Source organism: Pseudomonas sp. BRG-100, from assembly GCF_000737955.1.
In the GTDB taxonomy this organism is placed as follows: domain Bacteria; phylum Pseudomonadota; class Gammaproteobacteria; order Pseudomonadales; family Pseudomonadaceae; genus Aquipseudomonas; species Aquipseudomonas synxantha_A.
Genome location: NZ_JPRX01000001.1, coordinates 3629067 through 3684114 on the forward strand (window position 1 = coordinate 3629067; position 55048 = coordinate 3684114).

General features: G+C 60.8%; 59 protein-coding genes (2 of these 59 only partly in view). 25 read left to right on the plus strand and 34 right to left on the minus strand.

The features are described from left to right. From JH25_RS11365 to JH25_RS11345, 5 genes are all read left to right on the plus strand, one after another. A protein-coding gene (locus JH25_RS11365; protein WP_032878888.1) for a putative 2-aminoethylphosphonate ABC transporter ATP-binding protein crosses the window boundary here: on the plus strand, nt 1-976 show its 3' portion. It extends 89 nt beyond the left edge of the window; 976 of the gene's 1065 nt are visible here — the last part of the coding sequence; its start codon lies beyond the left edge, outside the window; its stop codon occupies nt 974-976. Nucleotide 977: 1 nt separating this feature from the next. Next, nucleotides 978-2690 carry a putative 2-aminoethylphosphonate ABC transporter permease subunit gene (locus JH25_RS11360; protein ID WP_032878889.1) on the plus strand — a complete coding sequence of 571 codons (1713 nt, stop codon included), beginning with the start codon at nt 978-980 and terminating at the stop codon, nt 2688-2690. Nucleotides 2691-2713: 23 nt separating this feature from the next. Continuing rightward, the gene (locus JH25_RS11355; protein WP_032878890.1) at nt 2714-3736 is read left to right on the plus strand and encodes a putative 2-aminoethylphosphonate ABC transporter substrate-binding protein; all 1023 of its coding nucleotides are present in this window, start codon (nt 2714-2716) and stop codon (nt 3734-3736) included. A gap of 125 nt (nt 3737-3861) precedes the next feature. Continuing rightward, nucleotides 3862-4995, plus strand: a complete 1134-nt coding sequence (locus JH25_RS11350) for a TIGR03364 family FAD-dependent oxidoreductase (protein ID WP_032878891.1) — start codon at nt 3862-3864, stop codon at nt 4993-4995. 154 nt (nt 4996-5149) lie between these two features. Beyond that, complete coding sequence (locus JH25_RS11345; protein WP_032878892.1) at nt 5150-5665, plus strand: hypothetical protein; 516 nt, start codon at nt 5150-5152, stop codon at nt 5663-5665. Between the two features lie 14 nt (nt 5666-5679). On the opposite strand, the gene JH25_RS11340 is transcribed toward JH25_RS11345, so the two are convergent. Both JH25_RS11340 and JH25_RS11335 read right to left on the minus strand, forming a co-directional pair. Next, complete coding sequence (locus tag JH25_RS11340) at nt 5680-7047, minus strand: DUF3482 domain-containing protein (RefSeq protein ID WP_032878894.1); 1368 nt, start codon at nt 7045-7047, stop codon at nt 5680-5682. After that, nucleotides 7040-8419, minus strand: coding sequence for a DUF2868 domain-containing protein (locus JH25_RS11335; RefSeq protein WP_032878895.1), 1380 nt, complete (start codon nt 8417-8419; stop codon nt 7040-7042). The genes JH25_RS11340 and JH25_RS11335 overlap by 8 nt, the downstream gene beginning before the upstream one ends. 69 nt (nt 8420-8488) lie before the next feature. Between JH25_RS11335 and JH25_RS11330 the strand changes: the two genes are divergently transcribed. Continuing rightward, nucleotides 8489-9001, plus strand: coding sequence for a dihydrofolate reductase (locus JH25_RS11330; RefSeq protein WP_032878896.1), 513 nt, complete (start codon nt 8489-8491; stop codon nt 8999-9001). Between the two features lie 85 nt (nt 9002-9086). On the opposite strand, the gene JH25_RS11325 is transcribed toward JH25_RS11330, so the two are convergent. Further along, entirely contained in the window at nt 9087-10478 is a 1392-nt protein-coding gene (locus JH25_RS11325; protein WP_032878897.1) for an L-cystine transporter, read from the minus strand. 242 nt (nt 10479-10720) lie between these two features. On the opposite strand from JH25_RS11325, the gene JH25_RS11320 reads away from it, so the two are divergent. After that, a complete protein-coding gene (locus JH25_RS11320) occupies nt 10721-11782 on the plus strand; it encodes a hypothetical protein (protein WP_032878898.1) in 1062 nt (353 codons plus the stop codon). A gap of 189 nt (nt 11783-11971) precedes the next feature. Here JH25_RS11320 and ilvD read toward each other — a convergent pair whose 3' ends face one another. The 3 genes from ilvD to JH25_RS11305 form a co-directional block, all read right to left on the minus strand. Next, entirely contained in the window at nt 11972-13813 is a 1842-nt protein-coding gene (gene ilvD, locus JH25_RS11315) for a dihydroxy-acid dehydratase (RefSeq protein WP_003195159.1), read from the minus strand. 238 nt (nt 13814-14051) lie between these two features. Further along, complete coding sequence (locus JH25_RS11310; RefSeq protein WP_032878899.1) at nt 14052-15242, minus strand: MFS transporter; 1191 nt, start codon at nt 15240-15242, stop codon at nt 14052-14054. Nucleotides 15243-15384: 142 nt separating this feature from the next. Then, nucleotides 15385-16581, minus strand: a complete 1197-nt coding sequence (locus JH25_RS11305; protein WP_005792302.1) for a class I SAM-dependent rRNA methyltransferase — start codon at nt 16579-16581, stop codon at nt 15385-15387. A gap of 277 nt (nt 16582-16858) precedes the next feature. On the opposite strand from JH25_RS11305, the gene JH25_RS11300 reads away from it, so the two are divergent. After that, nucleotides 16859-17671, plus strand: coding sequence for an HDOD domain-containing protein (locus JH25_RS11300; protein WP_177327433.1), 813 nt, complete (start codon nt 16859-16861; stop codon nt 17669-17671). 21 nt (nt 17672-17692) lie between these two features. Then, complete coding sequence (gene mutM, locus JH25_RS11295; RefSeq protein ID WP_005792299.1) at nt 17693-18505, plus strand: bifunctional DNA-formamidopyrimidine glycosylase/DNA-(apurinic or apyrimidinic site) lyase; 813 nt, start codon at nt 17693-17695, stop codon at nt 18503-18505. 123 nt (nt 18506-18628) lie between these two features. Here mutM and JH25_RS11290 read toward each other — a convergent pair whose 3' ends face one another. The 5 genes from JH25_RS11290 to JH25_RS11270 all read right to left on the minus strand — a co-directional run bounded on the left by JH25_RS11290 (nt 18629) and on the right by JH25_RS11270 (nt 23201). Continuing rightward, the gene (locus JH25_RS11290) at nt 18629-18880 is read right to left on the minus strand and encodes a YfhL family 4Fe-4S dicluster ferredoxin (protein ID WP_003195146.1); all 252 of its coding nucleotides are present in this window, start codon (nt 18878-18880) and stop codon (nt 18629-18631) included. A 102-nt stretch (nt 18881-18982) separates the two neighbouring features. Beyond that, nucleotides 18983-19462, minus strand: coding sequence for a pantetheine-phosphate adenylyltransferase (coaD, locus tag JH25_RS11285; protein WP_003195136.1), 480 nt, complete (start codon nt 19460-19462; stop codon nt 18983-18985). Between the two features lie 103 nt (nt 19463-19565). After that, nucleotides 19566-21161: a GMC family oxidoreductase gene (locus JH25_RS11280; RefSeq protein ID WP_032878901.1), complete on the minus strand. Its 1596-nt coding sequence runs from the start codon at nt 21159-21161 to the stop codon at nt 19566-19568. 37 nt (nt 21162-21198) lie between these two features. Continuing rightward, nucleotides 21199-21744 (minus strand): hypothetical protein, encoded by a 546-nt coding sequence (locus tag JH25_RS11275; RefSeq protein ID WP_005792296.1) that lies wholly within the window; start codon nt 21742-21744, stop codon nt 21199-21201. Between the two features lie 29 nt (nt 21745-21773). Next, the gene (locus tag JH25_RS11270) at nt 21774-23201 is read right to left on the minus strand and encodes a coniferyl aldehyde dehydrogenase (protein ID WP_032878902.1); all 1428 of its coding nucleotides are present in this window, start codon (nt 23199-23201) and stop codon (nt 21774-21776) included. Nucleotides 23202-23347: 146 nt separating this feature from the next. Here JH25_RS11270 and JH25_RS11265 point away from each other — a divergent pair, with 146 nt between their 5' ends. Then, nucleotides 23348-24019, plus strand: coding sequence for a TetR/AcrR family transcriptional regulator (locus JH25_RS11265; RefSeq protein ID WP_005792294.1), 672 nt, complete (start codon nt 23348-23350; stop codon nt 24017-24019). Between the two features lie 33 nt (nt 24020-24052). Continuing rightward, the gene (locus tag JH25_RS11260) at nt 24053-24907 is read left to right on the plus strand and encodes a sulfurtransferase (protein WP_032878904.1); all 855 of its coding nucleotides are present in this window, start codon (nt 24053-24055) and stop codon (nt 24905-24907) included. 135 nt (nt 24908-25042) lie between these two features. On the opposite strand, the gene JH25_RS11255 is transcribed toward JH25_RS11260, so the two are convergent. From JH25_RS11255 to JH25_RS11240, 4 genes are read right to left on the minus strand one after another with little or no spacing between them, the layout of a single operon-like run. Further along, complete coding sequence (locus JH25_RS11255; RefSeq protein ID WP_032878905.1) at nt 25043-26038, minus strand: hydrolase; 996 nt, start codon at nt 26036-26038, stop codon at nt 25043-25045. Nucleotides 26039-26089: 51 nt separating this feature from the next. After that, complete coding sequence (gene rsmD, locus JH25_RS11250) at nt 26090-26707, minus strand: 16S rRNA (guanine(966)-N(2))-methyltransferase RsmD (protein WP_005792291.1); 618 nt, start codon at nt 26705-26707, stop codon at nt 26090-26092. After that, a complete protein-coding gene (locus tag JH25_RS11245) occupies nt 26707-28197 on the minus strand; it encodes a M16 family metallopeptidase (RefSeq protein ID WP_032878907.1) in 1491 nt (496 codons plus the stop codon). The genes rsmD and JH25_RS11245 overlap by 1 nt, the downstream gene beginning before the upstream one ends. After that, on the minus strand, nt 28190-29545 hold the full coding sequence (locus JH25_RS11240) for a M16 family metallopeptidase (RefSeq protein ID WP_032878908.1): 1356 nt from the start codon (nt 29543-29545) through the stop codon (nt 28190-28192). Before JH25_RS11240 ends, JH25_RS11245 begins: the two co-directional genes overlap by 8 nt. A 338-nt stretch (nt 29546-29883) precedes the next feature. Between JH25_RS11240 and ftsY the strand changes: the two genes are divergently transcribed. The 4 genes from ftsY to rpoH all read left to right on the plus strand — a co-directional run bounded on the left by ftsY (nt 29884) and on the right by rpoH (nt 33950). Continuing rightward, entirely contained in the window at nt 29884-31278 is a 1395-nt protein-coding gene (ftsY, locus tag JH25_RS11235; RefSeq protein ID WP_032878911.1) for a signal recognition particle-docking protein FtsY, read from the plus strand. After that, nucleotides 31275-31946: a cell division ATP-binding protein FtsE gene (ftsE, locus tag JH25_RS11230; protein ID WP_003213784.1), complete on the plus strand. Its 672-nt coding sequence runs from the start codon at nt 31275-31277 to the stop codon at nt 31944-31946. The genes ftsY and ftsE overlap by 4 nt, the downstream gene beginning before the upstream one ends. Further along, nucleotides 31943-32965, plus strand: coding sequence for a permease-like cell division protein FtsX (gene ftsX, locus JH25_RS11225; RefSeq protein WP_032878914.1), 1023 nt, complete (start codon nt 31943-31945; stop codon nt 32963-32965). Before ftsE ends, ftsX begins: the two co-directional genes overlap by 4 nt. Before the next feature lie 130 nt (nt 32966-33095). Further along, entirely contained in the window at nt 33096-33950 is an 855-nt protein-coding gene (gene rpoH, locus JH25_RS11220; protein ID WP_003176698.1) for an RNA polymerase sigma factor RpoH, read from the plus strand. Between the two features lie 131 nt (nt 33951-34081). Here the strand turns inward: rpoH and mtgA are convergent, their stop codons facing one another. After that, the gene (gene mtgA / locus JH25_RS11215) at nt 34082-34804 is read right to left on the minus strand and encodes a monofunctional biosynthetic peptidoglycan transglycosylase (RefSeq protein WP_032878915.1); all 723 of its coding nucleotides are present in this window, start codon (nt 34802-34804) and stop codon (nt 34082-34084) included. Nucleotides 34805-34878: 74 nt separating this feature from the next. Here mtgA and JH25_RS11210 point away from each other — a divergent pair, with 74 nt between their 5' ends. The 5 genes from JH25_RS11210 (at nt 34879) to JH25_RS0127215 (ending at nt 38005) form a co-directional block, all read left to right on the plus strand. Next, nucleotides 34879-35253: a DUF423 domain-containing protein gene (locus JH25_RS11210; RefSeq protein ID WP_032878916.1), complete on the plus strand. Its 375-nt coding sequence runs from the start codon at nt 34879-34881 to the stop codon at nt 35251-35253. A gap of 79 nt (nt 35254-35332) precedes the next feature. Continuing rightward, nucleotides 35333-35533 (plus strand): sulfur carrier protein ThiS, encoded by a 201-nt coding sequence (gene thiS / locus JH25_RS11205; protein ID WP_032878918.1) that lies wholly within the window; start codon nt 35333-35335, stop codon nt 35531-35533. A 54-nt stretch (nt 35534-35587) separates the two neighbouring features. Next, entirely contained in the window at nt 35588-36382 is a 795-nt protein-coding gene (locus tag JH25_RS11200) for a thiazole synthase (protein ID WP_032878919.1), read from the plus strand. A 9-nt stretch (nt 36383-36391) separates the two neighbouring features. Next, nucleotides 36392-37117, plus strand: a complete 726-nt coding sequence (gene trmB / locus JH25_RS11195) for a tRNA (guanosine(46)-N7)-methyltransferase TrmB (protein WP_032878921.1) — start codon at nt 36392-36394, stop codon at nt 37115-37117. 78 nt (nt 37118-37195) lie between these two features. Beyond that, nucleotides 37196-38005 (plus strand): hypothetical protein, encoded by an 810-nt coding sequence (locus JH25_RS0127215; RefSeq protein WP_050549378.1) that lies wholly within the window; start codon nt 37196-37198, stop codon nt 38003-38005. Here the strand turns inward: JH25_RS0127215 and JH25_RS11190 are convergent. The 10 genes from JH25_RS11190 to JH25_RS11145 form a co-directional block, all read right to left on the minus strand. Continuing rightward, nucleotides 37998-38546, minus strand: a complete 549-nt coding sequence (locus JH25_RS11190) for an RNA 2'-phosphotransferase (protein WP_032878922.1) — start codon at nt 38544-38546, stop codon at nt 37998-38000. The two genes, JH25_RS0127215 and JH25_RS11190, sit on opposite strands and share 8 nt — an antisense overlap. A 28-nt stretch (nt 38547-38574) precedes the next feature. Further along, nucleotides 38575-38898 (minus strand): DUF3392 domain-containing protein, encoded by a 324-nt coding sequence (locus tag JH25_RS11185; protein ID WP_003176691.1) that lies wholly within the window; start codon nt 38896-38898, stop codon nt 38575-38577. Between the two features lie 19 nt (nt 38899-38917). Then, nucleotides 38918-40120 carry a radical SAM family heme chaperone HemW gene (hemW, locus tag JH25_RS11180; RefSeq protein WP_032878924.1) on the minus strand — a complete coding sequence of 401 codons (1203 nt, stop codon included), beginning with the start codon at nt 40118-40120 and terminating at the stop codon, nt 38918-38920. After that, nucleotides 40117-40713 carry an RdgB/HAM1 family non-canonical purine NTP pyrophosphatase gene (gene rdgB / locus JH25_RS11175; protein ID WP_032878926.1) on the minus strand — a complete coding sequence of 199 codons (597 nt, stop codon included), beginning with the start codon at nt 40711-40713 and terminating at the stop codon, nt 40117-40119. Before rdgB ends, hemW begins: the two co-directional genes overlap by 4 nt. Continuing rightward, a complete protein-coding gene (locus JH25_RS11170) occupies nt 40710-41144 on the minus strand; it encodes a DUF4426 domain-containing protein (RefSeq protein WP_032878927.1) in 435 nt (144 codons plus the stop codon). The genes rdgB and JH25_RS11170 overlap by 4 nt, the downstream gene beginning before the upstream one ends. A 21-nt stretch (nt 41145-41165) precedes the next feature. Beyond that, entirely contained in the window at nt 41166-41786 is a 621-nt protein-coding gene (metW, locus tag JH25_RS11165) for a methionine biosynthesis protein MetW (protein ID WP_005792273.1), read from the minus strand. Nucleotides 41787-41793: 7 nt separating this feature from the next. Continuing rightward, the gene (gene metX, locus JH25_RS11160) at nt 41794-42933 is read right to left on the minus strand and encodes a homoserine O-succinyltransferase MetX (RefSeq protein ID WP_005792271.1); all 1140 of its coding nucleotides are present in this window, start codon (nt 42931-42933) and stop codon (nt 41794-41796) included. 220 nt (nt 42934-43153) lie between these two features. Beyond that, nucleotides 43154-43741: a YggT family protein gene (locus JH25_RS11155; RefSeq protein ID WP_003195087.1), complete on the minus strand. Its 588-nt coding sequence runs from the start codon at nt 43739-43741 to the stop codon at nt 43154-43156. A 25-nt stretch (nt 43742-43766) separates the two neighbouring features. Beyond that, nucleotides 43767-44585, minus strand: coding sequence for a pyrroline-5-carboxylate reductase (gene proC / locus JH25_RS11150; RefSeq protein ID WP_032878928.1), 819 nt, complete (start codon nt 44583-44585; stop codon nt 43767-43769). 25 nt (nt 44586-44610) lie between these two features. Beyond that, nucleotides 44611-45306, minus strand: coding sequence for a YggS family pyridoxal phosphate-dependent enzyme (locus JH25_RS11145; protein ID WP_032878930.1), 696 nt, complete (start codon nt 45304-45306; stop codon nt 44611-44613). Between the two features lie 57 nt (nt 45307-45363). Here JH25_RS11145 and JH25_RS11140 point away from each other — a divergent pair, with 57 nt between their 5' ends. Next, the gene (locus JH25_RS11140) at nt 45364-46398 is read left to right on the plus strand and encodes a type IV pilus twitching motility protein PilT (RefSeq protein WP_032878931.1); all 1035 of its coding nucleotides are present in this window, start codon (nt 45364-45366) and stop codon (nt 46396-46398) included. A 147-nt stretch (nt 46399-46545) separates the two neighbouring features. Here JH25_RS11140 and JH25_RS11135 read toward each other — a convergent pair whose 3' ends face one another. Continuing rightward, on the minus strand, nt 46546-47184 hold the full coding sequence (locus JH25_RS11135) for a C40 family peptidase (protein WP_005792265.1): 639 nt from the start codon (nt 47182-47184) through the stop codon (nt 46546-46548). A gap of 249 nt (nt 47185-47433) precedes the next feature. Between JH25_RS11135 and JH25_RS11130 the strand changes: the two genes are divergently transcribed. Continuing rightward, nucleotides 47434-47862 (plus strand): NINE protein, encoded by a 429-nt coding sequence (locus JH25_RS11130; protein WP_032878933.1) that lies wholly within the window; start codon nt 47434-47436, stop codon nt 47860-47862. A gap of 82 nt (nt 47863-47944) precedes the next feature. On the opposite strand, the gene JH25_RS11125 is transcribed toward JH25_RS11130, so the two are convergent. From JH25_RS11125 to gshB, 7 genes are all read right to left on the minus strand, one after another. Then, nucleotides 47945-49216, minus strand: a complete 1272-nt coding sequence (locus tag JH25_RS11125; RefSeq protein ID WP_032878934.1) for a dihydroorotase — start codon at nt 49214-49216, stop codon at nt 47945-47947. Further along, nucleotides 49213-50217 carry an aspartate carbamoyltransferase catalytic subunit gene (locus JH25_RS11120; RefSeq protein WP_032878936.1) on the minus strand — a complete coding sequence of 335 codons (1005 nt, stop codon included), beginning with the start codon at nt 50215-50217 and terminating at the stop codon, nt 49213-49215. Before JH25_RS11120 ends, JH25_RS11125 begins: the two co-directional genes overlap by 4 nt. A gap of 24 nt (nt 50218-50241) precedes the next feature. Continuing rightward, nucleotides 50242-50748: a bifunctional pyr operon transcriptional regulator/uracil phosphoribosyltransferase PyrR gene (gene pyrR, locus JH25_RS11115; protein ID WP_005792260.1), complete on the minus strand. Its 507-nt coding sequence runs from the start codon at nt 50746-50748 to the stop codon at nt 50242-50244. Nucleotides 50749-50880: 132 nt separating this feature from the next. After that, nucleotides 50881-51318, minus strand: a complete 438-nt coding sequence (gene ruvX, locus JH25_RS11110) for a Holliday junction resolvase RuvX (RefSeq protein ID WP_005792259.1) — start codon at nt 51316-51318, stop codon at nt 50881-50883. Beyond that, nucleotides 51318-51887, minus strand: a complete 570-nt coding sequence (locus tag JH25_RS11105; RefSeq protein ID WP_005792257.1) for a YqgE/AlgH family protein — start codon at nt 51885-51887, stop codon at nt 51318-51320. The genes ruvX and JH25_RS11105 overlap by 1 nt, the downstream gene beginning before the upstream one ends. Nucleotides 51888-51937: 50 nt before the next feature. Then, nucleotides 51938-52843, minus strand: a complete 906-nt coding sequence (locus tag JH25_RS11100) for an energy transducer TonB (protein ID WP_032878937.1) — start codon at nt 52841-52843, stop codon at nt 51938-51940. Between the two features lie 77 nt (nt 52844-52920). Beyond that, nucleotides 52921-53874, minus strand: a complete 954-nt coding sequence (gshB, locus tag JH25_RS11095; RefSeq protein WP_005792255.1) for a glutathione synthase — start codon at nt 53872-53874, stop codon at nt 52921-52923. Between the two features lie 239 nt (nt 53875-54113). On the opposite strand from gshB, the gene pilG reads away from it, so the two are divergent. The 3 genes in view from pilG to JH25_RS11080 are tightly spaced (at most 46 nt apart) and all read left to right on the plus strand, a layout consistent with a single transcriptional unit that may run on beyond the window. Then, complete coding sequence (pilG, locus tag JH25_RS11090) at nt 54114-54521, plus strand: twitching motility response regulator PilG (protein ID WP_005792254.1); 408 nt, start codon at nt 54114-54116, stop codon at nt 54519-54521. A 46-nt stretch (nt 54522-54567) separates the two neighbouring features. Then, nucleotides 54568-54933 carry a twitching motility response regulator PilH gene (gene pilH / locus JH25_RS11085; protein WP_003234583.1) on the plus strand — a complete coding sequence of 122 codons (366 nt, stop codon included), beginning with the start codon at nt 54568-54570 and terminating at the stop codon, nt 54931-54933. A 12-nt stretch (nt 54934-54945) separates the two neighbouring features. Next, nucleotides 54946-55048: the 5' end (the start) of a chemotaxis protein CheW gene (locus JH25_RS11080; protein ID WP_032878938.1), read on the plus strand. 422 nt of this gene lie beyond the right edge of the window; the window shows 103 of its 525 coding nt (coding positions 1-103); its start codon is at nt 54946-54948; its stop codon lies off the right edge, out of view.

Consider the following 55048-nt stretch of genomic DNA (forward strand, 5'->3'; position numbering starts at 1 on the left):
GTCCCTGGACGTCGCCGCCGGCGAGCTGGTGTGCCTGCTGGGCCCGTCCGGCTGCGGCAAGACCACGTTGCTGCGCTGCATCGCCGGCCTGGAGCGTCAGGATAGCGGTGAGCTTTACCTGGGCGAGCGGGACGTTTCCCTGCTGCCGCCCCAGGCGCGAGACTACGGCATCCTGTTTCAGTCCTACGCGTTGTTCCCCAATCTCACGGTTGAAGCAAACATTGGCTACGGCCTCACAGGCAGCGGCCGCGATGAAGTGCGCAAGCGCGTCGGGCAGATGCTTGAACTGGTCGGTTTGGTCGGCAGCGAAAAGAAATACCCCGGCCAACTCTCCGGCGGCCAGCAGCAGCGCGTCGCTCTGGCCCGTGCATTGGCGCCGGCCCCTTCGTTATTACTGCTGGATGAACCGATGTCGGCCCTCGACGCCCGTGTGCGCGAGCATTTGTGCAGCGAGCTGCGCCAATTGCAGCGGCGCCTGGGTATTACCACCTTGATGGTGACCCACAACCAGGACGAAGCCATGTTGATGGCCGACCGCATTGCCGTGATGAACAACGGTAAGGTCGAGCAGTACGCCACGCCCCAGGAGATCTACGACCGCCCGGCCACACCCTTTGTCGCCGAGTTTGTTGGCCAGGGCAACTGGTTGCCGTTCAACCGTAGCAGCGCCAGCCATGCCCAGGTCGGCGGAATGAATATGCGCCTGGCCGACGATGCGGGTGTGGCCCGGTCCGGCCGCCTGTTCTGTCGCCCGGAAGCGATCAGCGTCAACCCGACGGTGCATGAAGAGAACCTGTTCCCGGCCAAGGTTCGCGAAATTACTTTCCTCGGCAACCGCTGCCGCATGAGCTTTGAGTTGGAGCAGTTGCCGGGCCATCCGTTGCTGGCCGAACTGGCGCCCGAAGCCATGCCGCGCCTGGGCGCCCAGGACATCTGGGTGGCCTTGCCGCCGCGCAGCCTGCAGGTGTTTGCCTGAGATGGCCGCCGTCATGACATTGCCGGTACCGCGCCAGGTGTCCCGCGCTGAGTGGGGCGACCGTCTCTTTGTGGTCGGCGGCAAATGGCTCTGGCTCGGCCTGTTGGTGGTGGCGGTCCTGCTGCCGTTGCTGGCGATCTTCTGGCGCGGCTTCAGCAGCGAAGCCGGGCAGGGCGGTGGCCTGGTGGCAGCGCGGGAGCTGCTGACCAGCGCCAACTTCCACTGGTTGCTGGGAAATAGCCTGAAAGTTTCCCTCAGTGTGGCGGCCATCGTCGTACCGCTGGCTTACCTGTTTGCCTACGCCCTGCAACGCACTTTGATTCCTGGCAAGACCGTCTGGCGCGGTTTGTCATTGCTGCCCTTGATGGCGCCGTCGATGCTGCCGGGCATTGCCCTGGTCTATCTCTTCGGCAACCAGGGCATGTTGCGCGGTTTGCTCTCGGACAATATCTACGGCTTCTGGGGCATTGTGCTCGGTGAAGTGATCTACACCTTTCCCCATGCCTTGATGATCTTGCTCTCGGCGCTGTCCCTGGCGGATGCACGCTTGTTCGATGCGGCGTCGAGCATGGGCGCCAGCCCGGCCCGGGCGTTTCGCAGCATCACCTGGCCGGCCACGCGCCAGGCGGTGTTCGCCGCGTTCTGCCTGGTGTTTACCCTGACCATCACCGACTTCGGTGTGCCGGTGGTGGTGGGCGGTGATTACCAGGTGTTGGCGCTGGAAGCCTACAAGGCGGTGGTCGGTCAGCAACAGTTCGGGCGCGGCGCGTTGATCGGCATGGTGTTGCTGCTACCGGCACTGTTCAGCTTTGGCGTGGATGCCTGGTTGCGCCGTCGGCATGGCGACTCGATGAGCGGTCGCGCCCAGGTGTTTCTGCCCGCGCCATCGCGGCTGCGCGACGGTTGCTACCTGGCCATCGTGTTGCTGATTTGCGCGGTGTTGCTGCTGGTGTTCGGCATGGCGGTGTATTCGTCGCTGGTGAAGTTCTGGCCGTACAACCTGTCGCTATCGCTCAACCACTACCAGTTCGAAGACACCGCCGGCGGCGGCTGGCTGGCCTACCGCAACAGCCTGACCATGGCGCTGTGCACGGCGTTGATCGGCAGTGTGTTGATCTTCACCGGTGCCTACCTGATGGAGAAGACCAAGGGCCAGAAGGGCCTGAACCTGGCGCTGCGCATGCTCAGCTTCGTACCGATGGCGGTGCCGGGGCTGGTGCTCGGCTTGGGCTACGTGTTCTTTTTCAACCTCAACGGCAACCCGCTGCACGTGTTCTACGGGAGCATGGCGTTGCTGGTGGTGTGCACCATTGCGCACTACCTGACCACCGCGCAGATGACCGCGACCACCGCCCTGCGCCAGCTGGACGCCGAGTTCGAAGCGGCGGCGTTGTCGCTCAAGGCGCCGTTGTACCGCCACTATTGGCGCGTCACGGTGCCGATCTGCCTGCCGGCGCTGCTGGATATCCTGCGCTACCTGTTTGTGTCGGCGATGACCACTGTGTCCGCCGCGATCTTTCTCTACAGCCCCGACACCATCCTCGCCGCCGTCGCCGTGCTGAACATGGACGACGCCGGCAACGTGGGCGGCGCGGCGGCCATGTCGACCCTGATCCTGTTCACCTCAGTCGGCGTCTCGCTGTTGCTGGCGTGGGCCTCACGTGGCGCGCTGCGTCGCTCCCAAGCCTGGCGCCAGACCGCGCCCGGCCAATAAAACATCCCTGAAGGAGGTGCTCCATGTTCAAGCCCCTGGCGCTGGTCGCTGCGGTACTCACGGCATTCAGCCTGAATGCCTTCGCCAAGACCGAGTTGACCGTGTACACGGCCCTCGAAGCCGAGCAATTGAAGACCTACAAAAAAGCCTTCGAGCAGGCCAACCCCGACATCGAGATCAAGTGGGTACGCGATTCCACCGGCATTATCACCGCCAAGCTGCTGGCTGAAAAAGACCGCCCGCAGGCTGACGTGGTGTGGGGCCTGGCCGCCTCCAGCCTGGCGATCCTCGACCAGCAGGGGATGCTGGACAACTACGCGCCCAAGGACCTGGACAAGATCGGCCAGCACTACCGCGACGCCGCCAACCCGCCCGCCTGGGTCGGCATGGACGTGTGGGCCGCGACCATCTGCTTCAACACCATCGAAGCCGAAAAGCTGGGCCTGACCAAACCGGTGAGCTGGCAGGACCTGACCAAGCCTGAATACAAGGGCAAGATCGTGATGCCCAATCCGGCGTCCTCCGGCACCGGCTTCCTGGATGTCAGCGCCTGGTTGCAGACCTTCGGCGAGAAGCAAGGCTGGCAGTACATGGACGACCTGCACCAGAACATCGGCCAGTACGTTCACTCCGGCTCCAAGCCGTGCAAGTTGGCGGCGTCCGGTGAGTTCCCGATCGGGATTTCCTTTGAATACCCGGCGATTCAACTCAAACGCCAGGGTGCGCCGCTGGACATCATCCTGCCGAAAGAGGGCCTGGGCTGGGAGATCGAAGCCACCGCCGTAGTCAAGGGCAGCGCACACGCCGATGCGGCAAAAAAACTCGCTGACTTTTCCGCCAGCCCAGCGGCGATGGAGCTGTACAAGGCTAACTTCGCCATCCTCGCCCAGCCGGGTATCGCCAAGCCGCAGACCGAATTGCCGGCCGACTACGAGCAGCGCCTGATCAAGAACGACTTTGCCTGGGCCTCGAAAAACCGCGACAGCATCCTGACTGAATGGCGCAAGCGCTATGACGGTAAGTCGGAGAAGGTGGCGGGTCAGTAAGGTTTTCGTTAGGGCTTATGGCCCCTTCGCAGGCAAGCCAGCTCCCACATTTGAAGGTATTCACACATCAAAATGTGGGAGCTGGCTTGCCTGCGATAGCGGCTTCGAATTCAGGACATCACTCAATGACACACCACAGCGACCTGCTGATCATCGGCGCCGGCATCCTCGGCCTGTCCCACGCTTATGCCGCCGCCAAGCGCGGCCTCAAGGTCAAGGTGTTCGAGCGCAGCGCCACGCCATTGGGCGCTTCTGTGCGCAACTTCGGCCAGGCGCTGGTCACCGGTCAACCACCGGGGCCGATGCTCGACCTGGCGCGGGAAAGCCGCGAAATCTGGGGCCAATGGGCGCAAGCAGCGGGCCTTGCACTCAAGCGCAATGGCTCCTACCTGTTCGCCCGCACCGAGGCCGAAGAACAACTGCTCGAAGCCTTTTGCGCGGGGCGTGCCCGGGAGTACGGGTATAACGTGGAGCTGCTGCAAGGCGCTGCGATGAAGGGTCTTTACGCCGGCCAGTTCCGCCATCACCGCGCGGCGCTGCACGGTAAGGATGACCAGCAACTGTATTCCCGCGAGGCGATCCCGGCGCTGATCCAGTACCTGAGTCAGGCGTTGAAGGTGGAGTTTCACTTTTCCACTCTGGTGCGCGACGTCGAACCGGGCCAATTGCACAGCACGGCCGGCAGCTTTCGCGGCGAGCAGATCATCGTCTGCTCCGGCCACGACTATCAGACCCTGTTGGCCGAATCCATCGCCCCGCTCAACCCGCAAACCTGCCGCCTGCAAATGCTGCGCGCCCGGCCGGCGGTCAACCTGAACCTGCAACACGCCCTGCTCACCGGCCTGAGCTGCGTGCACTACGGCGCCTTCGCCGACCTGCCGGAGGCTGCCGCAGTGCAGGCGCAGATCCTGCGCGAAACACCGTACCTGCAGGAGCACGGCATTCACCTGTTGATCAGCCCTACACCCCATGGCGAACTGATCATTGGCGACTCCCACCATTACGACAGCGACCCGTCGCCCTTCAATGCCGAGCAGGTAGATGACTGGATGATCGAGCTGGCCGAACAGACCCTGGGCTGCAAAATCCAGGTGGTCGAACGCTGGCAAGGCGTCTACGGCGCTCGCGGGCCCGGGCCGTTCTCGTTTGTGCAGGCAGCATCCGGTGTCAGCGCTGCGTTGATGCACACCGGCGTGGGCATGAGCGTGGGGCCGGCGATGGCCGAGCGAAATATCAGTACCTTGTGGGGAGAGACGTGATGAGCCCGGTGCTCGACCTTGATGTACTCAAGGCCAAGGCGGCGAGGCTACTGGCAGCGAAGATGGGCCTTACACAATAAGCCGATACGCCGCCTGGAGCCCTTGTTGTTACCCCACTAAGGTGCTTGCTTCACCCATTAAAAGAGCAACACTGATGCACTATTTGAAAGCCATCGCCCAAGACCTGCAAGGCAACGGTCATGCCGATACGGTCATTTTGCATTTCTATCAGCAACGGCCGGGTCGTCCCGATGAGCTGATCCACGATATCGTCGGACAGGAAATGACCTCGAATGCAAAATGGGGAGGGCATAGTAAACCCGGTTCGCTGGACCTGGATAAGCGCCGGATCGCGACTTTCGCCGACAGCTTCGTGAAACTCAATTGGTTTAACCCGGCAAGCCATTGGCAGTGTGCGCTCGTCATCTATGTGGATGATTTCAGCGACGCGGGACGGCCGGATTCGGTGAGGCTGGAGTTCCGTGAGAGCAAGGTGTCCGAGGGGAAAACATTACTGGTCTCCAGAACCATGGACTATGACGTCGACAGCGACAGCGTGTTGGAAACCGCTACCACCAATAGTGATATCGACCGCAACGGGGTAGCTGAAAACGCTGATAAAGAACTGGTTCGCTCGCTATGCAAGGCGTTCCTGGGGTTGAATTGGTGAGCGCTTTAAGCGCGTCACGCTTCGTTGAGCTGTTCAGCCAATGTTTCGACCTGTTCCTGACGCTCGGCCTGGCTCAGCTTGGCGTGGGGGTTGAGGGATGACCATTGCGGATAGGCGCGGGCCTTGTGCAGCGCGTCGGGCAGCTTGCCCTCGCGCCAGGTTTTGTCCTGGGGCGTGTCGACCTTGATGCTATGCATCGCCGCATGCCCGCGCAGACTAAGGGCCTTGAGCAACTGACGTTGGCGCAGGGCGAGCAGGCGCAGCACGCTGTCGTCGACGGTCAGCTCGCGTTGGCCTTTGATCTTGCCCAGCAGGCGGCTGCCGTAGCTGCGTGCGGTTTGCAGGGCGCCACCGGCGATAGCGCCGGCCAGTGCCGCAGCGCCAAGGGTCAGGCCGCCGACCAGGAGGTCCACGCCAGCACCGGCAGCGGCACCGGCGGCGATTCCGCCACCGACCCGTACGCCAAGTTGCTTGAGGGTTTCGGGGTTGAACAAGTCATCGCCCCAGCGACCGTCAAGCAACGGTAGATCACTGGCGGCGGCATCCTGTGGGCGAAAGCCGAACAGTTTGAGCAGGGCTTCAACGCACTTTTGTTCCCGTTGGCGCACCGCTTTGCGCAGATCGCCGATGGCTTGCTGTTCATCTTCGGTGACGACGCTGCGACGGCAGGCCGCGCAGTCGATCAGCAGTTCGGCGATCAAGCGTGCGGCGCTTTGCTGGCGGGCCTGGCGTTGGGCCTCTTGATCGAGGATCAGGCGTTCCAACTGCGGGCGGGAGTTTTCCAGCAGCAGGGCCAGGCTTTCATACAGGCGACGTTCACCGTCTTCCGGCGGCGCCACGCTGTCGAAGCGCACCAGCGCGTGCAGGCCGAGGCGGGCCAGGGCTTCGCGCCAGTCCGGCTCGCGCTGGTCGCTGCTGGTGACGAAGTTGAGCACCGGCAACAAGGGTTTGCCGCAACTGGCCAGCACTTGCAGCTCATCGCGGTACTTGGCCAGCACCGGCTCGCGGGCGTCGATCACATACAGGCCGGCGTCCGAGGCCAGCAATTGGCGCAACACCTTGGCTTCCTGTTCGAAACGCTGGCGCGCTTCGCTGCCCTCCAGAAAACGCGCCAGGCGAGCGGGACCGTCCAGGCGTTCACCGGGGCGATCCAGGCGCTCCAGATAGTCGAGCAGGGCGATGGCGTCTTCCAGGCCGGGCGTGTCGTACAGCTCCAGCAAGGCTTCGCCATCCACCGACAAGCGCGCGCCTTCGACATGCCGCGTGGTGCTGGGGCGATGGGAGACTTCGCCGAAGCCCACGTCACGGGTGAGGGTGCGCAGCAGTGAGGTCTTGCCGACATTGGTGTGGCCGACCACGGCGAGTTTCAGCGGTTTAGTCATGCCCGGTCTCCAGCCAGTTCAGCGGTGCGCAATCGGCAAACGGCAGCTCAAGTTGTTGCAGTGCGGTGTGCCAGTCACCCAGGCGTTCGGCGTCCAGCGCCTGGCCGGGCGGTGCTTGCAGCAGCCATACACGGGTGGTGGTGGCGCTGCGCGCCAGTTCGGCGATCAACGCCAGGCTGCCACGGTCCGGCGAGCGGCGCGGGTCGCAGACGATGACCAGCCGTGCGGGCGGGAAACGGCTGAGTTGTTCCAGCAGCTTGTTCCGCGATTCACGGCTGTCGAGGATGCCGGCGTTTTTAACGTTGCTGGGCAGTTTGGGCGGCCACGGGTGGTGATCGTCGAGTTCGATGGCCACCAGCAAGGCCCCGTCGCTGTCCATCTCGCTGACGCCGCCGCTGACGTGGTGCAGCTGTTCGGGCGCGGCATCGTTGACCCCAAGCCGTTCGCTGCTAGGCATCAGGCGTTCGCGCAGTTGGGCGTAGCCTTGCAGGTTGAGGTCCAGGCGCAACGCCGCACGCCCGATTTTCCAGCGCCACAGGCAGAACAGGGCGAGGATCAATCGGGGCAGCAGGCCGTAGACCAGCAACACGCCCACCAGCCAGGCGGCCCAGGCTTGGCGGGCGTTTTCGATATTCAGGGCTGAATCACCGCTGGCGCGGATCATGTCGACGGTTGGCACATTGAAACCCAGCAAAGCGGGCAGGCTGGCGAGGGCCTGGGTCACGGCGACAAACGTGTCGGCGCCGAGAATGGTGGTTTCCCACACAAAGCCGTAACGACGGGTGGCGAGCAGGGTCAGCAGGATCACCATGGCGCTGAGCAACGCCAGCAGCCACAGGCTGTTGACCAACACACCCACCGCCCAGCGATTGAGTTTTTGCCGTTGCAACAACAGCAGCAACGCTGGCGCCAATTGTGCGGCTTTGGCGTCACGCGCCAGTTTCTCGCTGAGCCATAACCACAGGCGCCCAAGGCTGGCGCTGTGTTCGCCAGCAAACAGCAGCCCCAGGGCCCAACTGACCAGCAGGATCAGGTTCAACCCGAGCAGGCTGCCCAGGGCCCAGAACACGTTCACCGGCGTCAGGCCATTGCCCAGCGCAGCGAATGCCAGGCCGGCGCCACTGATCACGGCCACGACCGCCAGTAAGATCAGCGCCAGGCGCGCGCCTTGCAGCCAGCGTGTGAGGGCACCGGTCAGGCCATCGCGCTCGGCCAGGTGCAAGGCGCGCTGGGTAATACGCGTCGACAGGTCGCCCCCGGCCGTGCGGGCCAGGCGGTTGGGTTCCAGGTCTTCCAGGGGGCCGGCGTGTTCTTCACGCAGGCGCACGGCTTCTGTCAGCCAGAGTGTGTGCAGAGGAGTCAGTGCAGTCACGCGCCATCCTGTTGTTTCAGTGAAGGTGGAGCATAACCGCTGACTCGCGGCTCTGGTATTCTCGTCGCCATGAAAAAAACTCTCCCTTTAAGCCTGATCGCAGCCCTCGGTGAAAACCGTGTGATCGGCGTCGACAACAGCATGCCCTGGCATTTGCCGGGGGATTTCAAGTATTTCAAAGCCACCACGCTCGGCAAGCCGATCATCATGGGGCGCAAGACCTGGGATTCCTTGGGTCGACCGCTGCCAGGGCGCTTGAACATAGTGGTCAGCCGTCAGACCGATCTGACGCTTGAAGGTGCGCAAGTTTTTCCGTCATTGGAAGCGGCGGTAGAACGGGCTGAGGAATGGGCCAAGGCGCAGGGCGCGGACGAGCTGATGCTGATCGGCGGCGCGCAGCTTTACGCGCAGGGGCTGGAACAGGCCGATCGCCTGTACCTGACGCGGGTGGCGCTGAGCCCGGAAGGGGATGCGTGGTTTCCAGAGTTTGATAGGAACCAGTGGAAGCTGGTGTCGAATGTCGAGAATCCGGCCGAAGGTGATAAACCGGCCTACAACTTCGAAGTGTGGGAAAAAGCCTAAAAGCATCGCAGGCAAGCCAGCTCCCACATTTTGATGTGTGAATACATTCAAATGTGGGAGCTGGCTTGCCTGCGATAGCGGTCTATCAGACCTGCGCTAACTCGGCATGCTCATCGGCATCCAGCAACGCTTTATCCGTCTGCCCCATGATCTGGCTGGTAATCGCCCCCGCCGTCATCGAACCATTCACGTTCAACGCTGTACGGCCCATGTCGATCAGTGGTTCCACCGAAATCAGCAACGCCACCAGTGACACCGGCAAGCCCATGGCCGGCAGTACGATCAGCGCGGCGAAGGTCGCACCACCGCCCACACCGGCGACGCCCGCCGAACTCAAGGTCACAATCGCCACCAGCGTCGCGATCCACAGCGGATCCAACGGGTTGATGCCTACGGTCGGCGCGACCATCACCGCCAACATCGCCGGGTAAAGACCGGCGCAACCGTTCTGGCCGATGGTCGCGCCAAACGAAGCGGCGAAACCGGCGATCGACTGGGGGATACCCAGGCGGCGGGTCTGCGCTTCAATACTCAAGGGGATCGAGGCGGCGCTGGAGCGGCTGGTGAAGGCAAAGGTCAGTACCGGCCACACCTTGCGGAAAAAGCGCAGCGGGTTGATCCCGGCCAACGACAGCAGCAGGCCGTGCACCACAAACATCAGGCCCAGGGCCAGGTACGACACCACCACGAAACTGCCCAGCTTGATGATGTCTTGCAGGTTGGAACCGGCGACCACCTTGGTCATCAGCGCCAACACGCCGTACGGGGTCAGCTTCATCACCAGGCGCACCAGGCGCATCACCCAGGCTTGCAGGGTGTCGATGGCGTTGATGACCTTCTGGCCCTTTTCCACATCATCCTTGAGCAGTTGCAGCGCGGCTACCCCGAGGAACGCGGCAAAAATCACCACGCTGATGATCGACGTCGGCTTGGCCCGGGCCAGGTCGGCGAACGGGTTGGCCGGCACGAACGACAGCAGCAACTGCGGGATATTCAGGTCGGCGACCTTGCCTGCGTAATCACTCTGGATCACTTGCAGGCGCGCCATTTCCTGGGTGCCGGCCACCAGGCCCTCGGCGGTGAGGCCGAACAGGTTGGTCAGGCCGATGCCGATCAGCGCCGCGATGGCCGTGGTAAACAACAGCGTGCCGATGGTCAGGAAGCTGATCTTGCCCAGGGACGAGGCGTTATGCAGGCGCGCCACGGCACTGAGGATCGAAGCGAACACCAGCGGGATCACGATCATTTGCAGCAACTGCACATACCCATTGCCGACCAGATCAAACCAGCCGATGGAGGCTTTGAGCACTGGATTGCCGTCGCCATAGATGGTGTGCAAGGCCGCACCGAACAGCACGCCCAGGACTAGGGCGAACAGGACCTTCTTGGCCAGGCTCCAGTTAGTACGGCCAGTTTGTGCAAGGCCCAGCAACAGGGCCACGAACACCAATAAATTGAGAATCAGGGGCAGATTCATTGAAGCTCCGTTGATAAGGCAGCCAATCGCGTCAGCCTGCGATTGCGAACCGGCAAGCCTAACAGCTTGAAATATATTGATTTAATACCAATATGGAATGGTGACTGTCGTTTTTGGAATAAGCGTCTGACGCTGCTGCGCATGGCCGTGGCGGAATCAGAACCAAAGCCGTCGCGCTCGGGTGATAAGTGTCACAGGGATTTGTTAGCGTCGATGTCTTTCACTTGAGGGAGACAACGCCTATGAAGCTCGCGCCGAAACTACTCTTATCCGCAGCCTTTTGCCTCGGACTCGCCAGCCAGGCGTTTGCCGCCACCGAGTTGAAACATTGGCCGGCACCGGCCGCCAAGCAACTCAACGAAATGATCGCCGCCAACGCCAACAAGGGTAACTATGCGGTGTTCGACATGGACAACACCAGCTACCGCTACGACCTTGAAGAGTCGCTGCTGCCGTACATGGAAAACAAGGGCCTGATCACCCGCGAAACCATGGACCCATCGCTCAAGCTTATCCCCTTCAAAGACACCGCCGACCATAAGGAAAGTCTGTTCAGCTACTACTACCGCCTGTGCGAAGTCGACGACATGGTCTGCTACCCCTGGGTTGCGCAGATTTTTTCCGGCTTCACCCTCAAGGAACTCAAGGTGCAGGTCGACGAGCTGATGGCCTCCGGCAAGCCCGTACCCGTCAGCTATTTTGAAGGCGACGTGGTGAAAAAAACCGAGATACAGCCACCGAAAGTCTTCACTGGCCAGGCCGAGCTCTACAACAAACTGATGGAAAACGGCATCGAGGTGTATGTGATGACCGCCGCGTCCGAGGAACTGGTGCGCATGGTCGCGGCCGATCCGAAGTACGGCTACAACGTAAAGCCCGAGAACGTCATCGGCGTGACCACGATGCTCAAGGACCGCAAGACCGGCGAGTTGACCACCGCACGCAAGCAGATCACCGCGGGCAAATATGACGAGAAGGCCAACCTCGGCCTGGAGCTGACGCCCTACCTGTGGACCCCGGCGACCTGGATGGCCGGCAAGCACGCGGCGATTCTCACCTATATCGACGAATGGAAAAAGCCGGTGATCGTCGGCGGTGATACCCCGACCAGCGATGGTTACATGCTGTTCCACGATGTGGATGTGGCCAAGGGTGGCATCCATTTGTGGATCAACCGTAAAGACAAATACATGACCCAGCTTAACGGCATGATCGCCAAGCACGCGGCGGCGCAGGCCAAGGAAGGGCTGCCGGTGACGGCGGACAAGAACTGGGTGATCGTTAAGCCCGAGGACATTCAATAACAGACTGAATGCGGTCAAAAATGTGGGAGGGGGCTTGCCCCCGATAGCGGTGAGTCAGCTACAAATTGACTAACTGAAATACCGTCATCGGGGCAAGCCCCCTCCCACATTTTGACTTTCATTGTTCCTAGGGTTATCTCCAGGCAAAAAAATGCCCCGCACCTGGCGGGGCATTTTGATGCGCGGGGCTTACAGGCCGTCGAGCATTGCCTTGTTACGTACAGCACCCTTGTCGGCACTGGTGGCCAACAATGCGTAAGCCTTCAACGCAGTAGTGACTTTCCGCGGGCGTTTTTCTACCGGCTTCCAACCCTTTTTGTCCTGCTCAACCCGGCGTGCCGCCAGTTCTTCATCGCTGATCAACAGGTTGATCGAGCGGTTCGGAATGTCGATCAGCACCTTGTCGCCATCCTGCACCAGGCCAATCGCGCCACCGGCAGCGGCTTCCGGGGAAGCGTGGCCGATGGACAGGCCCGAAGTCCCACCGGAGAAACGCCCGTCGGTCAGCAGCGCACAGGCTTTGCCCAGGCCCTTGGATTTCAGATAGGACGTGGGGTAGAGCATCTCCTGCATACCCGGGCCGCCCTTGGGGCCTTCGTAGCGGATGATCACGATGTCGCCTTCCTTGACTTCGTCAGCGAGGATGCCGCGCACCGAGCTGTCCTGGCTTTCGTAGATCTTGGCGCGGCCTTCGAAAACGTGGATGGATTCATCCACACCTGCCGTTTTCACCACACAGCCGTCCAGGGCGATGTTGCCGTACAGCACGGCCAGGCCGCCTTCTTGCGAGTAGGCGTGCTCGACACTGCGGATACAGCCGTTTTCACGGTCGTCATCCAGCGTATCCCAACGGGTCGACTGGCTGAATGCGGTCTGGGTCGGGATGCCGGCCGGGCCAGCCTTGAAGAAGGTGTGTACGGCTTCGTCGTCAGTCTGGGTGATGTCCCATTTGGCGATGCCTTCGGCGATCGACTTGCTGTGCACGGTCGGCAGGTCAGTGTGCAGCAGGCCGCCACGGGCCAGGGAACCGAGGATCGAGAAGATCCCGCCGGCGCGGTGCACGTCTTCCATGTGGTACTTCTGGATGTTCGGCGCGACCTTGCACAGTTGCGGCACGTGGCGGGACAGGCGGTCAATGTCGCGCAGGTCGAAGTCGATCTCGGCTTCCTGGGCGGCAGCCAGCAAATGCAGGATGGTGTTGGTGGAACCGCCCATGGCGATGTCCAGGGTCATGGCGTTTTCGAACGCCTTGAAGTTGGCGATATTGCGCGGCAACACCGACTCATCGTTCTCACCGTAGTAACGCTTGCACAGCTCGACGATGGTGCGGCCGGCTTGCAGGAACAGTTGCTCGCGGTCGCTGTGGGTGGCCAGTGTGGAACCGTTACCCGGCAAGGCGAGACCTAAGGCTTCTACCAGGCAGTTCATCGAGTTGGCGGTGAACATGCCGGAGCACGAACCGCAGGTCGGGCAGGCGCTGCGCTCGTATTCCGCGACCTTCTCGTCAGAAGCGCTGGAATCGGCGGCGATCACCATGGCGTCAACCAGGTCGAGTCCGTGGGACGCGAGCTTGGTCTTGCCGGCTTCCATCGGGCCGCCGGAGACGAAGATCACCGGGATGTTCAGGCGCAAGGCAGCCATCAACATGCCGGGGGTGATCTTGTCGCAGTTGGAGATGCACACGATGGCGTCGGCGCAGTGGGCGTTGACCATGTACTCCACGGAGTCGGCGATGATCTCGCGGCTCGGCAGGGAATACAGCATGCCGTCATGGCCCATGGCGATGCCGTCGTCCACGGCAATGGTGTTGAATTCCTTGGCCACGCCGCCGGCCCGTTCGATTTCGCGGGCGACCAGTTGGCCGAGGTCCTTGAGGTGGACGTGGCCCGGTACGAACTGGGTAAACGAGTTGGCAATCGCGATGATCGGCTTCTTGAAGTCGTCATCCTTCATCCCCGTGGCACGCCACAGTGCGCGGGCGCCGGCCATGTTGCGGCCGTGGGTGGATGTTTTCGAGCGGTAATCTGGCATGGAGCACTCCGGGCGGCTAATCACTTATTAATCAGGTGCAAAGGGGAGTGAGCTTCTAATTGACGACTGGAACACCCGAAAAATGGCCGTGTGTCCGGAAGTTGCCACTCGCATCGCGGGATCGCCGCTTGCTTGGGCCTCGAGCTCATAAACCCGCCGGGGGATGACTGGCGATGAATAGGGCCGATTCTACACCGCTGGCGGCTGGAGGGAATGGCCGTAACCTTGAAGATAGCCGCTACAGGACATGTGGGCGCTGCTTGATCAGCGCATTCAGGGCGAGCCCGGCGGCACTCAGGGTTAGAAAGCACAGGGCTAGCGCGGTGGTCAGGTTGGCGGTGGCCAGGTTGATCACCAGGCTGATCAGGCCGCCGCACATGAAAATCAGCAAGCTACCGGCAGAGGTCGCCGTGCCAGCCAGTTGCGGGTAGAGGCTCATGGCCTTGGAGTTGGCGATGGGTCGACAGATGGTGGTGCCGGCTGTGCAGATCAACATCGGGATCAGCACCGTGGCGGCCGACAGGCCGAACTGCCAGGCCAGCCAGAGCATGACCAGACCTGAAACAGTGATCAGCAACAGGCCAGTGTTGATTTGCCGGTCGGCGTCCATTTTGCGATGCAGGATACTGGCAATCACTCCGCCGCAGACGTAGGCCGCGCCATATAGCAGCAATGCCCAAGCGAATTGATACGTCGACAGGTTCAAGCGCTCCATGAAGATCAGGGGCGACATCACGATAAACGAGAAATGGCAGGCAAAGGCCAGGGCGGAAATCAACCAATAGCTGACGAAACGGAGGTCGGAAAACAGCAGCCAATAGCCGTTGAAGAACTGTAGCGGTGAAGGGCGATGGCTGCTGCGCGAGTCGTGCAGCAGGCGTGCGGACCAGAGCCACACCACTGTGGCTAACACGATAAACACGTAAAAACTCGCCTGCCATCCGCCATAAATTTGCAGCCAGGTGCCCATCAGTGGCGAGCTTGAGATGAACACTCCGCCGGCGGTGGTCATCCAGATTCGAATCCGTTGCAGCTCCCGTCCTGTAAACAAGTCCTGGATAAGCGCCTGCGACAGGGCAAACGCCCCGCACCCTACGGCCTGAACCACGCGAAAGCCGATAAACCAATTGAAATCCGGGGCCAGCAAACAACCGGCTGCACCCAGCGCCGATAAGGCAATACCTGCCAGCAGCAGTTTTTTGCGGCCGAACATGTCAGACAACGGGCCTATCAGCAGTAACGAGACGGCCAGGCCAATGGCAAAAATACTGACGGACTGGGCGATTTCTGAAGGCGTGTGGCCAAAGTGATTGGAGAGGGCGGGAAAGGATGGCAGGACTACGTCGAGGGGGAAGACTGCGAGCAGGGTCATGGTCATCAACAGTACGATGAAATATGACTTGTTTGGTGTGGCTGTACTAATGGGCATCAACCGGACCGCTCTATCCTTCCTTGCTGGGGGGAGGAGAGTCGGTGTGACGGCAAGGGAAGTCAATGGAAATGGCAGTGGGAAACAGCTGAAAGGCCCGTAGGATCAGTCGTTGACTGTTCCTACGGGGAGCATCCCGCTGTCAGCTATTAGGCAGCAAGCGACAAGTAATGCTCTTGATATACCGCGTCTCGACAATCGCCGGATGCACCGGGTGGTCCGGGCCCTGGCCGCCGCGTTCGAGCATCTGGATATTGCGATCCAGGTGACGGGCGCTGGTCAGCAGGATGTTTTGCAGATCGTCTTCCGGCAGGTGCATCGAGCACGAAGCGCTGACCAGGATGCCGTCCTTGCTGAGCAGGCGCATGGCTTGCTCGTTGAGGCGGCGGTAGGCGCCTTCGCCATTCTTCATGTCTTTTTTGCGTTTGATGAAGGCCGGTGGATCGGCGACGATCACGTCGAAGCGCTCTTCGCTGGCTTTCAGTTCTTTCAACGCTTCAAAGACGTCGCCTTCGATGCAGGTCATCTTCTCGGCAAAGCCGTTCAGCGCGGCGTTGCGCTCTACGCCGTCGAGGGCGAAGGCCGAAGCGTCGACGCAGAACACTTCACTGGCGCCAAAGGCTGCAGCTTGCACGCCCCAGCCGCCGATGTAGCTGTACAGGTCGAGCACGCGCTTGCCTTTGGCATACGGGGCCAGGCGGGCGCGGTTCATGCGGTGGTCGTAGAACCAGCCGGTTTTCTGGCCCTGGATCACCGGGGCTTCGAATTTCACGCCGTTCTCTTCCAGCGCCACCCACTCCGGCACCAGGCCGAAAACCGTTTCGACGTAGCGGTTGAGGCCCTCGGCGTCGCGTGCGGCGGAGTCATTCTTGAACAGGATGCCGCTGGGCTTGAGCACCTGGGTGAGGGCCGCGATCACGTCTTCTTTATGCGCTTCCATGGTCGCCGAAGCGATCTGCACCACCAGGATGTCGCCGAAACGGTCGACCACCAGGCCCGGCAGCAGGTCGGAATCACCGTAGACCAGGCGGTAGAACGGCTTGTCGAACAGGCGATCACGCAGGGACAGCGCGACGTTGAGGCGGTGCACCAGCAGCGACTTGTCCAGCGGCAACTTGATGTCGCGCGACAGCAGGCGGGCGCAGATCAGGTTGTTCGGGCTCATGGCCACGATGCCCAGGGTCTTGCCGCCGGCTGCTTCCAGGATAGCCTGGTCGCCTGCCTGGAAGCCGTGAAGTGGGGTGGCGGCCACGTCGATTTCGTTGCTGTAGACCCACAGGTGGCCGTTGCGCAAACGACGATCGGCGTTGGCTTTGAGACGCAGGCTTGGCAGGGACATGACGTCGCTCCGGAAAAAAGAGCGGGAGTATACCCTTTGCGCACTCTTTCATGTGGGAGCTGGCTTGCCTGCGATGCGGGCGGTGCGGTGTATCAGACGTACGGTGGTAATGCTATCGCAGGCAAGCCAGCTCCCACATTCGATCGGGTTTCACTTGGGTTTTTGGGTGTCGGTCACGGCTGCATAAGGGGTAGAATTCGCGCCTAGTCCAGAGTGTGTATTTATGTCCCAAGAGCTTTCCGCCGAGCAGATTCAACAGGCCCTGCAAGGCATCAGCGTGCCGCCCCAACCGCAAATCATGGTGGATTTGCAGATGGAGCAGTACATGCCCGACCCGGACCTGGAAGTGATCGCACGGTTGATCTCCCAGGACCCGGGCTTGTCTGGTGCGCTGCTGAAGATCGTCAACTCGTCGTATTACGGCTTGAGCAACAAGATCGCCTCGATCCAGCGTGCAGTTAACCTGCTGGGCAGCCGGTCGGTCATCAACCTGATCAATGCCTTGTCGATCAAGGGCGAGATGAGCGACGACACCATCGTCACCCTCAACCGCTTCTGGGACACCGCCCAGGATGTGGCCATGACCTGCCTCACCCTGGCCAAGCGCACCGGCTCGCAAACCGTCGACGAAGCCTATGCCCTGGGCCTGTTCCACGATTGCGGCGTACCGTTGATGCTCAAGCGTTTTCCCAACTACATGTCTGTGCTGGAACAGGCTTACGCCAACGCCGGCCCGGATTGCCGCGTGGTCGATACCGAAAACAACGCGTTCCACACCAACCATGCGGTGGTCGGCTACTACACCGCCAAGTCCTGGCGCCTGCCGGAGCATGTCACCGACGCCATCGCCAATCACCACAACGCTCTGGCGATTTTCAGCGATGAGTCGTCGCGCAACCCGCAGCTCAAGAACCTGCTGGCTATCTTGAAGATGGCCGAGCATATCTGTTCTTCCTACCGCGTACTGGGGAACCAGGCGGTGGACCATGAATGGAATGCAATCGGGCACCTGGTGCTGGATTACGTGGGCCTGTCGGATTACGACTTCGAAAGCCTGAAGTTGTCGATCCGCGAACTGGGTGCGCACTGAACCGTCATTCAAGAGGTACACATGCCCGAGTTACCTGAAGTCGAAACCACCCGACGCGGCATTGCCCCGCACCTGGAAGGCCAACGAGTCAGCCGCGTGGTGGTGCGTGAGCGGCGCCTGCGCTGGCCGATCCCGGAAGACCTGGATGTGCGCCTGTCCGGGCAGCGCATCGTGCTGGTGGAACGGCGGGCCAAGTACCTGTTGATCAATGCCGAAGTGGGCACCTTGATCAGTCACTTGGGTATGTCGGGCAACCTGCGTCTGGTTGAGGTCGGTATGCCCGCGGCCAAGCATGAACATGTGGATATCGAGTTGGAGTCGGGGATGGCCCTGCGCTACACCGACCCTCGGCGTTTCGGCGCGATGCTCTGGAGCCAGGATCCGCACAACCACGAGCTGCTGCTGCGTCTGGGCCCGGAGCCGTTGACCGAGCTGTTTGATGGCGAGCGTTTGTTCCAGCTGTCACGCGGCAAGTCCATGGCGGTGAAGCCGTTCATCATGGACAACGCGGTGGTGGTGGGCGTGGGCAATATCTATGCGACAGAGGCGTTGTTTGCGGCGGGTATTGACCCGCGGCGTGCCGCCGGTGGCATTTCACGCGGGCGCTATTTGAAGCTGGCGATTGAGATCAAACGGGTGCTGGCCGCCGCTATCGAGCGGGGCGGCACCACGCTGCGCGACTTTATCGGCGGTGATGGGCAGCCGGGGTATTTCCAGCAGGAACTGTTCGTGTATGGCCGTGGCGGCGAGGCGTGCAAGGTCTGCGGGAGCGAGTTGCGCAATGTGGTGCTGGGGCAGCGGGCGAGTGTGTTTTGCCCCAAGTGCCAGAGCTGATTGCTGGGTGAGGGCTGATATTGCTATCGCAGGCAAGCCAGCTCCCACATTTGAATGTATTCACATATCCAAGTGTGGGAGCTGGCTTGCCTGCGATGAGGCCTTTACGGGCAATGAAAAGGCTTAGGCCTTACCGGTAATCTTGCGGTACTTCTCCATCAACTGCTCTTCAGTCTCCGGGTGCGCTTCATCCAGCGGAATGCAATCAACCGGGCAAACCTGCTGGCACTGCGGTTCGTCGTAGTGGCCGACGCACTGGGTGCACAGGTTGGGGTCGATCACGTAGATCTCTTCGCCCTGGGAAATGGCGGCGTTCGGGCACTCGGGTTCGCAGACGTCGCAGTTGATGCAATCGTCGGTGATGATCAGGGACATGGAAACTCCTGCCAGGGCACTCTGCCAAGGCATCTGAAAACTAATGCGCGCAATTGTGCCGCATTGGCGCCCGCAGTGCGAGCAGGCACCGATTGAGCGGTCTTACTTCTTGAAGCGCAATGTCAGTGCGTCCGCCACGGCAGGATGCACGAACTTGGTGATATCTCCGCCCAAAGCAGCAATTTCACGAACTAACGTCGAGGAAATGAACGAATAACGCTCCGACGGTGTGAGGAACAGGCTTTCCACGTCCGGCGCCAGTTGGCGGTTCATGTTGGCCAGTTGGAATTCGTATTCGAAATCCGACACCGCCCGCAAGCCGCGCAAGAACACATTGGCGTTCTGCTCCTTGGCGAAATGCGCCAGCAATGTCGAAAAGCCCACTACTTCCACATTCGGCAGGTGCTTGGTGACCTCTTGCGCCAGCTCCACACGTTGTTCCAGGGGAAACAGCGGGTTTTTCTTGGGGCTGGCTGCGACCGCGATGATCACATGGTCGAACAGGCGAGAGGCGCGTTCGACCAGATCGCCATGGCCTTTGGTAATCGGGTCGAAGGTACCTGGGTACAACACTCGGTTCATCGCGTCGTCCTGGCGGAGTCCGTTGGGGAACCGGATGGTATCGCAGCCATCCCGGTCGGCCAAGTCGACTTACGTAGATAAATGCCGTGAATCGAACGGTTTTTCACGCTGTTTTCAGACGTTCGGCCAAGGCTGACGCCAGTTGGGCGCTCAATCCATACACCGACAACTGGGGATTTGCCCCGATGCTGGTAGGAAACAGCGAGCCGTCATGAATAGACAGGTTACGCAGTTGGTGGTGGCGACCGAGGCTGTCGGTTACCGCATGCTTCGGATCTTCGCCCATGGCACAGCCGCCCATCACATGGGCGCTGCCGAGTGTTGTGCGGTGCAACTCCAGGTTCAAACCGTCAATCATGCTGCGCGCTTCGGCCAGGCTGTTCACGTACCGTGCGTCGTGATGCAAAGGCTTGACCGATTTGGCCCCTGCCGCGAACTGAATCTCGGCCATGCTGTGGAAGGCCCGGCGCAGGCCGTCCCAGGCGTAGGGCGAAACCTGATAATCGAGCACGGGTGTGCCATCGCCGCGTAAATCCACGCTGCCGCCCGGGCTGTCGGGGTGAAAGCCGTCGCGCAGCAGGGCGAGCATGGCGTGGGTGTGAGGCAGTTGGTTCATGTCCAACGCGTTCTGTTTGCCGTAACCGCCAAACAAGGTGCTGGCCAATCCTGGGTGTAAGGGTGGCGCTTCGAGCTTGTAGGACATTTTGCCGGTAGTGCCGTCCTGCCATTGGAAATGGTCGGAGTAAATCGATTGCGGCGCACCGTAGAACGGGTTGATCACTTCGTCGAACAGCCCCGCCGAGAAGTTGACCAGGTGCAAGAAGGTCCGCTTGCCCAGCCGCGAATGCGGGTCGGGCGCGTCCGAGCGCATCAGCAGGGCCGGGCTATTGATACCGCCGCCCGACAGCACGTAATGCCTGGCTTTTACGGTGATCTTGCGCCCGGTCGGCGCCACGCAGCGCTCGTCCATGGCCACGCATTCCAGGCTGCTGATGGTGTCGCCGCTGTATTTGAGCTGCTCGGCGCGGGCGAGGTACAGCAGTTCGCCGCCTTTCTCCAGGGTGGAGGGGATAGTCGTCACCAGCATCGATTGTTTGGCGTTCACCGGGCAACCCATGCCGCAATAACCCAGGTTGAAGCAGCCGCGCACATTGCGCGGGATCACATGCCAGCTGTAGCCAAGCTTTTCGCAGCCTTTGCGGATCACATCGTTGTTGGCATTCGGTGGAAGCGCCCAGGGTGCGATGCCCAGGCGCTGTTCCATTTTTTCGAACCAGGGCGCCATCTCGGTGCTGCTGTGGCCCTTCACCGCGTATTCGCTGGCCCAGTGGGCGAGGGTGGCGTCGGGTGTACGAAAGCTGGAGGTCCAGTTGATCAAGGTGGTGCCGCCCACCGCCCGGCCTTGCAGGATGGTGATGGCGCCGTCCTTGCTCATGCGGCCGATGCCTTCCTGGTAGAGGCTGGCGTAGGCTTCGTCTTCGAGCAGCTTGAAGTCACTGCTGGTCTTGAGGGGGCCCTCTTCGATCAGCAACACCTTGTAGCCAGCGGCGCTGAGGATCTCGGCGGTGGTGCCACCACCGGCACCGCTGCCAATAATGGCTACATCGGCTTCCAGGGTCAGGTCGTTGTCGAGGGCGGCGCAATTGTGGGTTTTCCAACCACGGGCCAGGCCATCGCGGAACAGATCGGGTACGGGCATCAGGGTCGTCTCTGGTTTTTATTGTGAGGGATGCGAATCAGATCTTCGGTGGGCCGGGATAACCGCAATGGGCCCAGGAGGCGGGCCGAAAATACCAGGCCATGATCACCAACTTGAGCAGCGAGCCCTGGCCCATGCGCAGCAGGTTCAGGTAGCTGTTTTCCCAGCGGTGCAGGAAGTTGCGGATCTGCTCGCTGCTGGCATTTTCCCAACTGCCCCAGATACCGGTCAGCGGGCCGCGGGTGATGCCCATGCCCAGCACGTCGAATAACTGCTGGGTGAGCTTGAACATCTCCGGCGACAAGTTTTGCAGGCTGTAGTCGAGTTTTTTCAGGGTGTCTTCAATGCCTGCGACCACTGTCTCGGCGCTGGCCGCACCCTCCAGCAGCACTGGGATCACCGCGCGCAAGAACGGCAAATCACTGGCGCGCAACATCGCGAAGCCGCTGGCCGGCGTACTGCTGGAGCAACCGCTGAGACTGGCGCCAAGCCCGGCCGTGGCGAGGAAAGCGCTGGCGCACAAGCCGATTTTCAAGACGCCGCGCCGAGACAGTGCGGGTGAATCGTTCAGGCTGGGGTTCATTGTTTTTATCGTCCTGAAGGTGACGGTTATCAGCGGATAAACAACTTCTGGATCAATTTCTGAATCGATTTGCCGTAAGGGGGGTAGATCAACTTCGCCGCGTTCAGGCGCTGTTTAACCAGCACGCCCTTGGCCTTGCTGAATGTCAGGAAGCCTTCATGGCCGTGGTAATGGCCCATGCCCGACGGGCCGATGCCACCAAATGGCATGTCGTCCTGGGCTACGTGCAGCAAGGTGTCGTTCAGGCATACGCCGCCGGAATGGGTTTCGTGAAGCACACGCTCCTGCTCGTTCTTGTTGTAGCCGAAGTAGTACAGGGCCAGTGGGCGTGGACGCTGGTTGATGTAGGCAAAGGCTTGGTCAAGGCCGCGATACGGCACGATGGGCAAGAGCGGGCCGAAAATCTCGTCCTGCATGACTGTCATGTCGTCGCTGACATTCAGCAGCAGGCTGTGGGCCATACGTCGAGCCTGGCCTTGCTCGTACAGTGGGACCAGGGTGGCGCCCTTGTCGGTGGCGTCCTTGGCGTAGGCATTGAGCCGGGCCAGTTGCCGCTCGTTGATGATGGCGGTGTAGTCCGGGTTGTCGGCCAGGGTCGGATAAAACCCACGTACGGCCTTGGAATACGCCTCGACAAACCCTGCGACGCGGTCCTCCGGCACCAGCACATAGTCTGGCGCCACACAGGTTTGCCCGGCATTCAAGGCTTTGCCGAAGGCGATACGCTCGGCGGCGTCCTTGAGCGGTACATCGGCCGAGACGATGGCTGGCGACTTGCCGCCCAGTTCCAGGGTGACCGGCGTGAGGTTTTCGGCCGCCGCACGCATCACGTGTTTGCCAATGCTGGTGGCGCCGGTGAACAGCAGGTGATCGAAGCGCAATTTGGAAAACGCCATGCCCACTTCGGCTTCGCCCAGCACCACGCACACCAGGTCCTCGGGAAAGATCCTTGCCAGCAGCGCCTTGAGCAGTTCGCCGGTGGCCGGTGTGGACTCGCTGAGCTTGAGCATCACCCGGTTGCCGGCGGCCAAAGCCCCGACCAACGGGCCGATAGCCAGATACAACGGGTAGTTCCACGGCACGATGACGCCGACGACGCCCAACGGTTGATAAATGACTTTGGCCGAGGCGGGCTGGAAGGCAATGCCTACAGCGCGGCGGGAGGGTTTCATCCAGCCCTTGAGGTGTTTGCTGGCATAGTGAATGCCATGCAGGCTGGGCATCAATTCGGCGAACAGGGTTTCGTCTGCGCTGCGATGGCTGAAGTCCTGGCTGATCGCAGTGATCAGCGCCTGGCGTTCGTCGCTGAGCACATCGCGCAGGGCCTTGAGCCATTGTTGGCGTTGCGCAGCCGGTGGCATCGGGTTGGCGGCGTAGGCGCGACGCTGGGCTTCGAACAGCTCCTGGAGGTGGTCCAAGGCCTGGGCATCTTGCAGGTAGGCAACGTTGGCAGACATGGCGCAGTTCCCGATTGTTATAGGTCTGCCTGGATTTTTAGAGTCATTGCTCTAAGTTGTCAAATAACATTGCAGTAACATCCAGATTTAACCTGGCCGGCATAGGCCGTAAGATGCCCCATCCCGTGTTTGGAAGCTGATCCCCCATGGCACCACGAGTAAAGACCAGCGAGCGCATTGTGCAAACCAGCCTGGAGCTTTTTAACCAGCAGGGCGAGCGCAGTGTCAGCACCAACCATATCGCCGCCCATATGGAGATTTCTCCGGGCAACCTGTACTACCACTTCCCCAACAAGCAGGCGATCATCGCCGTGCTGTTTCGCGAATATGAAGCCCTGGTGGACAGTTTCCTGCGCCCGCCCCAGGGGCGCACGATGGTGGTGGAGGACAAGCGCTTTTATCTGCAAGCCGTGCTGGCGGGCATGTGGCGCTATCGTTTCCTGCACCGCGACCTCGAACATCTGCTGGAGAGCGATCCGGAACTGGCCACGGGCTATCGGCGGTTTTCCCAGCGTTGCCTGATCCAGGGCGGTGCCATTTACCAGGGGTTTGTCGATGCCGGCATTCTGAATATGGACCCGGTGCAAACCGAAGCCCTGACCCTGAATGCCTGGATCATCCTGACCTCCTGGGTGCGGTTCCTGTGCACCACCAACGAAAAGTCCACCCACCTGAGCGCCGAGGCGATCAAGCGCGGGGTGTACCAGGTGCTGGTGTTGGAGGCGGGGTTTGTCACGCCCCAGGCCAAAGAAGCGGTGGATGCGTTGTTCAAGGAATTTTACGTGCCCCTGAACCAGGCACTGGAAGAAGTGAAGTAAGACCTTTCCCCTTTGTATTCACAGGAGTCAGTCATGCCGCTTGCCCAACTGATCAGCCCCCCGCAATTGGCCGAGCGCCAGAAGTCGGCAGGGCTGGTGATCCTGGATTGCCGCTTTGCCCTGGAAGACCCGGATTACGGCCTGTGCAGCTACACCGAAGGGCATATCGAGGGCGCGCAATACGCCGACCTGGAGCGCCACCTCAGCGGTCCGGTAACCAAGGGCGTGACGGGTCGTCATCCTTTGCCAGCAGCAGACACGTTCGCCAAGCAGCTACGGGCCTGGGGCATCAGCGCCGACACCGATGTGGTGCTGTATGACGACGGCCCCGGTGCCTATGCCGCCCGTGCCTGGTGGCTGCTGGCCTGGCTGGGCAAGCGTGATGGGGTGTTTATTCTCGATGGTGGCCTCAAGGCCTGGCACAGCGCCGGTTTCCCCTTGAGCCTGGATGCGCCGGTGACCGAGCCGGGCACCTTCACTGGTACGCCGGATAATCGGCTGGTGCTGGATGCCGAGCATTTGCAAAAACGCCTGGGTCAGCCCGGCCTGACCTTGATCGACGCCCGCGCCCAGCCGCGTTTTCGTGGCGAAGTAGAGCCCATAGACCCGATTGCCGGGCATATTCCCGGCGCGCAGTGCGCAGCATTCAATGAAAACCTGGGCAGTGACGGGCGCTTCCTGCCGGCCGAGCAGCTCAAGCAACGCTTTGCTGCGCAGTTGCAGGGGCGCCCGCCGCAGGAGTTGGTGGCGTATTGCGGTTCGGGGGTGACGGCGTGCCATAACCTGTTTGCGCTGGCGTTGGCGGGGTATCCGTTGGGTAAGTTGTATGCGGGGTCGTGGAGTGAGTGGATTACGGATCCGGCGCGGGAAATTGCAACAGGCGACTGAGCAATTGGCCCTGTAAACCCAATCAAAATGTGGGAGGGGGCTTGCCCCCAATTGCAGTGTGTCAGTCTCAGTATCTGTAACTGATCCACCGCTATCGGGGGCAAGTCGAATCGTCGCACCGCCCCTCCCACATTTTTAACTGCGTTGTGTCAGTAACCACTGTGGGATGCGGCGTTCCAAGTAATAGCCGGGACGTTTCAGTGAACCCTCCACAAAGCCCACATGCCCACCCTTTGTCAGCAATTCAAACTCGGTGCACTCCGACAGCTCACTCGCTTCCGGCAGGCTATGAGCAAACACAAACGGATCATCGGCGGCCTGGATGATCAGTGTTGGTGTGCGGATATCGCCCAGGTAGTAGCGACTGGATGCGCGGCGATAGTAATCCTCAGCACTCAAGAAGCCATGCAACGGCGCAGTCACTCGCCCATCGAAGTCCCAGAACGTGCGCATCTTCTCCAGGGAGCCCAGTGCCTCCAGGGTTTTCAGTCCTTCCTCACGTCCATCTTGCAAAAACTGGCGTTGCTTTACGCGAATGTACGCCAGCATCTCGCGCATGAAATGCTTCTGGTAAATCCGCGAAAACCCCAGACCGATGCGATCAGCGCATTGGTCCAGGCGAAACGGTACCGAGACCGCCGCCGCGCCTTGCAGCCCCGAAGTCACGCCGGTTTCGCCCAAGTGCTTGAGCAACACATTGCCGCCCAGGGAATACCCCACGGCATACAGCGGTGCCAGTGGCCGTTTGGCGCGCAGATGGGCAATCGCCGCGGCCAGGTCTTCGCTGGCCCCGGAGTGATAACTGCGCGCCAGAAGGTTGGGCTCGCCCGAGCAGCCGCGCCAGTTCAACGCAACGCTGGCCCAACCTTGGCCGGCGAGGGCTTGTTGCAGGCCGGCCACATAGGGCGAATTGGACGAACCGGTCAGTCCATGCAGCACCAGTACCAACGGTGCGTGCAGGTCATGGGGGCCATGCCAGTCGAGGTCGAGGAAGTCGCCGTCTTCCAGCCATAGACGTTCGCGTTGGCGTTCGATATGGGTCGTTGGGCGCAACAGCGGCCCCCACAGTGTTTGCAGGTGAGGGTTGCCGAGGCCGAAGGCGGGTTTGAACAGATCGGAAGAGGGGGTCATGAAACTCTCGGTAGCCAGTGAGCTCGCCGTGGCAAGCTCCCCTGCCACAGGTTAAGCGGCGTTTTCGACCAGGCGATGCCACAACGCGTAATACACCCGCCCGGACTTTTGCTCCCGATGCAGGCGCCAACTGCCCGGCAGGCCGAGCGTTGACGGCGCGGTCTCGCTTTCAGTGTAGATCCAGGCATCCGGTGCCAGCCACTGGCGCTCTTCGAGCAAAGCACACACAGTCGGCAGCAGGTTCTGGTTGAACGGCGGGTCGAGAAACACCACGTCGTATTCAGTCACCGCCTGGGTTTCCAGGTAGCGCAGCGCGTCAGCCGTCTGTACCTGGCCGGTGGTGCAACGCAGCGTGCCCAGGTGTTCCTTGAGGCTGGACACCGCCACATTACTGGCATCCAACGCCTGGCCCTGGGCCGCGCCACGCGACAGCGCCTCCAGGAACAGCGCGCCACTGCCGGCGAACGGGTCCAGCACCTTGGCCCCGCCGATGTATGGCGCAAGCCAGTTGAACAGGGTTTCACGCACGCGATCCGGCGTCGGGCGCAGGCCTACGACGTCGGGGAAGCTCAGCTTGCGGCTGCCCCATTCACCGCCAATGATGCGCAGTTGGCCCACACCGTTATGTACGTTGTGGACAGGTTTTTTCGGGCGAGATGAACTGGCCATTAATGCTCCGGAACCCCGAGCGGCTGCTCGGCAGGTTTATCAGTGGGGGGCGGTAGTGGCTTTTGCGCAATCGTCGGGCCGGCGGTCACGATGACCATCTTGTCGGCGCTCAAGTGTTTGTTCATGGCTGCCTTGACCTGCTCTACGGTCAGGGCCTGGGATTGTTTCATGAAATCTTCCAGATAGCTCAGCGGCAGGTTGTAAAAACCCATGGCGCCCAGTTGCCCGACAATATCGGCGTTGCTGGCGGTGGACAGCGGGAAGCTGCCGGCCAGTTCGCGCTTGGCGTCGTCCAGTTCTTTTTGCGTGGGGCCGTTCTTGAGGTAGTCAGCCAGTACATCCTCAACCAGGCGCAGGGTGCCGCCGCTCATTTCGGCGCGGGTCTGCAAGTTGATCATGAACGGGCCGCGCACCTGCATCGGCGAGAAACCGGAGTACACGCCGTAGGTCAGGCCGCGTTTTTCGCGCACTTCGCTCATCAAGCGGGTGCCGAAGCCACCGCCGCCAAGGATCTGGTTGCCCAGGGACAGAGCTGCGTAGTCCGGATCGGCGCGGTCGATGCCCAATTGCGCAAACAGCAGGTGGGTTTGCTTGGAGGGAAACTCGATACGGCTCAGGCCGGCTTTTGGCTCGGTCGGTTGAGCGATCTTGGCCATGGCGGGCCCTTTGGGCAGCGAGGCCGACACTTTGGCCGTCATGGCCTCGGCCTCAGCGCGAGTCAGGTCGCCGACCACCGCAATCACAGCATTACCCGCCGCGTAGGCTTTGGCGTGGAATGCCTTCAACTGCGCCAGGGTGATCTTCGGCACACTCTCGGGGGTGCCTTCGCTCGGGTGCGCGTAAGGGTGATCGCCGTACAGGCGCTTGAACAGTTCGATGCTCGCCAGCTTGGCGGGGTTCTGCTTCTGATACTCGAAGCCGGCCAGGATCTGGTTCTTGATCCGCGCCAGGGAGTCTGCCGGGAACGTCGGTTGGCCAATAACCTGGTCGAACAGTGCCAGGGCTGCGGTGCGCTTATCGCTGTCGCTGAGGCTGCGCAGGGTGACCAGCGCCATGTCGCGGTAGGCACCATTGCCGAAGTCGGCGCCGAGGCCCTCAAAACCACTGGCGATCTGGCTGACATCCTTGCCCGGCACGCCTTCGTTGAGCATGGCGTTGGTCATCAGCGCCAGGCCCGGTATGTCGCCATCCTGGCTGCTGCCGGCGGCGAACAGGATGCGCATGTCGAACATCGGCAGTTCATGGGCTTCGACAAACAGCACCTTGGCGCCTTCGGCGGTGGTCCAGGTTTGCACATCGAGCTTGCGGTTGGTTGGCGCCTTGCCGTCCAGTTCCGCCAGCGACTGCAGGGTGCTGGCCGATTGGGCCTTTTCCAGAGCCTGGCTGGCGACCGACTCGCTCGGGCGCAGGAAATACACGGCACTGGCCGCAACCAGGGTGACTGCGATCAGGCTGGGCAGGATCAGGCGGCTGCTTTTACGATCACTCATGAGCGGTCTCCTCAGGCAATACATGGGCGACGCTCAGACGTTCGCGGGTGAAATAGGTGCGCGCGGCTTTCTGGATATCTTCTGGCGTCACGCTTTGCAGGTCAGCCAGTTCGGTGTCCATCAGCTTCCAGGACAGGCCGACGGTTTCCAGGGAGCCGATGGCAGTGGCCTGGCTGGTGATGGAGTCACGCTGGTACACCAGGCCGGCAATGACCTGGGCCCGGATGCGCTCCAGTTCTTCAGCGGTCGGCGGCTTGGCTTTCAACTCATCAAGCAGGCGCCACAGGCCGGCTTCGGCTTGGGCGACGGTCTTTTGTTTCTGCTGGTTGGGCGTGGCCGAGAGCATGAACAACGTATCGCCACGGGTATAGGCGTCGTAGTTGGTGGACGCGGCGGATACCAGCTCCTCACCACGTTCCAGTTGCTCGGAGATACGTGCACTGTAGCCGCCGTCCAGCAGGGCCGAGATCAGGCGCAAGGCTTGCACCGAGCGTTTGTCTTCGGCGGTGGCCAGGCCCGGTACGTTGAAGCCCAGGAACACGCTTGGCAGTTGGGTCTGCACCCGCAGGGTCAGCAGGCGCTCGCCGGGTTCGGCCAGCTCCAGCGGGATCTTCGCCGGTGGCACATCACGCTTGGGGATCGGGCCGAAGTAACGCTGGGCCAGGCTTTTCACCTCGTCCGGGGTCACATCGCCGACCACTACCAGGGTAGCGTTGTTGGGCACATACCAGGATTGGTACCAGTGGCGCAGTTCCTCGACCTTCATGCGCTCAAGGTCAGCCATCCAGCCGATGGTCGGCGTGTGGTAGCCGCTGGCCGGGAAGGCCATGGCCTTGAAGCGTTCGTAGGCCTTGGACATCGGGTTGTCGTCGGTGCGCAGGCGGCGTTCTTCCTTGATTACCTCGATTTCGCGGATGAACTCGTCGGCGGGCAGGCGCAGGCTGGCCATGCGGTCGGCTTCCAGCTCAAAGGCCACGCCCAGGCGGTCGCGGGCCAGCACCTGGTAATACGCGGTGTAGTCATCGCTGGTGAACGCGTTTTCTTCGGCGCCCAGGTCACGCAGGATCAGCGAGGCTTCGCCGGGGCCGACCTTGGCGCTGCCTTTGAACATCATGTGTTCAAGGGCGTGGGACAAACCGGTCTGGCCTGGGGTTTCGTAGCTTGAACCAACCTTGTACCAGACTTGGGAAACCACCACTGGCGCGCGATGGTCTTCGCGCACGACCACTTTAAGGCCGTTATCCAGAGTGAATTCATGAGTGGGTTGTGGGTCGGCAGCGAAGGCTGAAAGGGGCAGACAAACTGTGCTGAGCAGCAGGCCTGCGGCGCGGCGGGCTAGAGCATTCATTCGTTTTTTAACCTGTTGGGCTGCCCGCTTGGTCTTAGCGTCGGCGGGCGAGGAGGTGCTAGGATACTGATCCGATTTAGGGACGGCCACTGCGGTCGTCATCTAGTCCTGGGTTCAGTCGTAGGAAAGTTGGAGTAGTTGGCGTTTTTCCCCGACAATCTTCCACGTTTCGCCGATTTTATCGCTTCAGTCCCATATTGAAACGATTTGCCAAGGCACTTATTTACGCCTTACAAAATGTTGCGCATGAACAAGCGGGCGTTAAAGCAGTCTGTTCTGCATCGAATTTATTTACCGAGGCGCCCTGGCGCATCGCTACTTTGAGATAGCCGTCCTCCATGTTTGGTTCCAACGACGACAAGAAGAGCCCAGCTGCGGCTGGCGAGAAAAAAGGCCTGTTCGGATGGCTGCGCAAAAAGCCGCAGGAAACCGTCGTCGAACAGCCGCAGGTTCAAGCTGAGCCTATTCCAGAGCCTATAGTAGAAGCCGAGCCGGTTGCCGAGACGCCGGCGCCGGTGGTGTTGCCCATCGCGGAGCCGGTATTGCAGCCGGTGGTCGAGGCAGAACCCGAGCCGGAGCCCGAGCCCGAGCACAAACCGTGGCTTGCGCTACCGGTAGCCGAAGAGCCGGTGGCACTGGTTGAAGATGTGCAGGCTGAACACGTGACGCCGCCCATTCCGGTGGCGCCACCGGTAGAGGTAGTGGTCCAGACGCCGCCAGCGGTCGAAATCCCGGTTGAAGTGCCTGCTGTCGTTGCCGAGCCTGCGGTCATCGAAGAGCCTGTCGCGCCAGCCGAAACCAGCAAGAGCGGCTTTTTCGCCCGCCTCAAGCAGGGTCTGAGCAAGACCAGCGCCAGCATCGGCGAAGGTATGGCCAGCCTGTTTCTGGGCAAGAAGGTCATTGACGATGAACTGCTGGAAGACATCGAAACCCGCCTGCTCACCGCCGATGTGGGTGTCGAAGCCACTGCCGTGATCATCCAGAGCCTGACTCAGAAGGTCGCGCGCAAGCAACTGACCGACGCCGATGCGTTGTACAAATCCTTGCAGGCCGAACTGGCTGCAATGCTCAAGCCCGTGGAAGCGCCGTTGGTGATCACCCCGAACAAGCCGTTCGTGATCCTGGTGGTCGGCGTCAACGGCGCGGGCAAAACCACCACCATCGGCAAGCTGGCCAAGAAGCTGCAGGGCGAGGGCAAGAAAGTCATGCTCGCCGCCGGTGACACCTTCCGTGCCGCCGCCGTCGAGCAGTTGCAGGTATGGGGCGAGCGCAACAAGATCCCGGTGATCGCCCAGCACACCGGCGCCGACTCCGCTTCGGTGATCTTCGATGCCGTGCAGGCCTCCAAGGCGCGTAATATCGACGTGTTGATCGCCGATACCGCCGGGCGCCTGCACACCAAAGACAACCTGATGGAAGAGCTGAAGAAAGTGCGCCGTGTGATCAGCAAGCTCGACGCCGATGCGCCGCATGAAGTCTTGCTGGTGCTCGACGCCGGTACTGGTCAGAACGCCATCAGCCAGGCCAAACAATTCAACCAGACGGTGCAGCTGACCGGCCTGGCATTGACTAAGCTCGACGGCACGGCCAAGGGCGGGGTGATTTTCGCCCTGGCTAAACAGTTCGGGTTGCCGATTCGTTATATCGGTGTCGGTGAAGGTATCGACGACCTGCGCACCTTTGAAGCCGAACCCTTTGTACAGGCACTGTTTGCCGAGCGGGAGCGTTCATGATTCGATTCGAACAGGTCGGTAAACGCTATGCCAACGGGCATGTGGGCTTGCATGAGCTGAGCTTTCGAGTGCGTCGCGGCGAGTTCTTGTTTGTCACCGGTCACTCGGGCGCTGGCAAAAGCACGCTGTTGCGCCTGTTACTCGCCATGGAGCGCCCGACCACCGGCAAGTTGCTGCTGGCGGGCCAGGACCTGGCTACCATCAGCAATGCGCAAATTCCGTTTCTACGCCGCCAGATCGGCGTGGTGTTCCAGAATCACCAGCTGCTGTTCGATCGCACGGTGTTCAACAACATCGCGCTGCCGCTGCAGATTCTCGGGCTGTCCAAAGCCGAAATCGTCAAGCGCGTGGATTCGGCGCTGGAGCGCGTGGCATTGTCGGACAAGACCGACCTTTACCCGGGGGACCTGTCCACCGGCCAGCAACAGCGCGTCGGTATTGCCCGCGCCATCGTCCACCGCCCGGCCTTGCTGCTGGCGGACGAACCCACCGGTAACCTCGACCCGCGCCTGGCGGCCGAGATCATGGGGGTGTTCGAAGACATCAATCGGCTGGGCACCAGCGTATTGATCGCCAGCCACGACCTGGCCCTGATCGCCCGTATGCGCCATCGTATGTTGACCTTGCAACGTGGCCGCTTGATCGGTGATGGGGAGGCTGGCGTATGAGTGCTACCCGTAGCCCCAAAGTATCCGAACGCGTGGCACCCAAGCCTGCCGATCCGCAACCGCCGAAGAAAAAGCGTGACGAAGACGATGGCCCGGACTTCGGCACCTTGCTGCGCGCCTGGATCGAAAGCCATCGCGCCAGCCTGCTTGACAGCCTGCGTCGCCTGGGCAAACAGCCGATCGGCAGCTTTTTCACCTGCCTGGTCATGGCCGTAGCCTTGAGCCTGCCGATGGGCTTGTCGCTGCTGCTTAATAATGTGGAGCGCCTCGGCGGTTCCTGGCAGCGGGCGGCGCAGATATCGCTGTACCTGAATCTGGACACCAGCAGCAAGGACGGCGAAGCGCTACGCGACGACATCAAGAACATTCCGGGCGTAGCGGATGCCGAATACATAAGCCGCGATCAAGCCCTTGAAGAATTCCAGCAGCAGTCCGGCCTGGGCGAGGCGCTCAAGGAGCTGCCGCAGAACCCGCTGCCGGGCGTGGTGCTGGTGACGCCGAACGAGGTCGACAAGCCGGCGCTGGAGGCCCTGCGACAAAAACTCGCAGAGATGCCCAAGGTGCAACAGGCCCAACTTGATCTAGTCTGGGTAGAGCGCCTGGCCGCGATCCTCAAGCTGGGTGACCGCTTTGTGTTCGGCCTGACGGTGTTATTAGTGTCTGCATTACTTTTGGTGATAGGTAATACCATTCGTCTTCATATTGAAAACCGTCGCACCGAGATAGAAGTGATTAAACTGGTCGGCGGCACGGACAGCTATGTACGCCGTCCTTTCCTGTACATGGGCGCGCTTTATGGCCTGGGTGCCGGGGTCTTGTCCTGGGGCGTGCTGGCGTTTGGCCTGAATTGGTTGAACGACGCGGTTGTCGGGCTGGCGGGTTTGTATGGCAGTGATTTTGCCCTGGCCGGGGTGCCGGTAGCCGATGGTCTGAGTCTCTTGCTTGGCGCGGTGTTGTTGGGGTATATCGGTGCCTGGATTGCGGTAGCACGGCATTTACGTGAACTGGCGCCGAAGTAGTTAATGCCAGATTAATGTGGTTTCGTTTGTATTGACCGTATCAGTGGTTTAGGGAACTTGTCCTACGGTTCCCAGGTCAATTTTCGCAGTGCTGAACTGCACGAGTTATGTGAGTCGGAGGTTTTTTCGTATGACCACTTCTTTGCAACCTGCTTATGCCTTGGTCCCGGGTGCGAACCTGGAGGCCTATGTGCACACGGTCAACAGCATTCCATTGCTGACACCCGAGCAGGAGCGTGAACTGGCCGAGAGTCTCTACTATGAGCAGGATTTGGGGGCGGCTCGGCAGATGGTGCTCGCCCACCTGCGTTTTGTCGTACATATCGCCCGTAGCTATAGTGGCTACGGCCTGGCCCAGGCTGACCTGATTCAGGAAGGCAACGTTGGCCTGATGAAGGCTGTAAAGCGCTTCAACCCTGAAATGGGTGTGCGCCTGGTGTCGTTCGCCGTGCACTGGATCAAGGCGGAAATCCACGAGTTCATCCTGCGCAACTGGCGCATCGTGAAAGTCGCGACCACCAAGGCCCAGCGCAAACTGTTCTTCAACCTGCGCAGCCAGAAGAAACGCCTGGCGTGGCTGAACAACGAGGAAGTCCACCGCGTGGCTGAAAGCCTCGGTGTGGAGCCTCGTGAAGTGCGCGAGATGGAAAGCCGCCTGACCGGCCATGACATGGCCTTTGACCCAGCCGCCGAAGCGGATGACGACAGCGCCTTCCAATCGCCTGCCAACTACCTGGAAGACCACCGGTACGACCCGGCGCGTCAACTGGAAGACGCCGACTGGAGTGACAATTCCAACCACAACCTGCACGAAGCGCTGGAAGTGCTGGACGACCGCAGCCGTGACATTCTCTACCAGCGCTGGCTGGCAGAAGAGAAAGCCACGCTGCATGACCTGGCGCAGAAGTACAACGTGTCGGCCGAGCGGATTCGTCAGCTTGAGAAAAGCGCGATGAACAAGCTGAAGTTGTCGATCGCCGCCTAATTTAGCTGGCAATGCTAGTTTGAAAATGTGGGAGGGGGCTTGCTCCCGATAGCAGAGTGTCAGTCAACATCAAAGTGACTGATCTATCGCTATCGGGAGCAAGCCCCCTCCCACATTTGTTTTGTGTTGTGTCAGTTGGACCAGGGGGCTTTTCGAGAGTTGTTCAGCTCAGTCAGGTATCCAGCGCCACCTAATTGACTCATCTGCTGGCGAATCCAAGCCGCTCGCCTGGCCACATACGCGGTCGGATGACTGGCACTCCATACCCTTGGATTAGGCAACACCGCCGCCAGATAGCTGGCCTGTTGCCGCGAAAGCCCCTTGGCGCTCACGCCAAAATGGTGCCGCGCCGCCGCCTCTGCGCCGAATACGCCTTCATCCCATTCCACGCTGTTGAGGTACACCTCAAGAATCCGCTCCTTGGGCCACAGCACCTCGATCAACCCGGTGAACCACGCTTCCAGGCCCTTGCGCAAATAGCTGCGGCCGGCCCACAGGAACAGGTTTTTCGACACTTGCTGGCTCAGCGTACTGGCGCCGCGAATCGAGCCGCCGCGTTCGTTGTGCAGGATCGCGGCCTGGATCGCGCCAAAATCAAAGCCCCAATGTTGCGGGAAGCGCTGGTCTTCACCGGCCATCACTGCCACTTTCAGGTCGTTGGAAATCTCATCCCACGGCACCCAGGTGCGTTGCAGGTCAATGGGCTCACCGTCGATCCAGGATTCGACCTTGCGCTCCACCATCAATGCAGTGAACGGTGGCGGGACAACCCTGAACAGCAGCACCAGCAACACACTGCCGATGGCGAACCATTTCACGACGTTGAGAAAGCGTTTGAAGAGGACACGCAGCATAGAGATGGCTTGGCCGAACCCGTTGAGCGGGCCATTATACAGACCCTGCCCGATGAGTCTGACTGGAGTTCCCCATGCTGCGTAGCTTTCTGATGCTGGCTGCCTTTTTCGGTTTTACCGGTGTCGCCCTGGGTGCGTTCGCCGCCCACGGCCTGAAAAACCGCCTGAGCGCCGACTACCTGGCGATCTTCCATACCGGCGTGACCTACCAACTGGTGCACGCCCTGGCGTTGTTCGGCGTGGCGTTGCTGGCGGCGCATATTCCCGGTCGATTGGTCAGTTGGGCGGGTATCTCGTTTACCGTCGGTATTCTGTTGTTCTCGGGCAGCTTGTATGCGCTGACGATGACTGGCATCAGCAAACTGGGGATCATCACGCCGTTTGGCGGGCTGGCGTTCCTGCTTGGCTGGTTCTTCCTTGGCCTGGCAGCGTGGCGCTTGCAGCTTTGACCGCTTGACGCTTGGAGCTGACCGGCAGGTCCCAATCGCGCTAGAATGCGGGCCCCTAAAAACGATGGCGGCCCGTGGCATGCGCATTCAGTTGAACGGCGAACCCTTTGAACTGCCCGACGGTGAAACCGTCGCAGCCCTGCTGACCCGCCTGGACCTGACCGGGCGTCGCGTCGCAGTGGAGCTCAACCTGGATATCGTCCCGCGTAGCCAGCACGCCGAGACCTCGCTGAAGGAAAACGACCAGGTCGAAGTGGTCCACGCCATCGGTGGCGGTTAGCCCGCCACGGCGGTAACGCATTCTGCAGAACCTCATCCAAACAGAGGATTTCCCATGAGCATCGTTCGTAACGACAAGCCTTTCGTCCTGGCCGGTCGTACCTACCAGTCCCGCTTGCTGGTCGGCACCGGCAAGTACCGCGACATGGAAGAGACCCGCCAGGCCATCGAAGCCTCGGGTGCCGAAATCGTGACGTTCGCCGTGCGCCGCACCAACCTGGGCCAGATTGAAGGCGAACCGAACCTGCTCGAAGTGCTGTCCCCAGACCGCTACACCTTCCTGCCGAACACCGCCGGTTGCTACGACGCCATCGAAGCCGTGCGCACCTGCCGCCTGGCCCGTGAGTTGCTGGACGGCCACAACCTGGTGAAGCTGGAAGTGCTGGCCGACCAGAAAACCCTGTTCCCCAATGTGATCGAAACCCTCAAGGCCGCCGAGACCCTGGTCAAGGAAGGCTTTGACGTGATGGTCTACACCAGCGATGACCCGATCATCGCCCGGCAGCTGGCAGAAATCGGCTGCATCGCGGTGATGCCACTGGCTGGCCTGATCGGTTCCGGCCTGGGCATCTGCAACCCGTACAACCTGCAGATCATCCTTGAAGAAGCCAGGATCCCAGTGCTGGTGGATGCGGGCGTGGGCACTGCCTCCGACGCGACCATCGCCATGGAACTGGGCTGCGACGCGGTGCTGATGAACTCGGCCATCGCCCACGCCCAGCAACCGATCATGATGGCCGAAGCCATGAAACACGCGATCGTCGCGGGCCGCCTGGCCTACCTCGCCGGGCGCATGCCGAAAAAACTCTATGCCAGCGCCTCTTCGCCGCTGGATGGTCTGATCAAGTAAGAGCTATTGATGACTGAATCAAACGAAACGCCGAACACCGTGGAAGCGGGCGACGAGTCCAAGCACCGCCGCATCAAGAGTTTTGTGATGCGCGCCGGCCGTATGACCGAAGGCCAGCAAAAGGGCCTGGAGCAAGGCACGCCGCTGTTCGTTTTGCCCCTGGCCGATGCGCCGGTTGATTACGACCAGGTGTTTGGCCGTTCGGCCCCACGCTCCCTGGAAATCGGTTTCGGCATGGGCCACTCCCTGCTGGAAATGGCCGCGGCCGCGCCGGAGCAGGATTTCATCGGTGTGGAAGTCCACCGTCCAGGTGTCGGCGCATTGCTCAATGGCGTGCTGACCCAGGGCCTGACCAACCTGCGAGTTTACGACTGCGACGCGATTGAAGTGCTCAACCGCTGCATCGCCGACAACAGCCTCGACCGCCTGATGCTGTTCTTCCCCGACCCGTGGCACAAAGCCCGTCACCACAAGCGTCGTATCGTCCAGGCCTCCTTCGCAGAACTGGTGCGCAGCAAGCTCAAGGTGGGCGGCATCCTGCACATGGCCACCGACTGGGAACCGTACGCGGAATACATGCTGGAAGTGATGAACGTCGCCCCTGGCTACCGCAACCTGGCCGAAGACGGCAAATGCGTGCCACGCCCGGCCGAGCGGCCGATCACCAAGTTCGAACGCCGCGGCGAGCGATTGGGGCATGGGGTGTGGGATTTGAAGTTTGAGAAGCTGGCTTAAGTAACCCTGCTATCACGGCAGTGGAATGGCTGCGTTCCACTGCCACTTGGTTTTTTTCTTGTAAAGGAATACAAGCGCTTGAAGTCCATTCTTTCCAGCCTGCTGCTCAGTCTGCTGTCTGCGGCAGCCTTCGCGGCTAGCTCCCCCTCTCTACCAGTGATTTCCCCTGATGATTATTTTGAGCGTGCTCAAAAGAAGGCGGAACAACTCAAGCTGCTGTTCGATGATAACGTCAAGCTTGAAGCCAGTGGCGAGCTGGATAAGGCCACGTTGCCCGAACAACTCAAAGAGGTTCAGGGCGCTATAGCGGCGTACCAACATGATTTGAAGATGGCCTCAGAGGGCGGGCACGTTGTCGCGACTTACATGCTGGCCAATATCCAAAGCCGGTTCGGCATGTCCGAGCAAGAGCGCAAGCAGGTTTGTGAACCGATGCACAAGGCGATGGATCAAGGTCTGTTGGCCGCTGGTGTGGGTTATTACTATCAGTGCGATATGACGTACATGCGTCTTGATCTGCTTGATCCTGGGCACATAAAGTATCTTGAGACGCTCAAGCAGATGCTGCTCAAAGTTGACGCCAACCGTGATTATTACCCGTTGTACACCAATCGCTCGCTTTGTTTTGAGAGTGATCGGCTAGCCGAGGCCAAGGAAGAAAGAACCTTGGGCAACATGCAAGCTCGCGCCAGTGTGCGGATGCTGACCTATGATCAGTACCGGGCTGACGCCTACTATATCTTGGCGGCGACACGTATGAACGACGAAGGTAAGCCCGACAGCGTGAACTTGACTTACCTGAATCAGGCTCTGGCCTTGGGTTGTAAAGACCCGATGACGCTTAAAGAGTATTACGAAAAAAGTTTTGGTAATCAGGCCGCTAAATAGGTTCGAGGAACCGAACAGGAACCTGCTCCGTCAGCCAGACGCCGTTCTCAGCCTGGAAAAACTTGAAACCCTCGGCCAGCATCTCCGGGGTGTTTACCTTAAGAATCACGACAGTCCCGTAGCGCTGCCCAACTTCCCTGGCAGTCTCAAGCTGTTCGCTGAGGTGCACATGATGACGGGAGCCTGGAATAAGGCCCTTCTGGTTGATTGACTCGACAAATCGTGTTGCGGTGCCGTGGTAGAGGAGTGCTGGCGGTTGTTTTTCTTCGAGTTGCAGCTGGACGCTTGGGTTGGAGTGGCCCTGCACGGCCCGAATATTTTGACCATTTTCGGAAAACGAAAAGCGTTTCTTCTCGTTTGTGCGCACGACCTGTTCCAGCAGTTCCCGGGTAAGGTTGCGTCCTTCACGTGACGCGGCGTCGATCAGTGCCGTCACGCTTGCCCAGCCCTCTGAATCCAGCGAAAGGCCTATCGCTTGCGGTTCGTGACGTAATACATAGCTCAGGAATTTGCTGGTGTCGTCCAGTAGCTTTTTGCTCATGTGATGTCCTTATCTCGGTCTGGTCTGATCAGCGCCGGTCTGCCACCACCCCAATCAACACCAGCACCACCACCAACACCGGCGCCAGGCTGTAGTTATTGAATTGGCTCAGCCCCCGCACAATCCACGGCGTAGCGTAGATCAACGCCGCACCGCTGCCGATCATGCACAGCAGGGCCATCAAGGGCACGCGCAGGGCGCCGGCGATGCTGCCCAGGCGCGCTTCGACCCAGCCCTTGATATCGGCGCCGAACAGCACCAACAAGCAGCCCACGAGGGCCAGGGAGATTTCCGACAGGTTGCTACGGCTCCAGCGGGATACGGTGGCGAGCAGGTCGAGTACCAGATCCATTCGATTTCCTTAAGAGCGATCAGCTCAAAAACTTCTGCAACAGGTCATTGAGAAAGAGTTGCCCGCGGTCGGTTGCCGCCAGGCGTGACGGTTCGACCTGCATTAATCCACTTTGTTCTGCCTCGCGGCGGCCTTCATCGAGGCTGGCCAGATCAAGGCCGGTGCGTTCGGCGTAGAGCTTGGCATCGACCCCTTCGGTCAGGCGCAGAGCGTTCATCAGGAACTCGAACGGCAGTTCGTCGTTGGTCAGCTCTTTCGCTCCGGCCTGGAAGCTTTTGGCCGGGTTGAGGTAGTCCTTGGGGGCGCGGGTTTTCCAGGTGCGTACGATGCGCCCGTCCGGGTGGCTGAGCTTGCCGTGGGCGCCGGCGCCGATGCCGATAAAGTCGCCAAAGCTCCAGTAATTCAGGTTGTGTCGCGCCGGGCGGCCGGGCTGGGCATAGGCCGACACCTCGTATTGCGCGTAACCGTGTTCGGCGAGCAGCGCCTGGCCGGCTTCCTGGATGTCCCACAGTGTGTCGTCTTCCGGCAGCGCGGGCGGCTGGTTCCAGAAGACGGTGTTGGGTTCCAAGGTCAGTTGGTACCAGGACAGGTGTGTCGGCTTGAGCGCAATGGCTTGGCGCAGGTCGCCCAGGGCGTCGTCCAGGGACTGGTTGGGCAAACCGTGCATCAAGTCCAGGTTGAAGTTATCGAACCCTGCCTGGCGCGCCATGCCAGCGGCGCGCACGGCTTCATCGCCATTGTGAATACGGCCCAGGGCTTCAAGCTTCTCTTGCTGGAAGCTCTGGATGCCGATGGACAGGCGATTGATCCCCAGTTTGCGGTACGCCACGAACTTCTCTTGCTCGAAGGTTCCGGGGTTGGCTTCCAGGGTGATCTCGATATCCGCGGCGAACCGAATACGGGCTTCCACGCCTTTTAACAAGCGGCCCAAGGCGGCGGCGCTGAACAGGCTGGGCGTGCCGCCACCGAAGAAAATCGAACTCAGCTCCCGGCCATAAACGGCGTGCAGGTCTTGATCCAGATCCGCCAGCAATGCATCTACATACTCTTCTTCCGGCAGCACCTTGCTGGCGGTGTGGGAGTTGAAGTCGCAATACGGGCATTTGCGCACGCACCAAGGGATGTGGATGTACAGCGCCAGGGGCGGCAGGTGGGGCAGGGCCGCCCGTGGTGTTTGCGCGCCACCGTGGATCAGCGGCTGCGCAGAGGTGTTCTGGGTCATTTCAAGCCCAGGCGCTGGCGCAGCAACACCATGGCGCGGGCGCGGTGGCTGATCTGGTTCTTGTCGGCCGGGCTCAGTTCGGCGCTGGAGATATTGCGCTCCGGCACCCAGAACAAAGGGTCGTAACCGAAGCCATGCTCACCGCTGGCGGCGTGCAGGATGCGCCCGTGCCACAAGCCTTCGCACAGGATCGGTAGCGGGTCATCGGCATGTCGCACCAGGGCCAGCACGCAGACGAACTGTGCACCACGTTCGGCGTCGGGCACGTCCTTGAGCGCGTCGAGCAGCTTGGCGTTATTGGCTGCGTCGCCCTTGCCATCAGCGTAACGGGCCGAATAAATGCCGGGCGCGCCGCCGAGAAAGTCCACCGCCAGGCCCGAGTCATCCGCCAGGGCCGGCAGGCCGGAGATGCGTGCTGCGTTGCGGGCCTTGAGGATGGCGTTCTCAACGAACGACAAGCCGGTTTCTTCCGGTTCGACCTGGCTGAACTCGCCAATCGAACGCAGTTGCACGGATTCGCCGAGCATGGCCTGCAGTTCTTTGAGTTTGCCGGTGTTATGGCTGGCCATTACGAGTTGGGTAAGGTTCATCATTCGGCCGGAAACAGTTCTTGGTTGAATTGGAAACCATGGGCTTTGCCGCCGGTTTCAACGTTGATGGTAAATGTCTTGTATTCCCGCTGGGTCACCGAGTAGGGCGCGAGGTAGCTGATGCCGCCTTTCTCTTCGATTTGCTTGAACGTCAGGATTTCGCTTTTGCCGCCCAGGTCTTTGATGGTACCCGTCACTTGCGCCGCGACCGGGGTGACGCCCTTGATCACGGTTACGTTGATCAAACCCTTCTCCTTGCTGCGCACTACGCCGACTTTCTGAGCGGTCTCGGGTGGCAGGAAGCTGGAGGTAAAGGTGTTGTAGTGGACGGTGATATCGCCAAAGTCTTTCTTGCGATTAGCGTCGATAGCGTCTGCAGCCATGGCGCTGGCGCCCAGGCATGCGGTCAATAGAAAAATAGCCAAACGACTCATGAACGTCCCTCTTGAAGATGATTAGACGGCAACTTTGTGGTCGGTCAGGCCAGGACTGCTGACCCGGTAAATACCGATTTCGCCCAATAGATTGGGCCATAGCTTACTCGCCCAGCCGTGGCGGTGCTGTTGATCGACGGCAAGGCGGTTGATGACCTTGGCTTCACGCTCGCCACACAACGCTTCGAAGTCTTCGAAGGTGCAGAAGTGGATGTTGGGCGTGTTGTACCACGTGTACGGCAGGAAATCCGAGACCGGCATACGGCCCTTGGTGGCCAGGTACCAGCGGCAGCGCCAGTGGCCGAAATTGGGGAAAGTGATGATGCATTGGCGGCCAACGCGCAGCATTTCGTCGAGGATGCGGTCCGGGTAGTGCACCGCTTGCAGGGCCTGGGTCATCACCACGATATCGAAGCTGTTGCTGGCGAAGTTGCCCAGGCCCTTGTCCAGGTCCTGCTCGATTACGTTGATGCCCTTGGCCACGCACTGGGCGATGTTGTCCGGGTCGTTTTCCAGGCCGTAGCCGGTGACTTGCTTGTTGTCGCGCAGCCAGCTCAGCAGTTCGCCATCGCCGCAGCCCAGGTCGAGCACGCGGCTGCCGGCGGGGATCCAGTCTTGGATGATTTCCAGGTCGGCTCTCATGGCGTTCTCACAGTGCGATTCGGTTCATGTAGTTGCTAAAGGCCTGCAGGTAACGCGGGATCGGAATCAGGAAGGCGTCGTGGCCCTGCGGTGCATCGATCTCCAGGTAGCAGACGTCTTTTTTGGCGGCCATCAGCGCATCCACCAGCTCACGGGAGCGGGCCGGCGAGAAGCGCCAGTCGGTAGTGAATGACATCACGCAGAACTTGGCCGTGGCGTGCTCGAAGGTTTTCGCCAGGTCGTCGTCGTGGTTGGCCGCCGGGTCGAAGTAGTCCAGGGCCTTGGTCATCAACAGGTAGGTGTTGGCGTCAAAACGCCCGGAGAATTCTTCACCCTGATAGCGCAGGTAGCTTTCCACCTGGAACTCGACGCTGTGGAAGTCGTAGTTGAGCTTCTCGCTCTTGAGGCCGCGACCGAATTTTTCGCCCATGGAATCATCGGACAGGTAGGTGATATGCCCCACCATCCGCGCCAGCATCAGGCCGCGCTTGGGGATCACGCCGGCTTCCTGGAACGAACCGCCGTGGAACTCGGGGTCGGTGAGGATGGCCTGGCGTGCCACTTCGTTGAAGGCGATGTTTTGCGCCGACAGCTTGGGCGCCGAGGCGATAGCCAGGCAGTGGCGCACGCGGTCCGGGTAGCTGATGGTCCATTGCAGCGCCTGCATACCGCCCAGGCTGCCACCAATGACTGCGGCCCACTGGTGGATGCCCAGCAGGTCGGCCAGGCGTGCCTGGCTGTGTACCCAGTCTTCTACGGTCAACACCGGGAAGTCCGCGCCGAATGGCTTGCCGGTGTCCGGGTTGAGGCTGCTGGGGCCGGTGGAGCCATTGCAGCCGCCGAGGTTGTTGAGGCTGACCACGAAGAACTTGTTGGTGTCGATGGGCTTGCCGGGGCCGATGCAACTGTCCCACCAGCCGGGTTTGCGCTCGTCAACGCTGTGGAAACCGGCGGCGTGGTGGTGGCCGGACAGGGCGTGGCAGATCAGCACGGCGTTGCTCGCCGTGGCGTTCAGTTGGCCGTAGGTTTCGTAGATCAGGTCGTAGGCAGGCAACGAACGGCCGCAGGCCAGGGCCAGCGGTTCGCTGAAGTGCGCCACTTGAGGCACGACCAGTCCAACAGAATCGGGGGGGAAGGCAGCTGGCATCGACCCTGCTCTCGTTTAAATGAGGCGTAAGTCTAAAGAGCGGGGACCCTAGCGGCAAGCAATGGTCTGTACCAGTACGCAGATACAAAATGTGGGAAGGGTTGATGTGGGAGCCGGGCTTGCCCGCGATGCAGGCACCGCGGTTTCAGACACACCGAGGTGATGCTATCGCAGGCAAGCCAGCTCCCACACAAGCCAGCTCCTATAGGGGCTACGGCATTCAGATCAGGCCGAACAGCTCTTTGGGCATGTAGGCAAAGTACGCCAGGCGTGGAATCACCCAGCTTTGCAGCAGCTGAATCACGATAAACGCAAAGATCGGCGAGATATCCAGGCCACCCAGGTTCGGGATCAGGCGACGGAAGGGTGCCAGCACCGGTTCGGTGATCTGAGCCACCAGTTCGGCACCCGGGCTACGGCTACCGGGTGCGACCCACGAGAGAATCACGCTGATGATCATCGACCAGAAAATGATCTTCAGGAACAGCGAGAAAATACCGATCAGGCCCCACGGCAACAGCAGCACGGTGAACGCCTGGTAGCCGTTGAGCATCAGGATCACCACGAACAGCAGGATCTGCAGCAGCAACGCCAGCACCAGCGACGACATGTCCAGGCCGAACAGGCTCGGGATCACCCGGCGCAGTGGCTTGAGCAGCGGTTGGGTGGCCTTGACTACGAACTGGCACAACGGGTTGTAGAAGTTCGCCCGCACCAGTTGCAGGATAAAGCGCATCAGCACGATCAGCAGGTACAGGCTGCCCAAGGTCTGAATGATGAAAATGGCAGCGTCATTGATTCCGAGCATGTTTGATTACCTTGGTAAGGGACGACTATTTGCCCAGTTGCTCAGCCATCTCGGCCGAACGATGTGCCGCGGCACCCAGTGCTTTTTCCACCAGGGCCTCAAAGCCCCCGGCCTGGAACGATTCAATGGCGGCTTGCGTGGTGCCGCCCGGCGACGTTACCCGCCGGCGCAGTTCGGCGGCATCGACATCGCTGCCGACAGCCATTTTCGCGGCGCCCAGGGCCGTTTGCTCAGCCAGTTGTTCGGCAACCTCGTGGGGCAGGCCCAGCTTGACGCCAGCGGCGGTCATGGCCTCGATCAACAGGAAGAAGTAGGCCGGGCCGCTGCCGGAAACGGCGGTGACCGCATCCAGTTGCTGCTCCTGCTCCAGCCATACGGCAAGGCCCACCGCAGACAGCAACTCCTGAGCCTGGTCACGCTGCTGCGCGCTGACTTCAGCGGTGGCGTACAAACCGCTTACGCCCTGGCGCAGCAACGCTGGGGTATTGGGCATGCAACGTACGATCGGCTGGTCACCGAGCCAGGCTTTCATGCTGGCACAGGTGATGCCGGCGGCAATGGACACCACCAATTGATGCGGCTGCAGGCTTGGGCGCAGGCTTTCGCACACGGCCTTCATGGCCTGGGGCTTGACCGCCAGCACGATCACATCGACGCCGTGGATGGCTTCGGCGTTATCGGCAAAGGTTTCAATGCCGTGTTCGGCGCTGACCCGTTCGCGGGTTTCGTCACCCGGGTCGCTGGCGCGGATCTGTTCGGCGTCCAGGCCCTTGGCCCGCAGGCCACCGATCAGGCTGGCCGCCATGTTACCGGCGCCGATAAAGGCAATACGCGTGTTGCTCATGACAGGTCCTTATTTTCGAGGGAAGTCAGCCATTTTGCGGCTGGCCGTAGTCGCGGGCGCCAAACAGGGCGGTACCGATCCGCACCCAGGTGGCGCCTTGGGCGATGGCCGACTCAAGGTCATGGCTCATGCCCATGGAAAGTGTGTCCAGCGCCAGGTTCAAGCTGGCTTGCAGGTCGCGTACGCTGGCAAACGCCGCATCCTGTGCGGCCCGGTCTTTAGTCGGCTCGGGGATCGCCATCAGGCCGCGCAGCTTCAAGCGCGGCAGGGCGCTGATCGCGTTGGCCAGGGCTGGCAGGTCGGCCGGCGTACAGCCAGATTTGCTGGCCTCGCCACTGACATTGACCTGGATGCAGATATTCAGCGGCGGCAGGTCGGCCGGGCGTTGTTCGGACAGGCGTTGTGCGATTTTCAGGCGGTCCACAGAATGCACCCAAGCGAAGTTCTCGGCGATGGCGCGAGTCTTGTTCGATTGAATGGGGCCGATGAAGTGCCAACTCAAGGGCAGGTCGGTTAAATCCGCCTGTTTGCCCAAGGCTTCCTGCAGGTAGTTCTCGCCAAAATCGCGCATCCCGGCGGCATAGGCGTCGCGCACGGCTTGTGCGGGTTTGGTCTTGCTCACGGCCAGCAGGTGGATGCTGCTTGCGTCACGTTGCACGGCGTCGGCTGCGGCGCGGATGCGCTGGCTAACCAGGCCGATGTTGTCTGCTATCGTCGACATTCAAGATGCGCCCGTGGATATGGAGTCCGCGGCATTCTACTGGAAATGGAAAGCCCTATGGATATCACGCAATTGCTGACGGCCAGCGTAAGCCGTGGCGCCTGTGACCTGCATTTGTCGGCCGGCCTGGCGCCGATGGTGCGAGTCGATGGCGAGGTCTGGCCGATGGATGAGCCGGTGCTGAGCGCAGCGCAACTGGTCGATCTGGTGAGCCCTTTGTTGAATAAACACCAACAAAAGGATTTCGAAACATCTCTTGAAACGGATTTTGCCTTCGAATTGCCGGGAGTCGCACGCTTTCGGGCGAACGTGTTCCGCCAGAATCGCGGTATAGGCGCGGTGTTTCGTGCCATCCCGACCGAGGTCCAGAGCCTGGAAGACCTCGGGTTGGGCGAGGTATTCCAGCGTATGGCTCAGTTCCCCCGTGGCCTGGTGCTGGTCACCGGGCCTACGGGTTCGGGCAAGTCCACGACGCTGGCGGCGATGATCGATTATCTGAACCGGCACCGGCGCCAGCACATCCTCACGCTTGAAGATCCCATCGAATTTATCCACAGGCCGAAACTGGCCCTGATCACCCAACGCCAGGTGCACCGCGACACCCACAGCTTCTGCGTGGCCCTGCGCTCGGCCCTGAGGGAAGACCCGGATGTGATCCTGGTGGGCGAATTGCGCGACCTGGAAACCATCCGCCTGGCCTTGACGGCAGCTGAGACCGGGCATCTGGTGTTTGGCACCCTGCACACTTCATCGGCTGCAAAGACTGTAGACAGGCTGGTGGACGTCTTCCCGGCCGGGGAAAAGGCCATGGTCCGCTCGATGTTGTCGGAGTCGTTGCAGGCGGTGGTGTCTCAGGTACTGGTGAAGAAGGTCGGCGGCGGCCGTGTGGCCGCCCATGAAATCATGCTGGGCACGCCGGCGATTCGCAATCTGATCCGTGAGGACAAGGTGGCGCAGATGGTTTCGGCAATTCAGACCGGTGGCGCGTTGGGGATGAAGACGCTGGATATGAGTTTGAAGGCGTTGGTTGGCGCGGGGCTGGTCAGCCGGGAAGAGGCGCGGGAGAAAGCGAGGGTGCCTGCAGATATCTAAAACGCACAGATACTCATGTGGGAGCTGGCTTGCCTGCGATAGCGGGCTGTCAGGCGCTCTCTCTGCCAACTGACACACCGTCATCGCAGGCAAGCCAGCTCCCACATTTGATTGCATTTCAAATGGGGAGCTTCAGTGGCGCCTGGCTTAGCGCTGCACGATCCGCAGGTTGCTGTTCTGCTCTTTAGGCAGCACCCGCTTGGCAATCACGTAGTTCTTGTCCCAGAACGGCTTTTTCAGCGTGTCGATGCTCACCGACTTGCCACGACGCGGCGCGTGGATAAAACGGTCGTTGCCCAGGTAGATGGCAACGTGATTGACCTGGCGGCTCTTGAGCTTGAAGAACAACAAGTCTCCGGGCTTCAGGTCTTTGCGATCAACCTTCAAGCCGTGACCAGCCGCCATGGCGTTGGAGGTGCGTGGCAAATCCACCGCTTTTACATCGTTGAATGCATATTTAACCAGCCCGCTGCAGTCGAACCCTTTACTTGGGCTGCTGCCGCCCCAACGATAAGGAGTACCCAGCACGTTGACGGCACGGCTGAGGACGTTGCTGCTTTGCTTGGTGTTGACAGCCATCAGGCCGGGTGTTGCTTTACCGTGTGCCTTGCTCAGTTGAGTCGGGCGGTTGACGGTCAGCTTTACCGATTTGGCCTTGGTGGTTGTGCTGTGGACTTTAGGGGTGAAACCATTGACGTTCGGAAGTCGTTGCTCACGATTGGTGGCGTGGGCGGCCAGTGGCATTAATAGGCAGATGGTCAGCCATGTCTTGAAAAATGGTCGCATTAGGCGTGGCTCTTATGGGTTTGCGCGCAACTTTATAACAGCTTTTTGTGTCGTTCTCAGGCCGTTTGTCGACTGAACCTTGGGGTCAAATCCAGGAAAAACGCGACGAATTGCCGCAATTGTCCTACACAAGTCAGGTGGCATAAGGCTTTGAGGACAGGAAGATACCATTTGCCGTACGTCGGGCGCTCGTAAAAAAGTCACAAAGAAAATGAAAAAATTTATCTATCGAAGCAAAAGAGGTACTCCATGAACACCTATCAACAGGTTGGTCAGCAGCAAGATACCCATAGCAAGGTGATCGGTTACCTGCTGTGGATTTTCGGTTTTACCGGGGCGCATCGCTTTTATTACGGCAAACCCGTGACCGGCACGATCTGGTTTTTTACCTTCGGCCTGCTGGGCATTGGTTGGTTGATCGACGTATTCCTCATCCCGGCCATGGACCGTGAAGCCGACCTGCGTTTTACCGCCGGGCCTATCGAATACAACGTCGCGTGGATCCTGTTGGCGTTCCTGGGCCTGTTCGGTGTGCACCGTATGTACCAGGGCAAATGGATCACCGGCCTGATCTACCTGCTGACCGGCGGTTTGTTCCTGATTGGGGTGCTGTATGACTTCTGGACGTTGAATACGCAGATCTCGATCCGCAATGCCGAGCGCAATAACGGCCGCTGATCTCTCGGCCCTATAGAGAACAAAATGTGGGAGGGAGCAAGCCCCCTCCCACATTTTTTACTGCGCTCACTCTAGACCGGTTTCAGGCCTGGTAAGTGATCCGCCCATCCATCAAGGTGTACCGCACCGTCGCCGGCAGGCTGTGGCCAATGAACGGGCAGTTTTCACCCTTGGACAACCAATGCTCCCCTGCCACCGTCGAGCTGCCCAGGTCAAACAGCACCAGGTCCGCTGGCGAACCGACTTCAAGCTTGCCCGCCGGCAAGCGCAGAGCGTCGGCCGGGCCGGCGCTCAGGCGGGCCAATAGCGTCGGCAGGTCGAGCAAGCCGTCTTCCACCAAGGTCATTGCCAGCGGCAACAACAACTCCACGCTACTGATACCCGGCTCGGTCGCGCCAAATGGCGCCAACTTGGCGTCACGCTCGTGAGGCTGGTGATGGCTGGAAATCGCTGACACCACCCCCGACTTCACCGCCGCACGCAAACCGTCACGGTCGGCCTTGGTACGCAGTGGAGGCTGCACGTGATACAGGCTGGAGAAGTCGATCAGCGCCTCATCCGTCAGGATCAATTGGTACAGCGCCACATCCGCCGTCACCGGCAAGCCACGGGCCTGGGCCTGGGCGATCAGGGCAACGCCGCGGGCGCTGGTCAGCTGGCTGAAGTGTGCGCGTACGCCGCTTTGCTCCACCAGCAACAGGTCACGGGCCAGGGCCACGGTTTCGGCGGTTTCCGGGATGCCCGGCAGGCCGAGGAAGCTGGCGACTGCCCCTTCATGGGCCAGGCCGCCTTCGGCCAGGTCGCGGTCCTGGGAGTGGAAGATCACCGTCAGGTCGAAGGTGGCCGCGTATTCCAGGGCACGGCACAGCGTGCGGGTGCTGCGAAAACTTTCCAGGCCGTTGCTGAAGGCCACGCAACCGGCATCGCGCAGTGCGATCAGTTCGGCCAGTTGTTCGCCATCCAGGCCTTTGCTCAAGGCTCCGACGGGAAACACCTTGCAATTGCCGGCTTCACGGGCGCGGTCCAGGATCAGCTCGGTCACCGCCGAAGTGTCCAGCACCGGCTTGGTGTTCGGCGGGCAGCACAGGCTGGTCACGCCACCGGCCGCAGCGGCCTGGGTTTCGCTGTTGATGTTGCCTTTGCGGCTGTAGCCCGGCTCGCGCAGGGAGACGTTCAGGTCCACCAGCCCGGGTGCGGCCACCAGGCCCTTGGCGTCGATGCTTTCGATGGCGTTGAAGCCGGCAGGTGCGGCGCCAATGGCGATGATCTTGCCGGCGTCCAGATAAAGATCGGTAACTTGGTCCAGGCCACTGGCTGGATCGATGACTCGGGCGCCGAGAATGCTGAGCTTCACTGGGCCTGCTCCTGCTCGAATTGACGTTGCGCGGTCTGCCCGCTCATGGCCATGGACAGCACGGCCATGCGTACCGCGATGCCGTAGGTCACTTGGTTCAAGATCACCGACTGCGGGCCATCGGCCACCGCCGACTCAATCTCCACCCCGCGGTTGATCGGCCCCGGGTGCATCACGATGGCATCCGGCTTGGCCCCGGCCAAACGTGCGGTGGTCAGGCCGAACAGGCGGTAGAACTCGCCTTCGCTGGGCAGCAAGCCACCAGCCATGCGCTCGCGTTGCAGGCGCAGCATGATCACCACGTCCACATCCTTGAGGCCCTCGGCCATGTCGGTGTAGACCTTCACGCCATACTGTTCGATGCCGATGGGCAGCAGGGTTTTCGGCGCGATCACGCGGATATCCGGGCAGCCCAGGGCTTTGAGGGCCAGCATGTTCGAGCGTGCTACACGGGAGTGCAGGATGTCGCCGACGATGGCCACCGAGAGGTTTTCAAAGCTGCCCTTGTGCCGACGGATGGTGAGCATGTCGAGCATGCCCTGGGTCGGGTGGGCGTGGCGGCCGTCGCCGCCGTTGATGACCGCTACCTGCGGGCACACATGCTCGGCGATGAAGTGCGCGGCGCCGGAGTCGCCGTGGCGGACCACGAACATGTCGGCGGCCATGGCTTCGAGGTTGCGCAGGGTGTCGAGCAGGGTCTCGCCCTTGCTCGCCGACGAGGTGGACACGTTCAGCGTGATCACGTCGGCCGATAGCCGCTGGGCTGCCAGTTCAAAGGTGGTGCGGGTGCGGGTGGAGTTCTCGAAGAACACATTGCAGATAGTCTTGCCGCGCAGCAGCGGGACCTTCTTCACCGCGCGGCCGCCGACTTCAAGGAACGAGTCGGCGGTGTCGAGGATTTCGGTGAGCAGTTCGCGGGGCAAACCGTCGAGGGACAAGAAATGTTGCAACTGGCCCTGAGCATTGAGCTGCAGCGGGCGCTTGGCATCTAGAGGCGTCATCGCGGGGACTCTGTACAAGGCGGTTTAAAGGGCAAGGTCTTGCAGTTCGAGTTCGAGCGGCGTGGGACCGGACAATTTTACCCGCTGCCGGGCTTGCAAAGACAGTGTTGCACCTACGACATCCGGGCTGATCGGCAATTCGCCAGCGTCCAGGTCCAGCAGGCAGACCAACGTAATGCTGGCCGGGCGCCCGTAATCGAACAGTTCGTTCATGGCGGCGCGGATGGTACGGCCGCTCATCAGGACGTCATCGATCAGGATCAGGTGCTGGCCCTCAACCTCAAACGGCAGAGCCGAAGGCTGCACCTGTGGGTGCAGGCCGTTCTGGCTGAAGTCGTCGCGGTAGAAGGACACGTCCAGCGTACCCAGGGGCGAATCGCTGCCCAGTTCTTCCAGTAACGCCTGGGCTACCCAGACACCGCCGGTGCGGATGCCGATAAAGCGCGGTTCGCTGATGCCGCGGTGTTCCAGGTGCGCCTTGAGGCGTAATGCCATCTGGCTGATCAGTTCGGCGGGATTGGGCAGGCTCATGGGGGCTCCTTTTTAAGTGTGTAGGCGCAAGCTTGCTCGCGAAAAACTCATGGGTACCGCGTTCATCCAGCCTTCACGCGGTATCGTTAACGTTCTTCGCGGGCAAGCCCGCTCCCACAGGATCGCGGCGGGTCAGGATTCAAATAAAGCGGTGTTTTCATCCAGCCAACCCTGCAACAGCAAGGCGGCGGCGATGGCGTCCACGGGGTTGTCGCGGTAACTGCCCTTCTGCCCGCCGCGGTCACGACGCTCACCCTTGGCTTCAAAGGTGGTCAGGCGCTCATCGTGGGTATAGAAGGGCAGGTTGTAGCGGCCATTGAGGCGGCGCGCGAATTTTTCGGCGCGCAGGCACATGTCGCTGGGGGTGCCATCCATGTTCAGGGGCAGGCCGACCACCACAGCGTCGGGCTTCCACTCTTTGATAAGGGCTTCAACCTGGTTCCAGTCCGGTATGCCGTTCTGGGCCTTCAAGGTGCACAGCTCGCGGGCCTGGCCGGTAATAACCTGGCCGACCGCTACGCCGATCTGTTTAGTGCCGTAGTCAAAACCCAGGATCAGACGCAAGGCCATCAGGCGTGCCCCGCCTGGCTGGTCAACAGGCTGAGGTTGACCCGCAGCTTGGCGGCGGCAGCATCAAGGCGCAGTTCGCTGGCGGTGTTGAACAGGATGTCGGCGTCGAACGGGCAGGTCAGCCAGGCATTGCTCGCCAGCTCGGCCTCCAGTTGCCCGGCTTCCCAACCGGCGTAGCCCAGGGTAATCAGGCTTTGCTCAGGGCCGACGCCATCGGCGATCGCGAACAGCACGTCCTGAGACGTGGACAGTGACACGCCCTCAAGATCCACCGTGGCCTGGTATTGCGGCCCGGTGGGGTGCAACACAAAGCCGCGATCGGTCTGCACCGGCCCGCCGATATAGATCGGCACATCCTGGCAGCGGGTCGGTGGGTCGAGTTCCGGGCGCAATTGCTCAAGGATATCGGCCAGGCTCAGCTCCTGTGGACGGTTGACCACCAGCCCCATGGCACCATTGGCCGTGTGCTCGACGATATAGGTCAAGGTCTGCGCAAAGTTCGGGTCGGCCATATGGGGCATGGCGATCAGGAATTGGTGCTTGAGGTAGGTCGGGCTGACGTTTTTCATGTCCGCTAGTGTGGCGTTGGAGGGGCGAACTGACAAGTGTAGGAGCGGTGTCAGTTGCTGGACAGCCGGTCGCCCTTGGCAAACTTCCAGGTGCGGATGATTTCCAGGCGGTCCACGTCATTCAAGTCGCCGCTGAACGGCGCAAAAGGCGCGGCCAGGCGCACGATGCGCTGGGCGGCCTGGTCCAGCAGCGGTTGGCCGGAGGACTCCAGCACCTGCACTTCATAGAGCGAACCGTCACGGTTGATCGATACCAGCAAACGCAAGTTGCCATAAATCTGCTGACGCCGGGCTTCGTCCGGGTAATTGAGGTTGCCGATGCGCTCGACCTTCTTGCGCCACTCGTCTTTATACCAGGCGCCTTTGTCGCGCATGGTCGACGCGGCGTTCAGGCGGTAGATGCGCGGGCGCTTGGCATACAGCTGTTGTTCGTGGGCCAGTTCGGCTTCCAGGCTGGAAATTTCGTCGGACAGCGTCGAACTGTCGAAGGTTGGCGCGGGCTTCACCGGCTCGGGCTTGGGTTCAGTCCTGGTTTTTTCGCGCTGGGTCGGGGCCTTTTGCGGCTTGGGCGCAACGGTGGTCACGGCGGCCTTGGGCGTTGCCTGCTTGACCTCGGGCTTGGGCACCGGCGGCGGGGTGACCTTATTGACCTTGTTGTCCTGGAAGGGCGCTACTTCAGTGGTCTTGGGCACGGCTTTCTTGTCGAGCGTACCGCTGCCCTGCTGGTTGTCCTGGGCAAGAAAGTCGGCCTTTTCGGGCTTCTTCTCACTTTTGAACGTAGCGAGGGTGATTTCCAGGGTCTTGGTGATCTGCTTGGGCTCGACCATGGTGAAGCCCACGCCCAGCAACAAGGCGAGGTGAATCAATGCGGCGAGAAACAGGGTAAATCCGAGCCGATCAGCCGGGCGCACGCCTCTGTGGGTGAGTTCTGGGGGCAGATCGGACGGGAGTGTCATGACAAGAAAACCAACATCGCGCGTTTCACAGGTGGCGCATGATAACGCAATGTTGGTGTGTGTCCGGCTGTTCTATGTCACTTGGCTTGTAGCTTGCGCTCAATGGCGGCCATCAGCATTTCGCCGATGTTCGTGCCAAATGCATTGTCGATCTCGCGAATACAGGTAGGGCTGGTGACGTTGATTTCCGTGAGGTTCTCACCAATTACGTCGAGTCCGACAAACAGCAGACCTTTTTCGCGCAGGGTCGGGCCAACTTGAGCGGCGATCCAGCGGTCCTTGTCCGACAACGGCCGTGCTTCACCACGACCACCGGCCGCCAGGTTGCCACGGGTCTCGCCCGCTGCCGGGATGCGCGCCAGGCAGTAGTCCACCGGCTCGCCGTCGATCATCAGGATGCGCTTGTCGCCATCCTTGATCGCCGGCAGGTAAGCCTGGCCCATAATCTGCTGGGTGCCCAGCGCAGTCAGGGTTTCGAGGATCACCGACAGGTTCGGGTCGCCAGCGCGGTGGCGGAAGATCGAAGTGCCGCCCATGCCGTCCAGCGGTTTGAGGATCACATCGCCATGCTTGGCAGCGAATTCACGCAGTACATCGGCGCGGCGGCTGACCACGGTCGGCGGCGTGCACTGCGGGAACAGGGTGGCAAACAGCTTTTCATTGCAGTCGCGCAGGCTCTGCGGCTTGTTGACGATCAACACGCCAGCGCGTTCGGCCTGTTCCAGCAAGTAGGTGGAGTACACAAACTCCATGTCGAACGGCGGATCCTTGCGCATCAGGATCACATCGAGGTCGCTCAGGGGGCTGTCGATTTCATCCGAAAGCTCGAACCATTTCTCGGGGTTGGCGAATACCTGCAACGGACGCATCCGCGCCCGCGCCTCGCCGTCGCCCTGGTACAGGTCGCGCTGTTCCATATAGAACAACGTCCAGCCGCGGGCCTGGGCGGCCAGGAGCATGGCCAGCGAGCTGTCCTTTTTATAGGAAATGCTGGCGATAGGGTCCATGACAATGCCGACGCGAACGCTCATGGGGGGTTTCCTCTAGCAAATTAGGGCGCATAAAAGTGGCGTCAGAGTGGCGCTGTGGTTGTTGTGGGTCAAGGAAAAACCACCGGGTGGGTGCCTCGATAGATTGCGCCCGGAGACTGTGCTAAAAAGACTGCCACGGCGTAGCAGCCCTTGAATTCCAAGGCTTGCGGCGCTCATCCTGTGCAACATCAGGCAGTACACACCGAAAACCGATTCGCTGTGGCGATGGTAGAGCAGATATGGAACAGCATTCCAACGCCTTGAGAGTGATGGTGATCGACGATTCGAAAACGATCCGCCGCACCGCCGAGACACTGTTGAAGAACATGGGGTGCGAGGTCATCACCGCCATCGACGGTTTCGATGCCCTGGCGCGGATTGTGGATCATCACCCGCACATTATCTTTGTCGACATCATGATGCCGCGCCTGGATGGCTACCAGACCTGCGCCCTGGTGAAGAACAACCCGGCGTTCAAGGCGATCCCGGTGATCATGTTGTCCTCCAGGGATGGCCTGTTCGACAAGGCCAAGGGGCGCATCGTGGGTGTCGATCAATTTTTGACCAAGCCTTTCAGCAAGGAAGAACTGCTGGGTGCGATCAAGGCCTATGTGCCTGCCTTCGCCGCAGTAGAACAAGCACACTGACGCCACCTCACAAGGGCCGGCGCCGACCAATGTAGTGGGGAAAACCATGGCACGTGTTCTGATCGTCGACGACTCGCCGACCGAAATGTACAAACTGACCGGCATGCTGGAAAAGCACGGCCATCAAGTCCTGAAAGCCGAAAACGGCGCGGACGGCGTAGCGCTGGCTCGTCAGGAAAAGCCCGACGCCGTGTTGATGGACATCGTGATGCCGGGCCTCAACGGCTTCCAGGCCACCCGCCAGTTGTCCAAGGAGCCGGAAACCAACGGTATTCCGATCATCATCATCACCACCAAGGACCAGGAAACCGACAAGATCTGGGGTGCACGCCAGGGCGCCAAGGATTACCTGACCAAGCCGGTGGACGAAGACACACTGATCGCCACCCTGAACAAGGTACTGGCCGGCTAAAGGCTCGCGATCATGACCGAGTCGCAAACCGCCTTCGAGCTGCTGCTGGACATCGACCGCCGTTGCCGCCTGCTGGCCGCCGACCTGCCGTCCCAGGAAACCCGCCTGCAACGCT

Bases quoted from the DNA above. Each gene is read 5' to 3' on its own strand.
- JH25_RS11360 (WP_032878889.1), top strand. From the start codon at position 978: ATGGCCGCCGTCATGACATTGCCGGTACCGCGCCAGGTGTCCCGCGCT.
- JH25_RS11355 (WP_032878890.1), top strand. From the start codon at position 2,714: ATGTTCAAGCCCCTGGCGCTGGTCGCTGCGGTACTCACGGCATTCAGC.
- JH25_RS11350 (WP_032878891.1), top strand. From the start codon at position 3,862: ATGACACACCACAGCGACCTGCTGATCATCGGCGCCGGCATCCTCGGC.
- JH25_RS11345 (WP_032878892.1), top strand. From the start codon at position 5,150: ATGCACTATTTGAAAGCCATCGCCCAAGACCTGCAAGGCAACGGTCAT.
- JH25_RS11340 (WP_032878894.1), bottom strand. From the start codon at position 7,047: ATGACTAAACCGCTGAAACTCGCCGTGGTCGGCCACACCAATGTCGGC.
- JH25_RS11330 (WP_032878896.1), top strand. From the start codon at position 8,489: ATGAAAAAAACTCTCCCTTTAAGCCTGATCGCAGCCCTCGGTGAAAAC.
- JH25_RS11325 (WP_032878897.1), bottom strand. From the start codon at position 10,478: ATGAATCTGCCCCTGATTCTCAATTTATTGGTGTTCGTGGCCCTGTTG.
- JH25_RS11320 (WP_032878898.1), top strand. From the start codon at position 10,721: ATGAAGCTCGCGCCGAAACTACTCTTATCCGCAGCCTTTTGCCTCGGA.
- ilvD (WP_003195159.1), bottom strand. From the start codon at position 13,813: ATGCCAGATTACCGCTCGAAAACATCCACCCACGGCCGCAACATGGCC.
- JH25_RS11310 (WP_032878899.1), bottom strand. From the start codon at position 15,242: ATGCCCATTAGTACAGCCACACCAAACAAGTCATATTTCATCGTACTG.
- JH25_RS11305 (WP_005792302.1), bottom strand. From the start codon at position 16,581: ATGTCCCTGCCAAGCCTGCGTCTCAAAGCCAACGCCGATCGTCGTTTG.
- mutM (WP_005792299.1), top strand. From the start codon at position 17,693: ATGCCCGAGTTACCTGAAGTCGAAACCACCCGACGCGGCATTGCCCCG.
- JH25_RS11290 (WP_003195146.1), bottom strand. From the start codon at position 18,880: ATGTCCCTGATCATCACCGACGATTGCATCAACTGCGACGTCTGCGAA.
- coaD (WP_003195136.1), bottom strand. From the start codon at position 19,462: ATGAACCGAGTGTTGTACCCAGGTACCTTCGACCCGATTACCAAAGGC.
- JH25_RS11280 (WP_032878901.1), bottom strand. From the start codon at position 21,161: ATGCCCGTACCCGATCTGTTCCGCGATGGCCTGGCCCGTGGTTGGAAA.
- JH25_RS11275 (WP_005792296.1), bottom strand. From the start codon at position 21,744: ATGAACCCCAGCCTGAACGATTCACCCGCACTGTCTCGGCGCGGCGTC.
- JH25_RS11270 (WP_032878902.1), bottom strand. From the start codon at position 23,201: ATGTCTGCCAACGTTGCCTACCTGCAAGATGCCCAGGCCTTGGACCAC.
- JH25_RS11265 (WP_005792294.1), top strand. From the start codon at position 23,348: ATGGCACCACGAGTAAAGACCAGCGAGCGCATTGTGCAAACCAGCCTG.
- JH25_RS11260 (WP_032878904.1), top strand. From the start codon at position 24,053: ATGCCGCTTGCCCAACTGATCAGCCCCCCGCAATTGGCCGAGCGCCAG.
- JH25_RS11255 (WP_032878905.1), bottom strand. From the start codon at position 26,038: ATGACCCCCTCTTCCGATCTGTTCAAACCCGCCTTCGGCCTCGGCAAC.
- rsmD (WP_005792291.1), bottom strand. From the start codon at position 26,707: ATGGCCAGTTCATCTCGCCCGAAAAAACCTGTCCACAACGTACATAAC.
- JH25_RS11245 (WP_032878907.1), bottom strand. From the start codon at position 28,197: ATGAGTGATCGTAAAAGCAGCCGCCTGATCCTGCCCAGCCTGATCGCA.
- JH25_RS11240 (WP_032878908.1), bottom strand. From the start codon at position 29,545: ATGAATGCTCTAGCCCGCCGCGCCGCAGGCCTGCTGCTCAGCACAGTT.
- ftsY (WP_032878911.1), top strand. From the start codon at position 29,884: ATGTTTGGTTCCAACGACGACAAGAAGAGCCCAGCTGCGGCTGGCGAG.
- ftsE (WP_003213784.1), top strand. From the start codon at position 31,275: ATGATTCGATTCGAACAGGTCGGTAAACGCTATGCCAACGGGCATGTG.
- ftsX (WP_032878914.1), top strand. From the start codon at position 31,943: ATGAGTGCTACCCGTAGCCCCAAAGTATCCGAACGCGTGGCACCCAAG.
- rpoH (WP_003176698.1), top strand. From the start codon at position 33,096: ATGACCACTTCTTTGCAACCTGCTTATGCCTTGGTCCCGGGTGCGAAC.
- mtgA (WP_032878915.1), bottom strand. From the start codon at position 34,804: ATGCTGCGTGTCCTCTTCAAACGCTTTCTCAACGTCGTGAAATGGTTC.
- JH25_RS11210 (WP_032878916.1), top strand. From the start codon at position 34,879: ATGCTGCGTAGCTTTCTGATGCTGGCTGCCTTTTTCGGTTTTACCGGT.
- thiS (WP_032878918.1), top strand. From the start codon at position 35,333: ATGCGCATTCAGTTGAACGGCGAACCCTTTGAACTGCCCGACGGTGAA.
- JH25_RS11200 (WP_032878919.1), top strand. From the start codon at position 35,588: ATGAGCATCGTTCGTAACGACAAGCCTTTCGTCCTGGCCGGTCGTACC.
- trmB (WP_032878921.1), top strand. From the start codon at position 36,392: ATGACTGAATCAAACGAAACGCCGAACACCGTGGAAGCGGGCGACGAG.
- JH25_RS11190 (WP_032878922.1), bottom strand. From the start codon at position 38,546: ATGAGCAAAAAGCTACTGGACGACACCAGCAAATTCCTGAGCTATGTA.
- JH25_RS11185 (WP_003176691.1), bottom strand. From the start codon at position 38,898: ATGGATCTGGTACTCGACCTGCTCGCCACCGTATCCCGCTGGAGCCGT.
- hemW (WP_032878924.1), bottom strand. From the start codon at position 40,120: ATGACCCAGAACACCTCTGCGCAGCCGCTGATCCACGGTGGCGCGCAA.
- rdgB (WP_032878926.1), bottom strand. From the start codon at position 40,713: ATGATGAACCTTACCCAACTCGTAATGGCCAGCCATAACACCGGCAAA.
- JH25_RS11170 (WP_032878927.1), bottom strand. From the start codon at position 41,144: ATGAGTCGTTTGGCTATTTTTCTATTGACCGCATGCCTGGGCGCCAGC.
- metW (WP_005792273.1), bottom strand. From the start codon at position 41,786: ATGAGAGCCGACCTGGAAATCATCCAAGACTGGATCCCCGCCGGCAGC.
- metX (WP_005792271.1), bottom strand. From the start codon at position 42,933: ATGCCAGCTGCCTTCCCCCCCGATTCTGTTGGACTGGTCGTGCCTCAA.
- JH25_RS11155 (WP_003195087.1), bottom strand. From the start codon at position 43,741: ATGCTCGGAATCAATGACGCTGCCATTTTCATCATTCAGACCTTGGGC.
- proC (WP_032878928.1), bottom strand. From the start codon at position 44,585: ATGAGCAACACGCGTATTGCCTTTATCGGCGCCGGTAACATGGCGGCC.
- JH25_RS11145 (WP_032878930.1), bottom strand. From the start codon at position 45,306: ATGTCGACGATAGCAGACAACATCGGCCTGGTTAGCCAGCGCATCCGC.
- JH25_RS11140 (WP_032878931.1), top strand. From the start codon at position 45,364: ATGGATATCACGCAATTGCTGACGGCCAGCGTAAGCCGTGGCGCCTGT.
- JH25_RS11135 (WP_005792265.1), bottom strand. From the start codon at position 47,184: ATGCGACCATTTTTCAAGACATGGCTGACCATCTGCCTATTAATGCCA.
- JH25_RS11130 (WP_032878933.1), top strand. From the start codon at position 47,434: ATGAACACCTATCAACAGGTTGGTCAGCAGCAAGATACCCATAGCAAG.
- JH25_RS11120 (WP_032878936.1), bottom strand. From the start codon at position 50,217: ATGACGCCTCTAGATGCCAAGCGCCCGCTGCAGCTCAATGCTCAGGGC.
- pyrR (WP_005792260.1), bottom strand. From the start codon at position 50,748: ATGAGCCTGCCCAATCCCGCCGAACTGATCAGCCAGATGGCATTACGC.
- ruvX (WP_005792259.1), bottom strand. From the start codon at position 51,318: ATGGCCTTGCGTCTGATCCTGGGTTTTGACTACGGCACTAAACAGATC.
- JH25_RS11105 (WP_005792257.1), bottom strand. From the start codon at position 51,887: ATGAAAAACGTCAGCCCGACCTACCTCAAGCACCAATTCCTGATCGCC.
- JH25_RS11100 (WP_032878937.1), bottom strand. From the start codon at position 52,843: ATGACACTCCCGTCCGATCTGCCCCCAGAACTCACCCACAGAGGCGTG.
- gshB (WP_005792255.1), bottom strand. From the start codon at position 53,874: ATGAGCGTTCGCGTCGGCATTGTCATGGACCCTATCGCCAGCATTTCC.
- pilG (WP_005792254.1), top strand. From the start codon at position 54,114: ATGGAACAGCATTCCAACGCCTTGAGAGTGATGGTGATCGACGATTCG.
- pilH (WP_003234583.1), top strand. From the start codon at position 54,568: ATGGCACGTGTTCTGATCGTCGACGACTCGCCGACCGAAATGTACAAA.